Genomic DNA, 57671 nt, shown 5'->3' on the forward strand with positions numbered 1-57671 from the left:
CAAAAAAGTTACTCACTGGCGCATGCCCTGATGCAATCCATCTTGTAACAAAATATACTGTTTGTGCTATAAACCCTAAAATTGCAATCGTTATTCCTACATTTGCCCACTTATGTCCCTTTTCTTTAATTGCTCCCCCGAAAAATAGAGTGGCAATTAAATATAAAATAAATGCGGTAAAGAGAAAGTTACTACTTATTTGCACCATATCGTTTCCCCACCTTAACTAATTTTTTTATCGACTACTTTATCGCTTGGCTGCGGAATTGCTGTACCTTCTAGTACTCTTTCAATATCTTTCTTTAAACCGAACCAATTTTTATTCGTATGTCCTGCAATCCACCATTCATCATTAACACGTTGTATCCAAATACGGCGATGATTCCAATACATACCTTGAATCACACCAACCATAAATATAAATCCTCCAATACCGAGAATCCAAAGCGTTAAATCTTTTCTTACAGTAAGTGCTGTCGCATTTTGCATTTCTACACCCGCAAATGACATTTTATATTTGTTGTTTCCATCAGGTTCTATATTTTGCTGAATACCAACAAAACTCACTTCACCATCTGGTGTTTCAGGTGTAAACATTTTAAATACGAATGCAGGATTGTTTGGTAATTTCGTTTTTGTATTTGGTCTTCCATTCTCGTCAAAATAAAAATCAGGGAAATAGCTTAATAGTTCTAGAGTATAACCATTTCCTAAAGCGTATTTTTCTGTAGGATTCGCTAAATCTACTTTAATTGGTCCCCACTTTTGATTACTTTCTTTATTTTGCAAGTTAAAGGACATGCTTTTAAATTCACTTTCTTTATAATCGACTTGATAAACGGCAAATCGATCAAATTTCAGCGGTTCATTCACTCGAATTTCCGCTTCTTTTACTTTTTCTAGTTTCGGTTTTTGCCCTGCTATATTTTCGCCCACCGCTTTATATAATACAGCATTCGTTTGGAAGTTTTTCGCAATCATTTTATCACCTACACGGTCAATTGCTTCATCAAAAACTTCCTTGTCCTTACTCTTATCATAAACTTCCTTTATAAACTTCTCATTTTTTAAATAGTATTGACCATCTGTCCCTGGTATTTCTTTCGTTTCACCATCACGTAACCAAAGCGCTTCGTCTACGTACATACTTGGTAAAAAACGAAGCATCGCACCGAATAAAAAGATAATAAGACCGATATGATTTACATATGGACCCCAGCGTGAAAACCGTCCCTTTTCAGCTAAAATGTTACCATCTTCCACTTTCACGTTATAGTTTCTTTTCTTTAAATTCATTTGTAATTTTTCCAAATCACCATCTTGCGGTGTACCCGTCCCATACAACCTTTGTCTCTTTAAAAAACTAGGATGTCTTTTCACCCCTTGTTTTTTTAAAGCTTTATAAAGTGGAATGACGCGGTCTAAACTACAGATCACAAGTGAAATACCGATAGAAGCGATTAAAATCATATACCACCATGAACCGTATAAATTATTAAATCCTAATTGATAGTATAATTGCCCTAAAAATCCGTATTCTTGTTTATAATATTCAGCTGGTGCAATCCCTGGAGTTATGTACATTTCTTGCGGAAAAATAGTTCCAATTGCCGATGCAGCTAAAGTGATTACAATGAGCCATACACCCACTTTTACAGAAGAGAAAAAGCTCCAAATTTTATCGACTATCGTTTTTGTTTGCGTGAGAGATCTTCGAGCACTCCCCTCATAGCGCATATCCAATAGTTTTACATTTTCACTGCTTTCAAATGGTTTCCCACAAGCTTCACAAAAAACGGTTCCTATCGGATTAACATGTCCACATTCACACTTAATTTCTTTCAACACTCTCACCGCCCCTGTATCTATATGTACTATTGTATATTCTAACCTCAAGTTACCGCAATACTCAGAATTTTTAAGCCGGAGGCGCTATAAGTATGCACCTCGTATGTAAAGGCTTTCTTTATTACGGCGTAATTTTCTTTAAATATCCTTCTAACTGTTCTTTCGTTTGTTCACCTATAATTTGCTCCACTACTTTTCCATCTTTATCAATCAAAAAGCTTGTCGGTAATGGTCCTACTCCATATGTCCCTATAATCTTTTGACCTTTATCAATGGCAACTGGGAATTTCAAACCATATTGGTTCACAAAGTTCTTTACTGCGATATCCGTTTCGTCTGCATCTAACGCAATAATTTCAACGCCTTTTTCTTTATACTTTGGATATAACTCATTCATATAAGGCATTTCTTTTTCACAAGGTTTACACCAAGTTCCCCAAAAGTTTAAAAATACACCTTTTCCCTTTAAATCTTTTAGTTCAATTTTCTTTCCTTCTAAATCCGTCACAACAAAGTTAGGTGCTTCTTTTCCGATTTGCATTTTCTCTTTATCAGCAAAGAATCCTTGATAAAGTGTAAATCCTACAGCACCGCTTAAAATGAGCAGAATAATAACGCGAAATAATAAGCGATTTTTCTTCATATTACCTCTCCTCTCCTCGGTAAATGATATGTATCATCTTCTGTAAATGTTGTATTGAATAAATCACCAGCAGAGCACTCTACTGGTGAAATTTTAACTCTATAGCTTATCTTGGCTTTGTAGAAGCCAATGCACGTAATTGTTTCACCTCATGTGGTGTCAATTCTCTTGCATCACCAGGTCGCAAGCTACCCACTTCTAAAAAGGCGTAGCGTTCACGCTTTAGTTTCACTACTTTACAGTCTAACGCTTCAAACATACGACGTACTTGACGGTTACGTCCTTCATGAATTGTTAATTGTACAATCGCCATCTCTTTACGCTTGTCCCAAGAAATAATCTTCACACGTGCTGGTGCTGTTTTACCATCTTCTAGTGCAACACCGCGTTCTAACATGCGAATTTTCTCACCTGTTAATGGCCCTTTCACTTTTGCAACATATGTTTTTTCAACTTTATATTTAGGGTGCATTAACACGTTTGCGAAGTCCCCATCGTTTGTCATTAATAATACGCCAGACGTATCATAGTCTAAGCGTCCGATTGGGAATAAACGTTGTGTAATTTCAGGGAAAAAGTCTGTTACAACACTTCTTCCTTTATCATCTGATACACTTGAAATTACGCCAGTTGGTTTATATAGTAAAAAATAAACAGGTTCTTCTTTTTCAAGAGGGATGTTATTTACTTCTACTTTATCTTGAGGAGTTACTTTCGTTCCTAACTCCTTCACTATTTTTCCATTAACTTTCACTTTTCCTTGCTGAATTAATTCCTCAGCCTTTCTTCTCGATGCAATACCTGCTTGCGCAATCACTTTTTGTAATCGTTCCATTTCTTTTTTTCACCTCGAATTTATCTTACCTTACATTAGAAAGACTTGGCAACCGCATACGCTTTACGGCTATTCGCTTCATCTTACTTAAACAACATAGCGATGATAATAAACATATAAAGGTCAAATCATGTTTTTACCTTTTATTATTGTCCATATTTTTCATATTGCTCACAATAAAAGTTCATTATTTTGTCAAAAATACCGCATAAAAAAACCACTATTAAGCAACACCTTAATAGTGGTCGTATACGTATTATAAGCGAAATAGCATAAAAAATGAATAGCATTACTGAAACAATAAAGAAACGAACACAATTGAGCATATAATTCCGATTAAATCAGCAAAAAGTCCTACCTTTAATGCATCGCCCATTTTTCTAATACCAACAGCTCCGAAGTATACAGTTAAAATATAAAAGGTCGTATCTGTACTCCCTTGCATCGTAGAAGCCAATCTCCCAATAAACGAATCTGGCCCGTATGTGGCAATTAAATCGGTCGTAATACTTAAACCAGCAGAGCCTGAAATAGGACGTATAAGTGCTAGTGGAACAATTTCTGCTGGGACATGGATTAAATCTAACATCGGCTTCATTACAGATATCATCGCATCTAACGCTCCAGACGCCCGAAAAATTGAAATCGACACAAGCATTCCAACCATAAATGGTAAAATTGAAACTGCAATTTGAATCCCTTCTTTTCCTCCCTCAACGAACGATTCATACGTCGGGACTTTTTTTATCGTGCCGTATAAAAGGATGAATCCAATCACACACGGTATGACCCATAATGAAATTGTATTTACAATACTCATTTTTTCCGCCCCTTTCTACTCCTTCTTCTGTAAAAATAGCGGTCAATCCAAATTGCTCCAATCATTGATAACACTTGTGCTATAAATGTTACCCCAACAATTTCAGTAGGATTTGCTGATTCATATGTCATTCGAATCGAAATGACGGTAGTTGGAATTAACGTAATAGCTGATGTATTTAATGCTAGAAACGTCACCATAGAACGACTTGCTGAATCCTTCCCACCATTTAATTCTTTCAGTTGTTCCATCGCTTTAATACCAAGAGGGGTCGCTGCATTACCTAATCCAAAAAAGTTCGCCATCATATTTGATAAAATAAATCCCATTGACGGGTGATCCTTCGGTATTTCTGGAAACAACCTTTTTACTATTGGCATAAAAAGTGTGACTAATTTTTTTAACAACCCTGCTTCTTCTGCAATTTTCATTAAACCGAGCCAAAATACTAAAACACTAATAAGTCCTATACAAATTGTTACCGCGTCTTTTGATCCTTCAAATACGGCTTTAGTCACTTCTTCCATCGTTCCGTTTATCATAGCGTACACAATCCCAATAACTGCCATCGCTGCCCAGACGAGATTAACCATCGTTCCCAACACCTATCATGTAAGAAAAAATTTCTTTCACATTATTCCAGTACATTCCCGTTGTAGCTACTAACTTCCGTTTACTATAAAATAAATTCCGTTCTCCAACCTTCTCATTGCCAACATATACGTCTGTCTTTCCAACCTTTACTCCATCCGTAAGTTTTGCACTTTTATCAAGTTCAACTTTTAATACTACGCTCTTTTTTTCCTCTTCAGTTAAAGGCACGGAAAAACTATTTTTCGTATAAACATGGTTCGCATATTTCTTTTCATTTATTTCAGCCAACGCTCCTTGTCCTAAAACTTTCGTTTGCTTGAAACGTTCAAAACCTTTATCAAATAAATTCATATGATCATCCCAATCGCTAGAAGCGCTCAAAGTTACGACAATTAGATCTAGTCCATCTTTTGATGCTGTTGTAACAAGCGTCCGTCCTGCTTTCTTCGTAAAGCCTGTTTTTCCTCCTGTTGCAAATTCATAATAAGACGTCACAAGTTTATGTTTGTTTTTCCACGGATAATCCCACGAATCTGATTTATACGTTTTTGTCCCAAAAATCTTCTTAAAGGTTTCGTTCCCCATTGCATACTTCGTTAAAAGTGCCATATCATAGGCTGATGAATAATGAGATCCATCTCCATCCAAACCATGAGGGTTTGAAAAGTGAGTATCTTTCATTCCAATTTGTTTCGCCTTTTCATTCATTAAATATACAAACCCTTCTATACTCCCTCCTACATTTTCAGCAATTACTTGTGCTGCATCATTTCCAGATCTAAGCATGAGGCCGTATACTAAATCCTCTAACTTTACTTTCTGTCCAGGTTTCAAATAAATTGCTGAGCCTTCTACTCTCACTGCTTCATTACTAACCGAGACCATTTCTTTCATTTTTCCTGATTCAGCAGCTAACAAGGCAGTCATAATTTTTGTTATACTAGCAATCTTTTGTGGCTCATGCTCAGCTTTTCCGTATAATACGCGACCTGACTGTTGCTCCATTAACACAGCATTTCGAGCACTGACATTACTGTTCATCTTTGCATATGTAGGAATTGGCATAACGCTTGCGTACATAATAAGAAGCGTAATTATTACACAAATTCGTCTCATATTTCCCCCCACGTCCTTTTGGCACTTTTTGTACAAGTGTATGCTTGGCCTTTTAAAATATGAACGAAATCTCCTTCTCCTTCCAATAAAAAAGACGCAGAGAACCTGCGTCTAATACGGTGTCCATTCTATTTGTTTCGCACTTTCAAATCTTTTTTCTACATCAGGCCAATTTACAACATTCCACCAATTTTTAATATATTCATCTTTTCGATTTTGGTATTGTAAATAATACGCATGCTCCCACACGTCTAGTACAAGGAGCGGTATCGTATCCCACTGGGTAAACAATTGATGAAGTGTACTCTGCAAAATTTCTAATCTCCCAGATCGTGGCACCCAAACGAGAATCGCCCATCCTGATCCTTCCACTTTAGAAGCTGCTTCTGTGAAATGTTTTTGAAAACGTAAAAAACTCCCAAAATCTTGTTCAATCTGTTGTGAAAGAGCCCCTCTTGGACTTCCGCCACCATCTTTTTTCATGTTATTCCAAAATATCGTGTGTAAGTAGTGACCTGATCCATGAAAAGCCGCTTCTCTTTCCCAATGCTTAATCAAATCAAATTGATTTGTTTTTCTCGCTTCTTCCATCATCTTTTCTGCCTTATTTAATCCTTCCACGTAACTACGATGGTGTTTATCATGGTGTAACATCATAATTTCTCTAGAAATATACGGTTCTAACGCATTATACGGATAAGGTAATGGCGGGAGTGTGTGTCCTCCAATTGGAACAGCTCGTTCACTGTCCCCTCTTTCATATACTTCATATTCCTCTTCTCCCTGTACGAATACTTCCTGCAAATGATGCTGAATATGTTCTACATCATCACTTATTTCATACATAAATTCTGCATCTGTATCGTACTCATGCTCTTTCATACGGTCTAATAACGTTTGAATTTTATAAGCAAGCATATGGACATCATACACTTCCATTGCACGGCTATCTAATACGTGAAGAACACTTTCACACCAGCTTTCTACTTCATGAAAGTAATCTGTAAATACGCCTTGCTGACTCATGTTACACCTCCTTAATGCTATCCCCTTAAATATATTCAACGAAAATCCCTTATATAACTGTACAAAAGGAAAAGAAGCTAAGTCCCCTTAGCTTCTTTTTCGCAATTAATATTTGTGTAACATCTTTGTTTGGTAATCCGTCTCATAATATTCTAGTTCTTCACGCATCAGTTGAAATTTACCTTCTAAATTTTCCATTACTTGCTCTATAGATACAGGTGGCGTTTGTTGAAAAACGATAGAATTTTTCCCTGTATATGCAGAACGACTATTTTCATACCAATGATCGCTCTTTGGCGAAAAGAACTCTGCAATTACTTGATGATAAATCTTATACAAAATTTTTTCAGCCGCTGTTTTTCGAAATGGCTGGCTATTCAACAAAACAAAGCACGCATCATGCCCTTCTTCACAAAAAACGAGAAGACGTCTTATTGATGCTAATAACCCTTTATAATATTGCTCATTCCCTGCCGGTGTCTCTTCTAATAAAGAAGGCAACGTATGATAATTTACATAATTGGTTATCAAAGTAATAACATCTTCTAAAAACATAGAAACTTGTTCTGTTTGATTTTCAACCATCAAATTAGACATTTCTTCTCTCCCCTTTGCCATTTCACGCAATTTCTACTCTTTTATTTTTATGTAATTCAGCCAATATTTCTTGTACTTTCACCACTGTTTCGTCATTAAAATATTGCTTAAATTCTTCTATAGTATTGAGATATAAACGTTTTTGTGCGCGAAGTACCTTATCTTTTACTAAACAAGATATCGCTACAATATCCCGTAAATATATGTCTTGTTCTTCTACTTTACATACTGGATTTCCTTCAAAAGGAGTAATTTCTTGTAAAACTTCTTCAAAATATCGAAGGTATAAAACCGAAAAAGTTTTCTCCTTACCATTTAATATATATGTCACTTCAGATCTATTAAAAAAATCTTCTGATGTATTAGGCTTTGCTTTCTCTAATTCATATCCTGCATAACCTATTATAATCATCTGTTTCCCCTCTCTTCCTTCTTTCACTTTATTTTAACTTAATTTTCTGATAAACAAAATATTCTTTTAAAAATACCTATATAAAAAATAGCTTCCCTATACAGGAATTTACCTTTTTATTTTTCTTGAAGTTTGTCATAATAATATTATTGTCTCAGTTTTCTTATACAAGGAGAGTTGTATTTATGTCGTTTTCATGGAAACGTTTCTTACAAATCGGGAAAATAATCTTCCCATTTGTTGTATTAACAATTGTATTCTTTCAAGCAAAAAAAGAATTAGCGGGTATTTCTTTCTTAGAAGCGATCGATACAATTAAAAACATTCCAACTGGAGGAGTCTTTTTAGCAATTACACTTGGTGCATTTGCTGTATCCACAATGTTCTTTTATGACTATGTGATGCTTCGTTACTTAAAAGCTGATATACCTGTCCAAAAGATTTTCCGTATCTCATGGATTGCTAATACTTTAAATGGGTTTATCGGATTTGGTGGTCTCGTTGGAGCTGGTGTACGCACAATGCTGTATCGTCCATACATAAAAGAAAATAGCAAACTTATTAAAAGTATCGCCTGGATGACAACTGCCTTTATTAACGGATTGGCAATTCTTTCATTCCTCGGTCTTGTCGGAATATTAGACACTCGCTTTATTTTACATGAAAAGCCGTGGCTATGGCCCGTTCTTATCTTCTTTGCTCTGTTCGTCCCGATATACATTGGCTTTTCTAAACTTAAAAATAGAAAAACAAAGCAAACCGAAGAACAAGAAGAGGAAGAGAAAAATCCAACTGTTTTATACTCATTAGTGTCATTAGTCGAGTGGGTATCTGCTGGTATTGTTATGTACGTCATTTTAATCTTATTTGGAATTGATATCGAATTCCAAAAGTTTTTAGGTGTGTATGTCATTGCTGCTTTAGCTGGTGTCGTCAGTCTTGTTCCTGGTGGTCTTGGTTCATTTGACCTTGTCTTCTTAACTGGACTAGGACAATACGGCATCGATACAGGTGTATTACTGCCTGCTATGTTATTATATCGCCTCGTCTATTACATCTTACCATTCTGCATTGGTCTCATTTTTGCAGCTTTTGAAATGACTGGAGTGGCCATTAAAAAGTTTGAAGATAAGCCTTTTATTGCGCCTGCATTAGAAACAACTGGTGTTATATGGACTTTGCAGCGTGACTTTTTAGGAAAACTAGGTTCATGGGCATCTGCTGCTTTAACAGTATTTGCTGGGTTAATGGTTATTTTATCGACCATTCTACCAACAAGTATAAATCGGGCACACGCCTTACATATTCTAGCACCAAAATATCTTATTCAATTTTCTTTTAGCTTATCGCTAACATTCGGTATTCTCCTCCTAATCCTTTCACGGGGGATATATTACGGAACAAAACGTTCTTATTATATGACGATTGTTTCGTTAATTGGAGCGGCTATCTTTAATACACTAAAAGGAATTGATATTGAGGAAACATTTATTTTATTAATCGTGCTCGCTGTATTATATATGCTTCGAAAAAGGTTTGTACGCGAGAAAATGGAAGTTTCACTTTCTGATATCGTAAAAGTTTTTATATTCTTATTAGTAACATTATATTCATATAAATATTTAGGGGTTTTATTTGCAAGTGCAAAAGAAGCTTTTAAACCTGATTTTGTCGTTCGTAACATTACACAAGTGAAACGAAGTGCATTAGCCGCTGCCTTTTTCGTTCCTACTTTTTTACTGATCGGCTCACTCATTGCCAATCGTTATCGAAATGAATTTCCCGGGCAACCAGCTAATGATAAAAGATTACAAAACTTTTTAGATGAACATGGTGGAAATGTACTTAGTCATTTAGGCTTCTTAGGAGATAAACAATGCTTCTTCAGTAGTGATGGGAAAGCGCTCCTTCTCTTCTCCATAACTGGGAAACGTCTTGTTGTACTAGGTGACCCCATTGGTGATTCATCATCCTATCGTACTGTGTTGCAAGAGTTTTTAGCTGAGGCTGATCGATTTGGATACATTTGCGTATTCTATCAAATCGAAAGTAAATGGATGAGTTTATATCATGATTTTGGTTATAACTTCTTTAAGCTTGGTGAAGAAGCTGTCGTTGATTTAAATACATTTACAATAACAGGAAAGAAACGCGCTGGTATGCGAGCAACTTTCAACCGTTTTGAAAGAGAAGGCTATACATTCTCTATTCATGAGCCTCCATTCTCAGACGAATTATTTGAAGAGTTACGGAAAGTTTCAGATGCATGGCTCGGCGGAAAAAAAGAAAAAGGTTTTTCACTCGGATACTTCGATCGTGAGTATATTAGCCGCGCGCCTATCGCTACATTATCTGACGCAGAAGGCAAAATCATCGCGTTCACAACCTTTATGCCCGTATATCAAGACGGATCATTGTCTGTTGATTTAATGCGTTATTATCCAGATGCGCCTAGCGGTATTATGGATGCCATTTTTATTCACTTATTCCACTGGGCAAAAGAAAATGACTACCACTCCTTTAATATTGGGATGGCACCACTTTCAAATGTTGGTTTATCAACACAATCGTTTTGGTCTGAACGAGTTGCTGCTGCCATCTTTAATAATGTTCGTTATACGTATAGTTTCAGCGGACTACGACATTTTAAAGAAAAATATAAGCCAGCATGGAGCGGTAAATATTTAGCATTTAGAAAGAATCATTCTTTACCAATTACAATGCTCTCTGTAACAAAATTAATAGGAAAACGAAAAAACAGCTAAACATTTAGCTGTTTTTTCGTTTTTGAACTTGTACAATAAACTCCTTTTCATATTTCTTGCCATTGATATAGAAAGTTCCCCACATTTTATATGTTCCTTCTACAGGAAATGTAATGCGATATTGTAATTGCTCTTCTGTCTCAACAGGTATAGCGTATAAAAAGTTTTCCCTCTTATCATCCACGATATAGAGAGACTCTACTTCGCCCCTCTCTGCATGTAATTTCAATTTCACACCCTTTTTTGCTTGAAACTGAAATGTTAACGTCGCAGGCTCATTCGGATGCAATGCACCAAATAGAAGAGAAACTTCATATTCTCCTATTTTTTTTGTAAGTACACTATCGATTGGGGTTTTCACTTTTTTCTTATTTTTCTCCTCTATTTCTTTCCCAAAATTTTTCTTAGCGAATGATTCTACGGACTTATTTTCTTCTTCATATAAAAATATTGTATACTCTTCATCTTTCGCTATTTTGGAAGATAGCTTATATGATCCATTCCCTGCAAATGCAGGTTTCATTTGTTGTACCTGTTTTAATTGTCCATCTACAATAACAGCCCTAATTTGATCATTCACACCACGAACTTCATTATTGTTTTTATTTCGTAATTGAAACAAAATATCAACTTTCTCATTTCCCTTTCCATTTGCCACATCCCATTTTACTTCCTGAACATCTCCTACCGTCTCTACGGTTTCTTGATATTTTTTTATGTAAAAACCTCCTGCTACAATAAATAACAAAGCAACAAGTCCAATGAAAAGGTTCTTCAAAACATCACCTACCATTTTTATTGTCTTATCCATACAAAACTTCTTACATATATATTCTAGATTATGATTTATGAAATCCTTCTAGTTTGCACATATTACAAATTATAAAAAGATTTTAATTGAGAGGATTCGTAGTGTATAATGCAAATGATATTGATTTCTATCAATACATTATAAGGAGGACTTTTCATGAGTGTACATATTGAAGCAAAACAAGGTGAAATCGCTGAATCTATTCTATTACCTGGTGATCCATTACGTGCAAAATATATCGCTGAAACATTTCTAGAGGACGTTACTTGCTATAACAACGTACGTGGTATGCTAGGATTCACTGGAACTTATAAAGGAAAACGAGTATCTGTTCAAGGTACTGGTATGGGTGTTCCTTCTATTTCTATTTATGTCAACGAATTAATCCAAAGCTACGGGGTTAAAAATTTAATTCGCGTTGGAACTTGTGGTGCGATTCAAAAAGACGTAAAAGTACGTGACGTTATTATTGCAATGACAGCCTGCACTGATTCTAATATGAACCGTTTGACATTCCCAGGTTTTGACTTTGCACCAGCTGCAAACTTTGATCTTTTAAAGAAAGCTTACGATGCAGGAACTGAAAAAGGATTACACGTTCGTGTTGGTAATGTTTTAACAGCAGATGTATTTTATCGTGAAAGCATGGACATGGTTAAAAAGCTTGGGGATTACGGTGTATTAGCAGTAGAAATGGAAACAACTGCTCTTTACACATTGGCAGCGAAATATGGTGTAAATGCCTTATCTGTATTAACAGTAAGCGATCACATCTTCACTGGCGAAGAAACAACATCTGAAGAGCGTCAAACTACATTTAACGAAATGATTGAAATCGCTTTAGATGCAGCAATTCAACAATAACACACTAAAGAACTTGTCATACGTCTGGCGAGTTCTTTTTATGTGACTTTTTATAAAAAACTACTTTAGAAAGGGACAGATTTCTCCACTCTACTTTCTTGTCACGTTTGCTATAATAAAATAATCATTTACAGTATTTCTCATAAGAGGTGACGCAGTGAAAAACAGAAGTATCGTCTTTAAACTATTCTTATTAACGTCAACATTATTTACAATCATATTCCTCCTTTTTTTCCTAGGACAATCTTTATTTTTAGAAAAATTTTATATTAATAAAAAAGTAAAAACCGTTCAAACCGCTTTTGAAAAATTCATAGACAATTACGAAAAAAGTGGCAAAAGTTATGAGGAAATTAGGAAACTAAAACAAGAATTTCATGATAAAACCAATGCTGACATGCAATTTTTAGATTCTAACGGCATTATTAAAAGTGAAAACAATTTCTACATTGATGTAATTAATACTAACAATCGCAAAACATACTCTATCCCACTCAATAATCTTTTAACACCCGAAGAATATAATAAATTTGAAAATTTAGGTTTAAAAAAAGATGGGATGATCCAGGTAGCTGGATTCGTACAGGGTAATATAATAACACCACTAGAATTAACAACAAATTATAATCGATGGCGAAACGAACATGTCAATTCAGATTTTCAATCAATAAATGGTAATCCTTCTAAAAATAAACTTACAAGCCGATATAAAACTACTACTCAAATTGTGTTTACTGGTGTTATCTCTAAGTTACAGCTCCCTTCAAAAGCTGAGGTTCGTCTTGCAAATGATTTTGAAACATTACAAGCCGTTCAATCTTTTGCAGGTACTATTAGGGATGGCACTTCTAACTCGCAGCAATTAAACACTTATATACTAGATGGCGGAGAGAATATAAAAAATAGTATCTTTGTAAAACCTATTATGGAAAACGGAAAGATTACAGAATATGCTTTTGCAATAGCATCTTTGCAACCTGTTAATGAAGCTATGCTCGTTTTAAAAGACTATTATGTCTATGCCTTAATCATCGTGTTTCTCGTAATTATTTTGTTATCCTTCTACTACTCAAAAATCATTGTGAAGCCATTAATTAAGATTAATCGCGTTACGAAGAAAATGGCTAATTTTGATTTTAGCGAGAAATTACCAGTTACAGCAGACGATGAAATTGGCGGACTTTCTGGTAGTATTAATACATTGTCAGTAAACTTAAAAGACCGAATCGATCGATTAAATGTTGCCAATACCAAATTACAACAAGATATTGAACGTGAACGCCAATTGGAAAAAACACGAAAAGAATTCATCTCTGGTGTATCACACGAATTAAAAACACCACTTAGTGTAATTAGAAGTTTCGCCGAAGGAATTAAAGATGGCGTTAGTAAAGATACGACGTATTATACAGATGTTATTTTAGAAGAAACAGAAAATATGAACAGACTAATTGTAGAAATGTTAGAATTAGCAAAATTAGAATCTGGTACGTACAAACTAGAAATGACGACATTCTCGATCGGTGAATTAATTCAACAAGTCTATACAAAGTTATTATTTAGTATGGAGGAAAAGCATTTACAAGTAGACGTCGATGTAAACTCTTCCATATATGTGAAAGCGAATCGTAGTCGTATTGAACAAGTAGTTGTGAACTTACTAAGCAACGCCATTCGTTATACGCCTGATGGAGAAAAAATACAAGTCTCTGTTGTAGAAACGGAAGATACAGTAAAAGTCGAAATCGAAAATACAGGAAATCCCATTCCAGAAGAGAGTCTCGAAAAAATTTGGGATCGCTTCTATCGTTTAGATGCATCTCGTAGCCGCCATACTGGAGGTACCGGTCTTGGGTTATCTATTGTTAAAAATATTTTGGATCTCCATCATGCCGAGTATGGTGTATATAATACGACTAATAGTGTTGTATTCTATTTTAATTTACAAAAAGTAAAAGAAGTCAAATAATTTGTCTTAATTTCACTAGGAGTTCACATGAAATTCACACTCTCCCTTTATAGTAAGAAACAAGTTAATCCTTTCCTTTACACATATAAAAGAGGAGAGTGCGTGAAATGAAACAAGCAGGACAACCTATTCAAAATGAAAAACAATTAGAAACTATCAAAAATATACTTTTACAATCTTCGAAACGTGATGGCTTATTATTCGTATTAGCTGTAAATTCTGGTTTAAAGGTAAGTGAAATCTTACAGTTAAAAGTTAGTGATGTAATTGATGAAAATGAAAATGTTCGCCATTCCATTTTATTTTACAATGAAAAAGTAAAGAAACATAAATGGTTTGCTGTAAACGAAGACTTACAGCACGCAATCGAAGACTACATGAAAGAACGTAAAACTTGGAAACGTAATGAGCCATTATTAAAGTCTCAAAAAGGAACAAAATCTATTACGAGACAGCATGCATGGTACATTTTAAACAAAGCTGCAAAAGAAGTTGGATTAGAAGGGATTAGCTCACATACACTTCGAAAAACTTGGGGCTATTGTGCATACAAATCAGGTGTTGACATTGCATTTTTACAACACTTCTTTGATCATAGTACTCCATCAAAAACTTTAAAGTATATCGGTATTGCATAATAATTTTTATACATAAAGAAGGTTACCATTTATAGTTTTGGTAACCTTTTTTATGTTTCACACCCACTTCTCTTGTCTCTCCTATACTGTAGTGGTACTCTAATAGTAAGGGGGAGAAATTATGAACACATTAACAATTGAATTACCGCAAGAAACGGCTGAAAAACTTGATCTATTAAAACAAGCTTACGAAAAGAAAACAGGTGCTACCATTTCTGAGAGCACTCTTGTTCAAACACTTATCTCAAAAGAATTTATCCAGGCGATAACTCCTTTTGATTTACAACAATTCATCAATGGAAAAGAACAGCATTAATCGCTGTTCTTTTTTATTTCTATTCAAAATATAAAAAGTTTTTTACTTATTTTTCGAAAAACCATTGACAATGATAATGATAACCATTATCATTTATTACGAAGCCAACAATTGATGAATCAACCAAACGCTCAGTAACATTGTTACCCCTCTTTTTCATATAGAAAGGCACTGTACATTCCCCCTGTTTGTACAGTGCCTTTCTTGTTTTATCATTCGAACAAATTTAATTGCTCCGGCTTCGGCTCACCATATGTAATGTTCATCATTTTCATAAGTTGCTTCGCATTATCTGCGGCATCCCCACCTGAATTGTTGTTAAATAGTACATAGATGTCCTTTGTCTTCTTTTTTAATTGCTCTAGTCGTTCTACCCATTCTTCCAATTCTTTATTGTTATAACGATATAAACAGCGAACCGCCCTCCAATTTTCCCCTTTATCCAGCCAGCCATGTACATTCCGGCCATGAAAACGTATTAATGCCATATCTGAATTCGTTACTTCTAACACGAGTGGTACCGACCCTATTCCTGCCTGCGGCTCATCACAAATTGTATGAATCCATTTCTCCTGTTCTAAAAACTGTATCGTCTTATCTCTCATTTTCGGATAAAACCATGTTTGATTTCGAAATTCTATTGCGCACGGTAAACCTTCCATTTTTTCTTTCGTATATCGAAGGAAATCTACATTTTTCTTTTTGCAATCAAACCATGGTGGAAATTGAAATAAAATTGTTTTTAATTTATTCGCTTCTATTAAAGGAAGAATGGATTGTTTATACACATCAAACATCTCATCAAACGTAGAAAAAGGAATTTCTCCTTTCATATGCCCTGTCATTCCTTGATATGCTTTTACAACAAATGAAAAGTCTTTTGGTGTTTCTATCGCCCATTTCGTATAATTTCGTGCAGGTTGCATCGCATAAAATGAACTATCTACTTCCACAATAGGAAAATGCTCACTATATGTTCGTAATTTATTTCTATTTTCATAGGGGTCTATATATAAAGAATCATGATCTCCCCACCCTGTCACTCCAATAAAAAGCAAACATATTCCTCCCTTTCTACCTTCATCTTACATTCATTTTACTTACTTCCTAATCCCTTCGGCTAATCCATTTCATTCAGTAGCCTTTTCTTTAAGAGTATCCGTATAAAAGTATGATATACTAAATGGAAGAATTTTTAAATTGAGGGGTTATTTATTTATGCTTCCAAACGATGCTATTGTATCTCATGAAAAACGAATAGAAGAACTAGAAAATAAAGTACGTTTTTATGAAGAACTTGTGGATCAATTACCACATCATTTCACATATAAAAATCCACATATCGGTTTACAAATTAAAAAAACACGAACAACCCATTCCATTCAAAACATACGTAAAGAGAATAAAGAGGCCGATTTTCAACTTACTTGCGATTCACTATTTTTATTTGAACAAATCGAAAAACACTTTGTTCATATTTTTGATGCTTTTTCACATCATGTAACCTTCATTGATAGTCAAGGCAATATTACTTTATGTAATCAAGCTGCTGCAGATGATTTTGGCGTAATACGAAACGAAATCATCGGCAAGCCAATTCAACAATTATTAAACTTGCCAGAAGAAAAAATTAAAGCTATTGAAACATTAAAAACAGGAACTGAAATATATAATGAAGAAGTTTTAGATAAAAATTATGGTATTATAAATAACCGGATTATTCGTGATTATAACGGAGAGATTTTTAGAGTTATTAGTGCCTTCCATTATTTAAACACAGAACGTGATGCAGAAAAATTTTCATTAGCAGGGAGAATCGCAGCTGGGATTGCACACGAAGTACGCAACCCACTTACAACCGTACGAGGATACTTACAATTTTTACAAGAAAGTGTTTCTTCATCTAATAAAGACTTATTTAAAAATTTACTGATTCCTGAATTAGACCGTGCAAATAGTATTATTACAAAATTTTTAGCTATTTCCAAAACACGTGAATTTACAAGGGAACCGTTTTCTATTAATACATTTTTACGTGAATATATTCAGCAGTTACTCGCCAGTGAAGTCTTTTTACATAATATTTCAATTGACTATAATTTTTCCACCGAATTAGATGGTGTGTTAGTCAATATTGATCGTCATGAACTGGTACAAGTTTTTTTAAACTTATTTCAAAATGCTGTCGATGCCCAAGGCGAAAAACCTCTTTCTATTCAAATCTCTAGTTATCGCCTAGATAACTTTGTTCGGATTACTTTCACAGACAACGGGACTGGTATTCCTCCAGCTATTCAAGAATATATTTTTGATCCATTCTTCTCAACAAAAGACTCTGGAACAGGGTTAGGCTTATCAGTAACGAAGAAAATCATTCAAAATCACAACGGTACATTAAAAATGGCTAGTAATCAAAATGGTACGACTTTCACGATTTCTATTCCCATTTTACCTCAAACAAACCTGGAAAGAATGAATCAATACAAATGATAAAATCTTTCACAAAATACACGCCAATCGTTATTACGTTTAACGATTGGCGTGTATTTTTTTATTCTATCCTATTTTTCTTTACATTATATAAATCTTTCTCTATCTCATAATTCTTCTTACTAAATAGGTAAACTTCTTATTTTTTTGAAAATGGTAGTTTGTCCATCACGAATTTAGCTTAATTTTCATTTTAATATATAGTAATGGCTATTGATTATATGAAAGAAAAGAATGAACAGATGAACAATAAAAATAAAGGAAAAGTATTTTATGGTAATGATTGTTGCGAAGTAAGAGCTTGTAGTTTTATTAACATCTCTAAGTCCGAACTTAAAGAGTTTGTTAGACTTCTTCAAGTTCTTGGACAAGCTATTCAAGCTGTCTTTCAAAACCCTTCTCAAGATCATATCAATAACTTAATTGATGCCCTAGAAAATCTACAAAAATTCCTCAATTGCTTAGATTTGTCTCCTGCACAAAAACAAATCGGAAATTCTATTATCGCTAATCTATTAACTATTTTAAATACACAACCTTTCTCATGTGGTGCATTATATGTTGAACTACAAAGCCTGCTTAATTATTTATTATATATTGCTAAGTTATTCAAAATCGATTGCTATGCTACTGATAAACTTGTTAAGCTCATTGCAGAAATTCAAGCTATCTTAGTTCAATATGGATCTGGATGTCTAGGTGGCAGTACTACAGGTGCTACTGGTGCTACCGGACCGGCGGGTGCTACCGGACCGGCGGGTGCTCAAGGACCGGCGGGTGCTCAAGGACCGGCGGGTGCTCAAGGACCGGCGGGTGCTCAAGGTGCTACTGGAGCGACAGGACCGGCGGGCACTCCAATTCCTGTAACTATAGCTGCAATAGGCAACTCAAATCCTCAAACTATATCACCTGGAACAAACATTCAATTTAATCAAGTTTTCGAATTAAATAACATTAATTTTAATGATACTTCAGATACTTTAACAATTTTAGAAACAGGCGTATATGATATTAGTTTCTCGGCATCTACAACTTTCCCAGGCTCTTCACCATTTGGATTCGGCATTTCATTCAATGGCCAACCACCTACTCGTAATTTTTCCACTAACGTTATCGGTAGTGCTGTTTCTTTCTCTACAATCGTTACTTTACAAGCTGGTACAACAATTTCTGTACAACCTACAGCAAATACGATTTCTATTCCGAACACGGGTGACACAACAGCAACACTATCTGTCTTCCGAATTTATTAATTGTTACTGTATAAGCATATTTATATTCATGTATTTTGTTTGACTGTGTATTAAATCTCTCTTTATATAGAAAGGAGCACTTATTTGGGAGGATAAGTGCTCCTTCTTTACGTTTCTTTACCTCAAATTTACTCCATCTTAATCCTCGTCTTGTATGATAAATAGTGAAGTCAAAGATATGAAAGAGGGATGAAAATGAGAGTTATATCACCAATACGCATTTGGATTGGTCTTATGGTATGCATTATTTTATGTGTAGGATTTTTTTTAACTCTAAAATATTCCACTATATCAAAAGCAGAGAGAAAAACAGTTCCATACGAACTTCTGTATACAAAGCAAAATAGCGTCCCATATTCTTCTTCTACTCATAATGAAAAAAAGGTTATAAAAGGAATGCTTATTACAAAAGCTTCTACTTACGAAAACCTACTTCAAATTGCTGAAACAATTAAAGATCAGTATAAAAATAAAGACATAGATGAAATCACCCTTTCCATCCATAATGAAAATAATGGTGATTATGAAGAAGAATTACCTTATGAACCTATTAGTAAGGGAAAAATAATCGTCACATACGACCCTCAATCTTTTGGCAGTACAAATGTTACACTTAACGAGTAATATCATTTATCCCGATTGGTGTGAGCTAATAATCAGTGCGGATGAACAAAATCCCACTGATTATTACTTTAATTATCCATAGAAAAAAGAGGCGAATCCCATTATTCGCCTCTTTCTTTTACCAAAATGATGGAATCAACTCTTTCACTTTTTCAAACCACTCTTGCTGCTCTTGTTTTCTTTGTTGTTCTTCTTCTTTCCTTCGCTTCTCTTCTTCTTTTCTACGTCTTTCCTCTTCAATTGTTTGCAATTGTTTTTTGTAGTCAGCCTCTGATATGAGCGACAACTGGAATGCTTTTTGAGCTGGATTCGCATTCGCTTTTTTCATAATATCCCGGAACATCGTCGTCGTAATTTGACTTCCTCCCGGGACATAATGCTCATTATCCGTTTTATCATACCCTACCCAAATCGCCCCTACTAAATCTGGCGTATACCCAACAAACCATGAATCCTTCGCACCAGCACTTGGCCCATTTACAAGTTGAGTCGTCCCTGTTTTGCCTGCTGTATCAATATTATTAACTTTCGCTTTTTCACCCGTTCCTTTTTCGACAACACCTTTTAATAGGTATGTCATCTTTTGAGCAATTTTCTCACTCGTCACACGTGTCTCTTTCTTATACCATTTTCCAATTGTTTCACCTTCAGCATTTTGTATCTCTCTAATTGCATGAGCTTCCACTTGAACACCATCATTTGCCAACGCACTGTATGCTTGAGCCATTACAAATGGAGAGGTCCCCACATGCATCCCGCCCAAAGCGATTGGATACGTACGATCTTCTGGTACTAATGGAATACCAAATCGCTCTAAAGATTTCAATCCTTTGTCTAATCCTATTTGCTCTAATAGCCAAACAGCTGAAACGTTGTATGACTTTGCCACCGCTTCATACATTGTCACATCACCGTGAAAAGTATGATCACTATTTTGCGGTTTATATTCTTTAATATTAAACGGTTCATCCTTTAATATATCGTATACTTCATACCCCTGTTCTAAAGCTGGTACATATACAGCGAGAGGCTTTAATGTTGAGCCTGGTTGTCTTTTTAATTGGGTTGCATGGTTAAACTGTAAAAACTGATACGGTCCTCTGCCCCCGACTAAAGCGGGAACACCACCTGTTTTTGGATTTATAAGAACTACACCCGTTTGCATAAGTTGGTCTGAGCCGTTATCTTTGAAATAACTATCATTATTTACAACATCCTCTACAGCCTGTTGTTTTTTCGGATCAAGCTCTGTATAAATACGATAACCACCTGCTAAAATTTCATTTTGTGTCAATTCGTACTTATCCATCGCTTCCCTAACAATATAGTCTACATATTGAGAATATTTCCCTTTATATTTATCATCAACACCACGTCTTAATACAAGCCCTGTCTCTTTTTCTTTATTGTACTGTTCTTCAGAAATATAGCCTTGCTCTTTCATTAAACTTAATACGACATTACGTCGTTCGATGGATTTATTAAAGTTTTTATAAGGAGAATACGCAGACGGCGCTTTAATCAAGCCCGCAATCGTGGCAGCCTCTGCAATTGTTAGATCTTTTACATCTTTATCAAAATAAGACTTTGCTGCCCTTTTTATGCCCCAAGCACCTTCACCAAAATAAATTTGGTTCATATACATTTCAATAATTTCATCTTTTGTATAAGTACGCTCTATTTTTTTTGTTAAAAAATATTCCTTTATTTTTCGAGAGTATGTGCGGTCTTGTGTCAGAAATACATTTTTCGCAAGTTGTTGTGTAATTGTACTTCCACCTGCCACAACTTCTCCTGCGGTGAGATTTTTAAAAACAGCACTGATAATTCCACTGTAGTAAATACCGTGATGGTTAAAAAACTCCTTATCCTCTACAGCAACAATCGCCTGAACCATAATGTCAGGAATATCTTTCCGTTTGACACCTTCTGTTTTAGAAGAAGCTAATTTAGTCGCAACTTCATTATTTGCATCATAAATTAAAGTCGGTTGTGGAACAGCTTGTTTTAATTCAGATATGTCTTGAATGGAAATTATTATATTTATAGCTATAAATATAATAGCGAGCAAACTCCCTAATACAATTAATGAATTACGAAGTTTCTTCCTCTTATTGAACCACTCAAGCATTTTTTTAAAGTGAGTGTTCTTCAATTTCATTCGTTCACTTCCTTCGTTTGTTTACACTCTTCTTTTCAAAAGGAAGAATATACCTCCTTTTAAATTTATTATAATAACGTAACGCTTCCTATAGTGTAAAGCTTTTCTTTCACATTCATACTTTTTGCAAGAAAAGGACATTCTACAAGTAAGATATTCCTTATTGAATATTAATATTATTAATAGAACAACGAGAGTTATGTTAAGTTTTTGTAAACTTTTCGATAAAATGTTTTAAAAAACGACAGTTTTTTGTTAGAATTGATTAGCCAATATATTTTACATATATTACTTTTGTGGGGGTAACAATAATGGTCTTTAAATCAAAAAAAGATAAATTTTCTGAAATGCTAATGAATGTTTCCGAAAATTTAAAAGAAGGCGCGCAGTTTTTCGTGGAGTATAAAATTAAAAATGCTAGCGATTTAAAAGAGTTTTCTATGCGCATGAAAGAGTATGAGTCAAAAGGTGACTCATTTATTCACGAAATCATTATGGAGCTAAACAAAGCGTTTATTACTCCTATTGAACGTGAGGACATCCTACAACTTGCAATGAGTATGGATGATGTATTAGACGGATTAGATCACAGTGCTGGTCTGTTCGAAATGTATTCTATTACAGAAGCTGATGAATACATGATTAAATTCGTAGAAGCAATTAATCAATGTGCAATTGAGATTGCAAACTCTGTTGAATTAATGTCTAACAAAAAATTAGTCGACATTCGTACAAATGCGATTAAGATTAAGGATTACGAGTCACAATGTGATGATATTCGCCGTCATGCGATTAAGCACTTATTCTCTCGTGAAAAAGATCCGATTAAGATTATTCAATATAAAGAGATTTACGAAGAGCTTGAAGAAGTAGCAGATAGCTGCCAAAGCGTTGCAAACGTATTAGAAACAATTATTATGAAGAACGCGTAAGGAGTTTGATCATGGATACACTCTTGATACTGACCGTTTTAGTAGTCATTTGCGCTTTAGCTTTTGACTTTATCAATGGATTTCACGATACAGCAAACGCTATTGCAACGGCTGTTTCAACGAAAGCTCTAAAGCCTAGACATGCAATTATTATGGCAGCTATTATGAATTTTTTAGGTGCGATGACATTTACAGGTGTAGCAAAAACTATTACAAAAGATATCGTTGATCCATTTGCTTTACCTAATGGTTCTCTTGTAATTTTAGCTGCTTTGCTTGCGGCAATAGCATGGAATTTAATCACTTGGTACTATGGTATTCCAAGTAGTTCTTCGCATGCAATCATTGGCTCAATCGCAGGCGCAGCAATCGCTGCTGCTGGTTTTAGTTCATTAAACTTTAAAGGGTTCATAAAAATTCTTGAAGCTTTAATCATTTCACCGATTATCGCTTTTGTTATTGGTTATATCGTATACAGTATTTTTAAAGTCGTCTTTAAAAACTTTAACTTAACGAAAACGAACAAAAACTTCCGTATATTCCAGATTTTCACTGCAGCATTACAAGCCTTTACACACGGTACGAATGATGCACAAAAAGCAATGGGAATCATTACGATGGCTCTTATGGCCAATAACTATCATACTTCTGACGAAATCCCTTTCTGGGTACAATTAGCCTGTGCAACTGCAATGGGTCTTGGTACTTCTGTCGGTGGATGGAAAATTATTAAAACTGTCGGTGGACAAATTATGAAAATTCGTCCTGTAAATGGTGTAGCTGCTGATTTATCATCATCACTTGTTATTTTCGGTGCAACATTCATTCACTTACCGGTTAGTACAACACACGTTATCTCTTCTTCTATTTTAGGGGTTGGTGCTTCTCACCGTGTGAAAGGTGTAAAATGGGGAACTGCTAAACGCATGTTAATTACATGGGTAATTACACTTCCTATTTCAGCTTCTTTAGCTGCTTTATTTTACTATTTACTACACTTAATCTTTTAATTAAAAGTCGTCTTCCTTATTTTTCTAGGAAGACGACTTTTTTGTGAACAAGCCTATTTCTCATTGAAAAGCGTGTATAATAATTGGTGGATAAGTTATTTAGAGGAGTTGGCAATTTTGGAATACATCATGTTACTTTTCATCGGACTAATCGCCGGGACAGTCGGGAGCCTAGTTGGACTCGGAGGCGGAATTATTATTGTTCCATTATTAATTGGATTACACAGTTTATCCCCACAGCTCGCAGTGGGAACTTCTATGGTAACAGTCGTTTTTACAGGACTGTCTTCCACCCTTACTTACATGAAGCATAAACGAGTAGATTACAAAAGTGGACTTATTTTATTTATTGGGAGTGGCCCTGGTGGTATTATCGGATCATGGGCAAACAAATTTTTAAACCAAGATACATTTTCTTTATATTTTGGGGTGTTCCTTATTTTCGTCTCAATTCTTCTTATGTTACGAGACAAATTAAAACCTCTTTCCTTATCAAATATGACTGTAATTAAGCGTTCTTTTACGGATAACGAAGGAAATACTGTAAACTATCAATTCCCACCGCTTCTCGCTATCTTTATTGCCTTTATAGTTGGATTTATTTCTGGTTTATTTGGAATTGGTGGCGGTGCCTTACTTGTTCCAGCGATGATGCTCCTTTTTGCATTCCCAGCGCACATTGCTGTAGCAACTTCGATGTTTATCGTATTTCTATCAGCAATTGTAAGTTCTGCAACTCATATCTCTCTAGGTAATGTTAGCTGGATTTATGCATTAATCCTTATTCCTGGTGCGTGGATTGGCGGAAAAATCGGGGCTTATATAAATACAAAACTTAGTGGTAAAGCAGTAATTAATTTATTACGTATCACATTAATTATTCTTGGAACTAGATTAATCATTACATCCCTTTTCTAGCGCGTTCTTTTTAGAATGCGCTTTTTCTTATACACATGAATATAAAAACGTTCCAAGGAGAACAAGTAAGATGAGACAAACACCTAATAGCATAAAATTTGAAATATGTAGGTTCCTCAAGTTGACCACTCCTATAGCTACGACTATTACCTTAATGATATCGAAAAAAGAGTCCACTTGCAGTTACAAAGTGTTAACAATGCAAAATCATTTATTACAAATCTTATCCATATATTTCATTTCGTTGTATAATCTATCGATTCAATAAAAAAAGATGTCATATTGACATCTTTTTAGTGAAGAAGTGACCATCCCATAAAGTCCTCATGTACTTGGCACGCCCTCTTATCGTTTCGATCATATAATTCAGCATAACTATCGGTTTCTTCATCATAGGCCATTGTATAAATAATTTGGCCGTCTATTTCAACGGATAGAACAACTCCACCTTTCATCTCTTCCACATGAATGATAGCATTTGCCGGAATTCTCATATCCGTCATCTTCATCGCATCTAACAATATACTAAACCCCCTACAGCGTATTCATTGCTAGTACTATTACACACTAAATAGTATACTACTGTAATAGCATACATTTCGTCAATGAAATTGCTATTTAAATAGCAGATTGTCTTTATACATATAAGCTAAAATAGAAGAAATAGAACTGTTTAAATGGGGGGCTAACATTGATTCTACACAAGGGAGATGTACTATTCCGTCAAGGCGAAGACGGTCCTTTATATTTTATTAAATCCGGTTTATTAAAAGTGGTGAGGCTACAAGAAGATGGGACACCATTTTTATTTAACATTATCGTTCCAGGTGAAACGATACCTCACCATTCATTAATTTCACCGAAAGAATATCACGGTACAGCTATCGCTTTAATAAAAACAGAAGTAGAACCTATTATGAGTAGCGAATGGTACGATAAACTTCTGGCAAATCCTGAATCATATGCCAATATCGCTATGCAATTACAATCAAAATTAAGAATGATGCAACAACGTATTGATCAATTAACAACCGTCTCTCCGAAAGAGCGCCTTCATCGTTTACAAGAGTGGTTCACCTTATATTTAGGTGATATCCCTATTTATGAAATATTAACACAAAGTGAGATTGGTCAACTAATAGGTGTACGCCGTGAAACAGTAAATCGATTATTAAGAGAACAAGCAAAAAACGAGGCGAAATAATACCTCGTTTTTTGTTTGTTCCAGCTCCCACTATTGTAAGCTTGCTGCTGGACCGAAAAACTCATAATGAATATGCTCTTGTTTAACACCTAAATCAGTTAGTGCAGCATTTACATGCTTCATAAACGGTACAGGACCACAGAAATAAAATTCTGCTTCCGTTGTCGGAATAATAGTTTGTAACCATTCTCTTTCAATGAAACCTTCTTTATCAAAGTTCTTCATTTCCAAATCTTTTTCAGTCGGTGCCGAATAGCAAGTGTACGCTTTAACTTGTTCATATTCGTTGTCCACTGCCTTAACGTGTTCTCTCATTGCATGTGTATTACTATTTAACGCCGCATGAACAAAGCATACATTACGTTTTGAGTCTTGTTCAATTAACGTATTTAGCATACTCATCATTGGTGTAATCCCTACTCCACCACTAATTAGGACAACTGGTAAAGTTGAATCCATATTTAATACGAAATCTCCTGCTGGTGCACTTACTGGTAACATATCGCCTTCTTTTACATGATCATGTAAGTAGTTAGATACTTTGCCGTCTGGTGTATCTACACCTTTTTCTTTCTTGACACTAATACGATAATATTCTTTTCCAGGAGCATCAGATAAGCTATATTGACGATTATGCGTATATGTTTCACCTTCGATATTGATTTGAATTGTTACATATTGTCCTGGAATGAATGAAGAAACTTTCCCTCCATCTTCAGGTTTTAAATAAAATGACGTAATAACATCACTTTCCTTCACTTTTTTAACAACTACAAAGTTACGGAAATCTTTCCATCCACCTTCTTTATGTGCTGCTTCTTCATACATCTCTGCTTCTATGCTAATGAATGCATCAGCAATGACACCATAAGCTTCTCCCCATGCGTTTAAAACTTCATCAGGTGCACCTGCGACCTCTTTAATTGCACGTAGTAAACATGTACCTACAATCGGATAATGTTCTGCTTTAATACCTAAACTTCTATGCTTATGACCAATCTGTTTTACAACTGGAATAATAGCTTCTAAATTATCAATGTACGTTGCAGCTGCATAAACAGCATTCGCTAGCGCTTGTTGTTGTCTTCCCTTTTTCTGGTTCGTATGATTGAAAATATTCAATAACTCCGGATGTTCCGAAAATAAAATTTCATAAAATCTCGTTGTAATTTCAACGCCTTTTTCTTGTAATAACGGTACTGTTGACTTTACGATTTCAATTGTTTTTTCACTTAACATTGTATCCCACTCCTCTATTTCCTTAACTGTTTTTAGTTTAACTGAATTGTATAATACAGATTGTGATTTTAATCACTATTAACACGATGTTTTTGTGAAAAATATATGAACATTGCACTTACAAAAGAAAATAAGCCAACTAGAATGCTAGCCAGCTTATTATTTAGACTGTATTGCTTGTTCAATTACCCTTATATCTTTCCCATCTCCAAATTCTGTATACCCCCAGATGTTCGTTTCACCTCTATATTTATTTACGATAATATCTAAGTCATGGTATACACGATGTGCATAAACTACAAACTCAATATTTTGAAGTTCCACACCTTTTTTTACAATTTCATAGCTTCTATTTACATCACGTTTTATTTTTTCATTCTTTATTTCTGTATGTATATTTTTTAAAGACGATTCTTGTTGTTGAAACCATTGTTTAAATTGGTTCCAGTCCCCTTCTGTATAATTCTCTGCTTTACCATAATTCAAGAAATTATTATAACTTTCATGTGTCATACGAATAAAATCTAGTACTTTTGTCTCTTCTTGCACATCTTCAATTTGAGCTATTGTATTTACCTCTGCAGGCTTATTCGCATAATATAACAGCACTTTCATAAGGCTATAACTTGCAATAATCATCACGATAATAACCCCGAACACACTTAACAATTTCTTCATATACAGAACTCCTTCTCTACTAGGAATATTACAAAGTAGTACTACACTTGTAACATTCTCTCGTAGAATTATAATTCCTGTATAAATCCTTCCCATCATTTCGACACTATTTTTCTACACACTTCTCCTTGGCAAATGCTCTTGTAAAACAATATACCCTTCATAAGCTGTATAACCAAGAATAGCCATTAGTCCGATATAACAAGCAAATACCGTCCATTTCGTTTTCGTATCCACTTTATAATAGTTTTCTTGTTGTCCCTTTTCTGTATCCCATTCCTGTAATTTTCTTTCTGACATTTCAAATGCTTCTCGTATATGAATTGTATGTGTCTCCTTTTCATCTTCATATGGGACGTAATCCAGTGGCTCAAACTTTGGTAAAAGATACTCTAACACTTCAATCTTTTGAAGTTCTCCTGTTTTTAATTCTTTCTCTCTTTCTTTTTGCCTTAATACATTTACTTCATGTTGCATCATATATATATTTCGATGCACTGCACCAGTTTCTTTTAACTCTTCTTCAAGCTTTGCAACATATTCTTTCATTCCATCAATTCTATATCCTAATTCCTTAATTGGCTCATCTCTCTTTATTACTCTATACAATTCCATACAGCCGATAATGACAATAAATCCTCCTAAAATGCTTTTAAAATAAATTGAATAGCCAAGTAGTAAAACAAGCCCTGCTCCCCAAATTTTCGTACTCACAACCGAAATAATTCGGCCACCATCTAACGGTGAAACTGGAATCAAATTAAAGAAATTAATCATACTTCCAAGCAAAATAATGAGCGCCCAAAACGGCTCTTTCGTTATTATATAAAGTGGGATTGCAGGTAAAAAGGAAAGCAATCCGAAAAGAGGTCCCATATAGGCAATATAGGCTTCATCCTTTGCATTTTTCGGCATCTCTTTCATCCCAATAAGAGCCCCCATAAATGGAATAAAAATCGCCGGCGATGTTGGTATACCTTTTCTTTTCGCAGCCCACAAATGCCCCATCTCATGAACAAATAACAAGTAAATAAGTGCTATCCCAAATTTCCACCCATATATAACTGCGTATGCACCAAGCGATAGAAACATACTAAATACGGTTGAAAACTTTGCTAATTTAAAAATTGCAAATACCCACTTTAACTTAGAAAGTAAAAATAGCCCTATTGCAACAATAATTCCCCATAATCCTTTTTTATTATTTTTCATATTCCTCTCCTTTATCTCTCATTAATGAATCATATTCATTCATCAAAGCTTGTTCTTTTCTCTATTATGACATATTTTTTTCTATTGTTAGAAATAATGTTTATATAATCCATTTTTAGCCAAAAATATAAATAAAAGGAGGTGCACACAATTGAATTTACAATCTCTCATAATAGGCGCTCTATCGTTTTTAGCTTCAACTCTTATTTTTTATACCGTTAGTTACGTATTATTATTAGATTTGTTGCCCAATCACGTATTTATTGCCCTTATCATCCTTTCCGCTCTTATGATTTCTTTTCTTATTACACGAAAATCAATGAATGAGCCATCTGCAAAAGCAAAGTAAAAGAGAGGGGTATTTTCCCCTCTCTTTTATCATTTCCTAGGAAAGTTCATATAGACTTGACGAGTTTACATTCATCCCGATCCGTAAGGACTAAATAAAGTTCACTTTACCTTTGTAAATTCATTTTTTCACCATACTCTTTAACAATTTGAATGATATTTTGAAAAACACCTATTTTTTCTTTTTTACTATTTAATATTTTCAAATCATAATTTTCATAATATGTTTCTAATGACTTTAATTGTGATTCTGAAGCACCTTGTATCGGAACAGTAGCATGCAATTCATACTGTTTATACCCTTCCTTTACCTTTTCACCTGAAATTTTTTCACTCTCTTTTGCTCCAATTAATTTTTGAACTTTTTCTGGGAAAATGACTTGCAAATAATATTCTTGTTCCTTCTCTAACTTGTTATATAATGATTGTGAAATCGTATACCGGACCGTATAATTCACTTTTTGATCGCCTGCTTTAATATGAAACGCAGTAATCTGCAAATCTTTTTTTGTTACTTCCGTTAAAGGACCTACCTGCATCTCATCTTCTTTTTGTTCTGAAACATTTGGAAATATAGCCAAAAGCTTTTCCGTATCTTTTTTATTCAGCATATACATAGCTTTCTTATGTTGTACCCACCCTCGTCTGTCTTCCCCCCTTAGCCATGCATAATATGTTTCTTTTTTCCCATCTCTACTAATTTGTATTTCATATTCAGGTTCACCGAAGCTACCTGTTATTTCTTGTTTCTCAGCTTTATCCATAATGTCTATTACTACCTTAGCTTCTGATTCCTGTAACTTTTTCTCTTTATGTTTTTTTTGTATAACGGTTACCCCTATTGTTTCTTTCACTTCATTCACCGTCTCTTCCACTTTTTTTGTTTCTTTTTTTTGCTCAAATTGACTACAAGATGCTAGTAACATAGCAAATAACAACAATACATATTTCCTTTTCAACTTAATCCCCCTTTACAATAAGAAATTCCTATAACCTTCATATAAAAAACAAAAACGTGAAACACTATAAAATAAGCTATACTAAGCATTGAAAGGAGGCCTTTTTAATGTCCATTAATTTTCACGATGCAAATAATAAATACACATACGCACAGCGAAACGCCCATATTTCTTGGAGAGAAATGATAAAAAATATTACAAGTATACAAAACAAGCAAATAATTGATATAGGCTGTGGTGGTGGGATTTATACGAAAGAACTTGCTCTTATGGGAGCAAAAAGTGTTGTTGGACTTGATTTTTCAAAAGAAATATTACAGGCTGCAAAAGAAAATTGTAGCGGATTTTCAAACATTTCATTCATTCACGGTGATGCACATAGTATTCCATATCCTAATGATACATTCGACATTGTTATTTCGCGCGCAGTGATTCATCATTTACAAGACATTCCTACATTTCTACGTGAAGCTTCTCGTATATTAAAGAAAAACGGTGTACTTATTGTACAAGACCGAACCATTGAAGATTGTATAATTCCTGGAAGTCCTGAACACATTCGCGGATATTTTTTCTCAGTCTTTCCAAAACTCATTGAAACCGAATCAAAAAGAAGACCAAAAACGAATACTATACAGCAAGAATTACAAAAACATTCTCTTCGTGTGTTCCCCGCTCAAACACAATGGGAAATACGAAAAACACATGATTCTGTAGAAGCATTATTGCAAGATTTATCTCCTCGAACAGGTCGATCTATTCTATACGAATTAACAGATTATGAGCTTTCTCAACTTCTACACCACATCCAAATCGCATTACAAAACGTATCCCCTATTATCGAAAGAGATCGGTGGACAATTTGGAGCGCCATGAAACTGTAAGGAAGGAAGCCTCACAAAATAATGTGAGGCTCCCTTCTTTCATAATCTAACTTTGCAACACTCTTGATATCCTCCACTTCTGGCCTGTGCACTTCCACACTTCGGACATACTAAATATCTAGACTGATTTGTCAACAAACTACCTTTTTGAAAGAGTAAAACTTCTGCTTGTTTAAATGAACGCGAATAATGTAACCACATAAAACCAATTATAGCAATAATGCCAAATAACACTCCCATCGCAAGCATTTCAGTCACCTCTTTTGGTTTGTTCTTTCCAGCAAGTGGATTGTTGTATTATTCTCTATAAATTCAATTAATCCCTTCTTCACTCCTATAAATATCAATTTTCTCCACAATTTTTACAATTACCTATAAATTTTCACTCCTCTGTTACAAAACCAGTTTAAGAATCTTTCCGCTTCAAATAGTTTATATAATCGACTATATTTCAATATCTAAATGCATACACAAAAAAAATATGTTGACTTTCTAAAAAAATCATGTAACAATACTGTCAGAATACTTGAATAAAAATTCATTGACGAGAACGAGTACGTTATAGAACTGTTCCCCAGAGAGTTGGCGATTTGCTGCAAGCCAACGTTCAGCGCGTAACCGAAAATCATCTCCGAGGAGTAGAACCGAATGTCACAGTAAGTTCTTACCGGCTGTCCACCGTTACAAGGAACACGTATCATGTTGTACGTTGCAAAGCCGTATACATATAGATCTATTTCTACATGTATAAATTAGGGTGGTATCGCGGGTAAATATAACTCGTCCCTTTCTTTAGGGACGAGTTTTTTGTGTTCTTACAAATGAATTTTAAAAAAGGAGGAAAAAACAATGAACACTGTATCAAAAAAACATATTTTTTTCACGGGTCTTATGCTATTTTCTTTATTTTTTGGGGCAGGTAATTTAATTTTCCCTCCCATGCTTGGACAAAATGCTGGTGAAAACTTTTGGCCTGCAATGATTGGATTTTTATTAACAGGAGTCGGTTTACCGTTACTAACTGTTATCGCAATCTCCCTATCTGGAAATGGAATGCAACAACTTGCAAGTCATGTTCACCCATTATTCGGAATTTTCTTTACTGTTGTTGTATATATCGCCATTGGTCCTTCAATGGGCATTCCGCGTGTCGCTAATGTCGCTTACGAAATGGGAATTAGTTCTTTCTTGCCAGAAACAATTCGCTCTAGTAACCTAGCACTATTTTTATACACGGTCATCTTCTTTGCTATCGTATTTTGGCTTAGTTTAAATCCATCTAAACTTGTCAATCGCATTGGAAATATATTAACACCTATTTTATTACTATCTATTTTCTTATTGTTTGTTAAAAGTGTATTTACACCACTCGGACAATCAGGACCAGCAATGCAAGAGTATCGAACTTCTCCAATCTTCAAAGGTTTTATGGAAGGATACTTAACGATGGATACCATTTCAGCACTTGCATTTGGAATTATCGTTGTAAACGCAATTCGCTCTACAGGTGTGAACGATCGCAAATCCATTGCCATCGCAACAGGAAAAGCAGGGCTTATTGCCGCTACAGGGCTCGTACTTGTATATGGTGCACTTGGATGGCTTGGAACAACGAGTGTCTCTCTCGGATATGCAAAAAATGGTGGACAGCTACTTACTGTTATCGTACAGCAACTATTCGGTCCATATGGTCTGCTTCTATTATCTCTTATTGTTACACTGGCTTGCTTAACAACATGCGTTGGACTCGTATCTGCATGTAGTCAATATTTCTCAACATTATTTACAAAATTTTCATACAACGCATTCGCGAGTCTCATTTGTACATTAGGATTATTAGTTGCCAACCTAGGTTTAACAAAAATTATCGCCATCTCTGTCCCTGTTCTACTTGTTGTATATCCAATTGCGATTGTACTCGTTCTACTTTCATTACTTCATAAGTATTTTGGTGGATATCGCTCTGTATATGTAGGTGCATTAATTGGAGCAGCAGTTGTGAGTGTATTTGATGGATTAAAACAAGGTGGAATTCCTGTTTCATTTATCACACCGTATTTTGAATTTATTCCTTTATTTAATGAAGGGATCGGCTGGTTCGTACCAGCATTAGCTGGAGCTCTTATCGGATTTACTATCGCTAAACTAAGCGGTGCAAAAAAAGTCCCATTAATAGCCGACTCTCATGAAGCAAAAGCATCATAAAAAAACTCCCATAAGGGAGTTTTTTTACATTTGATAAGCACTATGATTAAAACTACTTATTTTATACGCTTTCGTATAAAAATCAATATTTGTATCAACTGTTTCTACTTTAACAACATCATAGCAATCTTCTTGCTTTACTAAAAATAAATAGTACTCTTCTGTTGCCTCAACAATTGCAATTTTATCTGTTTCAACATTATATTGTTCACAAAGCGCTTGTAATGCGTTCACATAATCCCCTAATTTTTTCGATTTATCCATTCCAAATATTGTTTGAACTAACATATACATTCTCCCCCTTGTATGTACTGTTAACACTATAATGATAACGCTTACATGGATTATCGTCAATAAAAAGCTTTGGCAAGATGAACAGCCAAAGCCCCTTATCATTTCGTCAATTGATGTCTAAATGCATAAATAACCGCTTGCGTTCGGTCACTTACATTTAACTTATTTAAAATATTACTCACATGTGTTTTCACTGTTTTTAGAGCGATAAATAGTTCATCTGCAACTTCCTGATTACTTTTCCCCTCTGCAATTAACAACAAAATTTCATACTCTCTTTCTGTTAACTCTTCGTGCAAAGGTTGTTCCTTCTTCTGGCGCATACGCGACATCATTTTACCAGTGACTTTTGGCTCTAATACTGTTTCTCCATCATAAGTAGCTCGCACCGCATCCGCAATATCACTTGCTCTTGATGTTTTTAATAAATAACTTGTTGCTCCGGCCTCAATAACAGGATATAATTTTTCATCATCTAAAAAACTTGTTACAACAACAATTTTCGCTTCTGGCCACTCTTGAATAATAGCCCTTGTTGCTTCAACTCCATCCATCTCATCCATGACAAGATCCATTAAAATAATATCTGGCCTTAATTGCAGCGCTAACTCTGACCCTTTTCTTCCATTTTCAGCTTCTCCAACTACTTCAATATCTGGCTGGGTTGATAAATAAGCTGATACACCCATGCGAACCATTTCATGATCATCAACTAGTAATACTTTGATCATACTTCTCCACCTCTCTCAATCATAATTGGTACTTTCACTTCAATTTGCGTACCTTTATTTGGAAAACTAAGCACTTTTAGTGTCCCTCCGATTTCATGAACACGCTCTTGCATAGATCTTAAACCATAGGAACCAGCCTTATTAACTCCTACTTCAAATCCAACACCATCATCAATGATTTTTAATATCGCATATTGATCAATTTTACGAAGACGCACTTCTGTTTTCTTTGCCTTCGCATGTCGTAACGTATTCGATAGCGCTTCTTGCACAATACGGAATAAATGGTCTTCTACACCTTTTTTTAATTCAATAGGTTCGATAAGCCATTCAATTTTCATATGTTGTTTTCGTGATAATTCCGTTAACAACTCTTCTATACCTTCAGTCAGTTTTTTACCTTCTAATTGTACAGGGCGTAGATGAAGCAATAATGCCCGCATTTCTGATTGCGCATTTACAACCATATTTTCAACTAGCTGTAATTGTTTTTTTGTCATATCTGGAAATTCAACCACTTGCTCATTAATCGCTGACATCATCATCGACATTGCAAAAAGTTGCTGACTTACTGAATCATGCAGTTCCCTTGCTAATCGATGCCTTTCTTGAGAAATCGCTTCTTGTCTCATCTCTTCATTCCAATGAGCTCGTTCATTCGTTACTTTTTGAAATAGTCCCGCTTGCTCCTCTAATCGACGAGCAAGAACGATTACTTTTCGCTCCACTTCATGAAATTCATCGTCCGCAGTAAACGAAACATCATTTGGAAAATTCCCTCGCTCTACTTCAAATAAGAAAGTATTTAATCCTTGTATACGCTGCTCAATATAATAACCGATTGCATAACCTATAATTCCTCCAATAAGAAGACTAGTACTCATAATAAACAAGCCAATTGGAACAGAAGCGATGGATTCTTTCCATAGTAAATCATAAACTTGTTGTTCACTTTTCCATACATATACAATTGTACAGATAAGCGCGATACTCACAGAGGATAACATAGAATAACGAATATACATCCACGAAATATTTTTTTGCTTTTTCATTATACTTTCCTCACTTCCGTATCGCCTACGACAAGCGAAGAAACAACTTTAATACGACGAGGAGCTTCTTTATATTGTTCTGTTCTAAACGTAACATTACGGTTAAATCCTGTTTCTTCATGTCCTGGCAATAACACCCGCCCAACAATAACAGAATGGTTTAAAGACAATTCAATATCGTACGGCACATATAAACGAATGTTCCCAACAACACCTCGAATAACAATTACTGTCTCTCCTTCTGGAATCATCGCATTCGTTAAATCTATTTCAACATCACAAGCACCATATTGAACATTTATATCCTCAAGTTCATAAATATGATCCATCATTCGGACATTACCTACAAACATATTTTTCAAATATGGCTCTGTACGATATATTTGCTTCTCTTCATCTATATATCCTTTTTCTTTAATTTCAACCTTCATTGCTTTTTGCCGCTGTCCTTGCTGAATTAGTTGATAACCAATTAAAGCTAAACAAGCAAATACTACGAGTACAAAGGCTGCTGATGAGAATAAAAAGAATAAAAGTACTATACCGCCAACAAATAAAAATACATTTCCCCTAACATAACGATTTTTCTTACGATAATGCCTTCCAAACATAATCATAATAAATGCAAAAATTAAACCACCTGGTTCAAAATGTCCAAGTATCATATCAAGAAAAAGACCGAATCCAAATATGATGAGGAGCATCCCCATTAATTGCGTTTTTGAAAAGTGCTTTTTCATTTCAGCTCCTCCCCTCTTCGTTACATATACATAGAAGAAAAGGCATTGCTTTCCAACACCTTTTCTCCTATCACTATATCATAAGCCTGTTTTATAATATACTACAATTATTTTGTTACTTCCTTCGTTAACGACACTTCACTTTTTTCTTTCATTTCACGCTCAAGCTTTGCAATTTTCATATCAAATGTGTCACGCTCATGCTCCTCATTCATACGAGTTTCTAAGTCACGAATGTGATCTTCAATTTCTTCAAATCGTAAGAACGGATTATTCTCATCCATTTTATGCATCGCTGTATTCATACGACGATTTGCATGTGCCATATTTTCACGTGCCATTAATTCCATACGCTTTGCGTGCATTTCTTTTAATTTATTTTTCATTTCAGAAAGACGACGCTCTAACTCATCAATTTGCTCTACAACACCTGCATACATTTCTTCTAATCGAGTTACTTGACCTTCATAATAAGCTACTTCTTCTAACGCACGCTCGTGCAATTGTAATTCTCCTGCTTCTTGAGCAATAACAGCCTGCTTTGATCTTTTATTAACGAAATAGCGTGCTTGCTCAAGCTCACGAGCGAAGTTAGATTTTAATGTTTTGTGACGCTGAATTAACTTCTCAATTTTCGTTGTTTCACGCTCACTATCGCGTAAATATTGGTTTAACATAGCAATTGGATTTTTTCTTTCTTTCTCATCTAACACGTTATGAAAATCAGCTAAAATTGCATCGCGTACACGTCCGAATAAAGATTGTTTCATTATAAATCTTCCTCTCTTCTACTTTATTTATGATTTGATTTATTGTTTTAGTTTTTCATTAATTTGTTCCACTCGTCTTCAAAGTTGCTATATGGTTTAGAACTTTCTGGAGCAGCGTCAATAACTACATCTTTTTCTTTTTTCCACTCACGGTATCCGTAGTATAAAACTACTAAAGCAGCGATACCGATTAATGCTGGTGAATGTGATAGGGCAATTGACAAGCCGATTAAACCGACAATACCCCAAGCTAACTTTCCAAAAAATGATTGTGCTCGCACAAATGATTTGTAGCTCCAGTACACAACTCCTGCTCCGATTGCGAATCCTACAATACCAGCAAGACTACCAAGAGCAATTAGAGCCAAAATACCGGCCGCGATAAACGCTAGAAATTGTTTCATCTTGTGCTTGCCTCCCTTCGATTTGATACTCTTATCTTAACTATTTTTTCATCTTTCCATAACGAGCTTAAGAACCGTTTTCAACTCAGACTTAAGACCGAGTTGAATTCAGCCCTTCACATCAAACAAAAAACCGCGCAGAGAATATTCTCTGCGCGGCTTCAATAATTAACGGTAACTTTCATATTAAATTAAGCTGTTTTATGATACTCTTTTTTCTCAGCTACTTTCGAAAATCTTGGAAATCCAATCAAAATCGAAACAATCCCGCATACCCCTACTAAAATTGGATAAAATGCATATGGTAACAATTCAATCGGAGATAACGCAGCAAATCCTGCCGCAGTTAACATTTGGGCACCGTACGGAATTAATCCTTGCACACAACAAGAAAAGAGATCTAATACACTCGCTGATTTACGCGGATCAATTTCATATTGATCTGCAATATTTTTCGCTAGTGGGCCTGTAAAGATAATAGAAATCGTATTATTTGCTGTACACATATTCGTCATACTCACTAAGCCAGCAATACCGAACTCTGCACCTTTTTTCGAGCGAATGTTACGCGTTAAAAGATTCATTAAATATTGAATACCACCATTATATTGAATCAGTTCGACCATACCACCAATTAAAATAGCAAGTAATACTAACTCCATCATACCGCCCATTCCTGTCGTTACACTTTTAAAGAAACTCTCTAACGTGTAACTTCCATCTATAAGGCCGATAGCACCAGATAGTACAGTTCCACCTGTTAACACAATAAGTACATTCCAGCCAAGTAATGCTGTAATAAGTACTCCTGCATACGGTAAAATCTTTATCCAGTCAAAACTATGAGCTTTAACTTGCGTATCGCTTCCTAAAGTAATGATTACTAATAGTACAATCGTAATAATCGCAGCCGGTAATACAATTAAAAAGTTCGTTTTAAACTTATCTTTCATTTCTGTTCCTTGTGAGCGAACAGCTGCGATTGTTGTATCTGAAATAAATGATAAATTATCACCAAACATCGCCCCGCCAACAACGGTCGCCATCGTAAGTGCAATTGAGATATCAGTTTGCCCACTAATACCTACAGCAATTGGTGCTAGCGCTGCAATGGTTCCCATCGAAGTTCCCATCGCTAATGAAATAAAAGCCCCGATAACAAAAATTCCAGCTACGATAAATCCTGGTGGCAAAATAGATAACGCTAAATTAACAGTTGAATCTACTCCGCCCATCCCTTTAGCTGTTTCAGAAAACGCACCTGCAAGTACAAAAATTAATACCATAATCATAATATCTGGATTTCCTGCACCTTTAGCAAAGCGTTCTACTTTCACATTAAAGCTTTCTTTACGATTCATCGCTAAAGCGATTCCTACAGCAATTGAAATTGCTACAAGTATCGGCAATTTATAGAAATCACCTGTAATAATTCCAGAACCAATAAATAGTGCCAAAAATATCCCAAGCGGTAATAAAGCTAAACCATTTCCTCTCGTTTCTTTCAAAGTACCATCTCTCCCTAGTTTCAACCTTTTTTCTAATGAATAACAAAAGACCTCTTCCAATGAGAAGAGGTCTTATACATCTATAAGAAACACTCTTCTCATCTTTCAAGCACATGCTTGCTGGATTTGGCACAGCACTCTGAAATCGAGTCCGCTGCCGAGGCATCGTAGGGCCAGTCCCTCCGCCTCTCTTTATAAGAAGGTTTCGTATTTATTTTTTAATAATAATTTCTTTCCTAACTTTACTCGCTTACTAAACAAAAGTCAATTATTTTTTGTATAGATTTTTTTGGTAATTATACAAAAACGCGAATACAGCAATCATTTCCACTTTTCAATTTCTTCATCCAATATTGAAATCCAATAAAATCCCCTATTTTTTATGGCCGCTATTATCCATTTTGTTGTATGCCAAGCTAACTCATATTCTTCCTTTGTAACATCACCATTTTTATAAGCATCCTCTAACTCATCTTCATCTAATACATATATCTTACCGTTTGGTAACACTACTACATCTAAATATAAATCATCAAAATACGGTAAACCACATTCGTCTATTTCATATTCTTTCGCTACGTCAATATAATATTGCACTAATGTTTTCCTATCATCTAGCATAGCTGTTATTGCAAAGTTCTTCCCATTTATGAAATACTGAATCCACGTATACTTATCCCCTGCAATACAAATTTCTTTACTATCATATTCTTTACAACTAGGTTCTCTCACTTTTTTTATTTCCAGTATTCCTAGCATTCCCTCTTCTATGTGCTTAACCGTATAATCTTTCTCTATTAGTCGCTTCCACGAAGAACCGTCACCATATTTACGTTTCATTACGTCCCGCTCCCCTTCTATATAGAAAAGCCCCCACATATTATGTGAGAGCTTGTTCAAATTATAATTAAGCCGCTTGCTTATTAGAAATTTCCTCTAAATAGGCTTGTCCTTTTTCAGCATCATACTGACCTTCCCACTTAGACATAACTACAGCTGCTAAAGAGTTACCAACAACGTTAACTGCTGTACGAGCCATATCTAAAATACGGTCAATACCGGCGATGAAGGCTAAACCTTCAGCTGGAATACCTACTGTACCAAGTGTCGCTAATAATACAACGAATGATACGCCCGGTACACCCGCGATACCTTTTGATGTAACCATCAATACAAGTAATAATGTAATTTGTTGTGTAATAGATAAATCAATACCGTACATTTGTGCTAAGAAAAGAGCTGCAATTGCTTGATATAAAGTTGATCCATCTAAGTTAAATGAATAACCTGTCGGAATAACGAAAGATGTAATTGCTTTCGGACAACCGAACTTTTCCATTTTCTCCATAATTTTTGGTAAAACCGTTTCTGAACTTGCTGTTGAATACGCTAAGATCAGTTCGTCTTTTAAAATTTTAAAGAATTGGAAAATGTTAATTCCAAATATTTTCGCTGTAAGTCCTAAGACAACTACAACGAAGAAAATCATTGCCCCGTATACTACAATTAGTAATTTTCCTAATGGAATTAATGAAGCTAGACCGAATGTAGAAACTGTAACACCAATTAGTGCGAATACACCAAATGGTGCAAATTTCATAACTTGGTTTGTTACATAAAACATTGCATCAGCTACACCTTGGAAAAATTGAAGAACCGGTCTTCCTCTTTCACCAATTGCTGCTACCCCTAAACCAAATAATACAGAGAAGAAGATAATAGCAAGCATATCTCCGTCAGCTAATGACTTCATAATGTTCGTTGGAACAATATTTACAAATGTATCTGCAAATGAATGACTTTGTACTTGCTCTGTCGTATGTGTATATTTCGAAATATCTGTCTTCGTTAACTGATCCATATTTACGCCTTTTCCCGGTTGGAAAATATTCGCAATTAATAGACCTACAATAATTGCAATTGTTGTAATAATTTCAAAGTAAATAATTGTTTTTCCGCCTAGTCGGCCCAGTTTTTTCACATCGCCAACACCAGCAACCCCAACAACAATACTTGCTACAACAATCGGTACAACGATCATTTTAATTAATCGGATGAAAATATCACCAATTGGTTGTAAGTAACTCACCACCGCCGGATTGCCAAAGAAAATCGCTCCAACTGCAATACCAAGCGCAAGTCCTATTAATATTTGCCATGCAAGTCCTATTCTTTTCATATTTGTTGTAACCCCCTCTTCGATGTGTCACTCTATCTCTCATTCTATCTCTATAAAACTCGAAATTAAGAGTATTACATATTATTCGACAATTCACTACATTTTGTCCCTGTTAAAAATCATAAATCAAAATTTAAAATCTGACAACAAAATAACTTTGCCCGAACGCAAATAATTTTCTTGACAAAAACAAAACCCATGTCAGAAAACCTCACATGAGAACGATTCCTTACCAGTATTTTATTGACTTTCCTACAAATATTTAACTATATAAAACAAACATATATTTTTCCTTTATTTCACAAAAACATACGATACATTCTCTTTGTTGTACTCACAAAAAAATGTAACTACTATGACAATCAAACTTAAAAGATGCTAAATTACGACAAAATTTAGCATTTTTATAAAATTTCCTTTACATTATGATTACAACGATAGACACTCCCCTTCTTATGATATATAACATTCATAGGGAAAGGAGCCAAACAACAATGAAAAAGAAATTTGCAGCATTTAGTGTTTTAGCGGCAGGAACGATTTTTGTTTCTCCACTACTTTCACCTGTATACGCTGAAACGAATCAAGATAAATTATCTAACATACAATCAGAATTAGACGGCAAACAAAATGACTTACAAAATAAATCAGCTGAGAAAGAACAAATAGAAAAAGAAATTCAAGAATTACAAAAGAAAATCGATGAATTAACTACATCTATTAATAAAAATGAAGCTGAATTAAACGATACGAAAAAAGAAATTAACAAAACACAACAAATAATTGCTGAAAAAAAGAAACATATAGAACAATTACAAACAAACATAGATACACGTCAAGAAGTTATTAAACAACGACTACAATCTATGCAAGAAAAACCTCGTACAAGTATTATTACAGAGGTCTTAACAAACTCTGCAAACATTGCTGATCTTGTTGATAATATGTATTCCGTAAGTTTAATTTTAAACAACGATACAGATATCGTGAAAAAACAAACAACCGATCAAAATGCTGTGACAACTGAAAAAGAGGCTGTTGAGAAAAAAGAGCAACAACTAAAAGAAGCCGAGCAAAAATTAGAACAAAAGCAGCAAGAATTACAAAACAACCAACAACAGCAACAAACACTTATTAACGATCTACATACGAAAGTGGCAAAAGTAGATTCAGAGATTGAAGGATTAGAAGAATCAAAAAGTATTTTAGAAAATCAGCGTCAAGCTGTTCAAAAAGCAATTGAAGAAGAAAAACGCGCAGAGGAAGCTCGTAAAGCTGAAGAGGCACGCAAGGCTGAAGAAGCTCGTAAACAAGCTACCACATCTGCCCAAGCCGCACCGACACCACACGATACAAATATAGGTGGATTTATTAAACCGGCAGCCGGATCAAAAACTTCAGGATTTGGTGCACGTTCTTTAGATAACCATAAAGGAATTGATATCGCGGCTTCAGGAACTGTTCCAATTATTGCCGCTGCAGATGGCGTTGTTATTCGCTCAGAATTATCATCTAGTTACGGAAATGTTGTGTACTTATCTCACCGTATTAACGGAAAAACATACACAACAGTATATGCTCATATGAGTAGCCGTTCTGTATCGAATGGACAAACTGTAAAACAAGGAACTCAACTTGGATTTATGGGGAATACTGGCCAATCATACGGACAACATTTACACTTCGAACTTCATCTGGGAGAATGGAATGTCGGCAAGACAAACGCAGTTGATCCATCTCCTTATATCGGATTATAAAAAAACTCGGTGCATACCGAGTTTTTTTATTTACACTTCACACAATATAGGCATTCCACATAGACTACAACTAAATGCCTATATTTTTACGAGGTGATTCATATGAATACACAATTACAACAAGAAATAGAAGAAGCTAGGGAAACGTACATTGGCCGGTTATTTACATTTGGCGGCTCAGCGTTATTTTTAATCGGTTCATTCATCGCAGTCGTCACAGCTTATAAAACATATAATCGTTTATTGCAATCATCAACATAAAAAAGACGGGGGATCCCCGTCTTTTTTATGCAAACATTTTAAATACACCTATTGCATTTAAAAATACAATTATTACAGTTACTGGAATAATATAACGAAGCAAGAAGAACCAAATGTTAAATAGCGTTTTCCCTTTCGTTTCCGTAACTTCTAATTCTTTCATTAATAACTCTTTACTCATTTTATTTGGTACAAATAGCGAAATAGCTAGTACCCCTAACGGCAGCAACACATTACTTACCGAAAAATCAACGAAATCAAAGAATGTTTTTCCAAATATTTTCACATCACTCATAATCCCAAATGATAATGCCGATGGAATTCCAACCGCAAAAATAAGAATACCAATTAATAATGATGCGGACGGACGCTTCTTCTCATTATCTTTCGCAACAGATGCTACAACAATTTCAAGCATTGAAATCGCAGACGTTAACGTTGCAAAGAAGAATAACACTAAAAACATAATGAAGAAAAATTGTCCAAATGGTATTTTCGCAAATACTGCTGGAAGGACGATAAACAGTAGCCCTGGTCCTTCTGTCGGTTTAACTCCTAATGCGAAAATCGCTGGAAAAATCGCTAACCCTGCAAGCACTGTAATAAATACAGTTAAACTCACAATAGATGTTGCTGATTTCGCCAAATGTTCCTCTTTCTTCAAATACGAACTATACGTTACCATTACTGAGGCCCCTACCGTTAGTGAGAAGAAAGATTGTCCCATCGCATATAAAATTGTATCTGCTGTAAGCTTTGAAAAATCCGGTTTTAAGAAGAACTCCACCCCAGCCATAGCACCATCAAGTGTTAACGCACGAATAATGATGGCAATAAATAAAATGAATAATAGCGGCATCATGTACTTACTTGCCTTTTCTATACCTTTTTCCACACCTTTACTAACAACAAAAATGGTACAAAGCATAAAGATGAATTGTGCCCCAATCGCACTTACTGGATTTGAAATCGTTTCACCAAACAATTGTCCATAATCGACTACTCCGTTCCAGAAACTACCTGTGACACTATAGTATAAATAAAGTAAAATCCATCCACCTACAACACTATAAAAAGATAGTACGCTAAAACAAGTAACAACCCCCATACGACCAATCCAAGGATATAACTTGCTATTTGGTACTAATACTTTATAAGCTGTAACTGCCTCTTTTTGAGTACTACGACCAATAACAAATTCAGCTAAAAGAAGAGGCATACCAATAAATAAAGTTAATAGTAAGAATACAAGGAAGAATGCGCCTCCCCCTCCATTACCTGCAACATATGGAAATTTCCATATTGCACCAAGACCTACTGCGGCTCCGGCTGCTGCGAGTACAAAGCCAATTTTCGACGTCCATTGCTGTGTTTCTTTCATCATAATTTCTCCTTTTCTGAATATTTGAACTTTTATCAATTATACACTTTCATTTCATACTCGCACACCTCCTTTAGAAAATAAAAAAGTCCCCTACACGCAAATATGCATGTAGAGGACGATATATGTAATGTTAATACCGTGGTACCACCTCAATTGGATTGATAAATCCCACTTGTTCAAGTACAGGAAAAACTCCGATACTCTATCCTTTTAACGGCGGAACCCGGGTTGCCTACTACAATGTTCAACATACCTCTCGCAAGCCCATTCTGTATATTTTATCGTACCGGGCTCACACCTTATCCCAGCTCTCTGAACGTATCAAATATACATACTCTTCTTGCTCATCGATTTCATCTATTGAAGTTACTTGTGATTATAAATTATATTTTTATATTTGTAAAGCGCAATTTATTTTTTGTTATTGGACAACTTTCGCCTCTAATTCCCGTAAAAAACTTTCTCTTTTTTCCTCGTTTTGCACATATACTGATTTCAATACTTCTTGTAGCAATATATGTCGTTCTCTCTTTTCTAACTGCAACTCTTTTAACTTGATTCTTACTTCATATAGAAACTCTAAATATATTTCATATGTTTCATCGTATTTATTTGCGATATCATCCCGAATTTTTTTCGCAAGCTTTGGACTTGCTCCTCCAGTAGAAACCGCTATATTAAGTAACCCACGATGAATTGCCGCCGGAAAATGAACATTACCACTTTCAGGATTTGTAATAACATTTACCAATTGATTCTCTGCGCTATCCTCAGCAACTTGTTCATTTAATATAGAATCACTACTCGCTGCAACAACTAAAAAAGCATCTTTAATATCACTTTTTTCATACTCTCTTTGATACCAACGAATTTTCTTCTCCTCCACAAGTTTCACTAAATTTGCGTCTAATTCTGGACTTACTACAACTATATCCGCACCTTGTTTTAATAAAGGAATAATTTTAAACCCCGCAACTTTTCCTCCACCAATGACAACAACACGTTTCTTATCAACTCGCACTGTAAGTGGATACATATTGATCTCCCTTCAATATTTCCTTCGTTTTTTGGATTAACATTTCTCGAAACGCTTCATTCTTTCCTAAATACGGGCTTATGTTTATTCCTCCCAATTCATATTGACGCACTTCTTTCTCAATATGTTTCATAAGTAATCCTGTAAATAACAAATAAGGTAGCACAATGATATGCTCTTCTTTTCGTTCTACAACTTCCTTCAATTTCTCCTCAAATTTTGGTTCTGCAGCCGCTAAAAAACAAACTTCTACTTTATCAATTTTTTCCTCCGCTTGAAATAAAGCAGCGATCCGATTTATATCTTGTAAAGTTTCAGGATCGCTACTGCCCCTTGCAACAAGTAAAAGCGTCACTTTATTTTTATATTCTTCAATACCGCTTCCTTTATATACCGATTTTATAAGTGTCCTTGATACACCGAATGGATTACCGTAAGTCACTTTAATATGAGGAAATTGATCATTTAACTTTTGTAATTCAAACGGAATATCATTTTTCACATGACCTGCCGCTAATAAAAATACAGGAATAGCGATAATCTCTGTCGCACCACGCTTCACACATGTACGAAAGCCTTCCTCGATAGAGGGATTCGCTAACTCTAAAAAACAAACTTCTTGAATCGTTTCCTCTATACGGCTCATACATGACGTAATAAATTGAATTGCCTCTTCTTTTGCTTCCCTCAACCGACTTCCATGACATATATATAAAACAGCCTTCATTTTACAACACTCCACTTACTTGATAGGCATTTTCCGTTTGTTTCTCAAACCAATGAATCTTTTCTCTAAAACGGACAACTTCTCCAATTACAATCATGCTTGGATTTTGAATTTGTTCTTTTCTCGCAACCTCTACAATTGTTCCTAACGTCCCGACAACTGTGCGCTGCATAGACGTCGTTCCCCGCTCAATAATAGCAGCAGGTGTATTTTTTTCTTTCCCATACTTCATAAGTTGTTCACATATGTAGGGCAAATTACTAACCCCCATATATACCGCTAAAGTCTCTACACCTTTCGCTAAACTTTCCCACTTTATTTCCTCTTCAGCATCTTCTTTCCTGTGTCCTGTCACAATAGCAAAACTTGCACTTGCATCACGATGGGTCACCGGAATCCCTGCATAAGCAGGTGCAGCTATTCCAGAGGAGATACCTGGGACGATTTCGAATGGTATCCCTTGCTTTGCTAGCGCTTCAGCTTCTTCTCCGCCTCTACCAAATACAAACGGATCTCCCCCTTTTAACCGCGTTACAACTTTTCCTTTTTTTGCGTATTTAATAAGAAATGTATGAATCGTCTCTTGCTTCATCGTGTGATAATTCGGGAGTTTCCCGCAATAAATTAAATCCGCTTCAGGCTTTGCGTACGAAAGCAACTCTTTATTCACAAGACGATCGTATAAAATAACATCTGCCTTCTCAATACATTTCAATCCTTTCACAGTGATTAAATCTGGATCCCCAGGGCCCGCTCCAACGATATATACTTTTCCCATCAGCTCTCCTCATTTCTACTATTAAAGTGAAACTTCCATCCTTATATACGAATGGAAGTTTTCATTACTTCATATTTCAATGTTCCTTACTCATGAATAACAAAAGCCGCGCTTTTTCGAATCTTCTTTTTTTCAAATAAGGAAATCTCCTTTATTTCTGGTAACGGTAAAAAATGTTTTTCAAGCTCAATCTCCGCAAGCTTAAATGCCTGTTCTTCACTCTGAGCAACAACAACAATCGGAACGATATTATTCGCTAATACAGCTTCAAATCGGTATAAGTCCATATTGCCCCTCCTAAGACGCTATAACTTCCTCTAACACGTTATTTAACGCTATTTGTAATGTATCTACGCCGATACGTTCAACAAAATCATAAAATGTTTCAGCTGGTAACTTATTTTTTTTGAAATAACTTATAAATGATACGAGCACATCCGGTAAATCTTCACCGTCTATTTTCCCTTTTAGCTTTTGATTATAAGCACCGCCATCTAGTAACGTTCCACCTACATAAATTTCAAATGCCTCAACAATTCCTTTTTCCTTCGTTTTCATTTTCACCCCTTGTAATCCAATGTCAGCAATTTGACGTTGACCACATGAATTCGGACATCCTACCATATGAATTCGAACAGGAACGTCGAGTACAATTTGTGTATCTAAGTACTCTGCAATTTGGCGTAATCTTTCTTTCGTTTCTACTAATGCGAGATTACAATATTCAATACCTGTACATGAAACGGCATGACCAATAAATGATTTCGGATTTGCAGAAATTGCTTCAAATAACGGTTCGCTTAATAAGCCTGCAACATTTTCTGGCGGAACATTCGGAATAATGAAGTTTTGTGAGTTACAAGTACGAATTTGCCCGTTACCATATTGCTTTGCAATTCTTGCAATCTCAAACATTTCTTCTGCATGTAAACGCCCTACAGGCACATTAAAACCGACATATTTTAGTCCCTCTTGTTTTTGATCTTGAACACCATAAAAATAACCTGCATTCCATCCTTTTAATGCACTTTCTCCTTTACTTTGTAAAGGTCCTGTATACTCTAGTAGTTTCTCTTTAAATTTCTCCGCTCCCCAGTCTGCAACAAGAAATTTCAAGCGTGCTAAATGACGCTTTTCACGATATCCAAAATCTCGGAATATAGTAGCAATCGCAATTGCTACCGCCTTCACTTCTTCTGGTAGAACGAATACATCTAATTCTTCTGCTAAATATGGACGAGCTGATAATCCTCCGCCTACTTTTATATGAAAACCAACTTTTTTCTCACCATTTATTTCTTTCGTAGCAGGTGTAAATGCAACACAGTTAATCTCTGCGTTTGCTGAATTATAAATGTTAGAACTAATAGACATTTTAAATTTACGTGGTAAGTTAGAAAACTCTTCATTATGTTGGAAATAGTCATATACATCTTTTACAATACCTGTTGTATCAAACAGTTCATTTGCATCAATTCCCGCAAGTGGATTTCCTGTAATATTACGCGTTATATCACCACACGCCCCAGCTGAAGATAATCCAACTCTCGCTAACCTTTTAAAAATATCTGGAATTTGCTGAATCTCTAACCAATGAAACTGAATCGCCTGTCTTGTCGTAATATCAATTACATCACGTCCATAGTCCTCAGCGATAGAAGCAAGCGCTTCTGCCTGCGCATTTGTAATAATCCCAGAAGGAATATTTACACGCATCATAAAGTATCCAGCTTCTTTCGGACGCTGCAAATACAAGCCTGCCCATTTAAATGCATCCCACTCTTCTTTCGGAATAGATTCGAATCCATTCTCCGCGTAGTAAGGAATGTCATTAAAAATTTCTAACCCATCTTTTTCTAATTTATTTTTCTCAGTCTGATTTAATTTTTCATTGTTAGCCCATACTTTTTCATAACTCATTTTTAATCCCCCTATATAAAGTGAAACTTTAATCAGTGAGGATTGTGTTCATCCCCCACTGATTATTAGCCTTAACCAATCGAACATTTACAGACAGCCCGACTTCCACCTAGCTTCTATTTTGAGGTACTTTACAACCCGTTAGCGCGGGATAAAACTACGCTCTTGTAAGTACTTCACAATTTGTTCTGCACATTCTTCAATAGAATAATTATGTGTTTCTACAATTAATTCTGCTCGTTCTGGCTCCTCATATGGTGAATCCACACCAGTAAACTGTTTAATATCACCTTTTCTTGCCTTTTTATAAAGACCTTTCGGATCACGTTTTTCACACTCTTCAATCGGACACTTCACAAACACTTCAATAAATTCATCCGCCGCTAATAGATCTCTAACTTGTTTTCGGTCTACTCGAAATGGTGAAATAAATGCTGTAAGAACAATCGTTCCTTGATCTACGAATAGTTTAGAAACTTCACCAATACGACGAATATTCTCTGTACGATCCCTTTCAGAAAAACCTAAATCGTTATTTAAACCGTGGCGTATATTATCCCCATCTAGCACATAGTTTCCGATATTCTTTTCAAATAGTTTACGGGCAACCGCATTCGCTACTGTAGATTTACCCGAAGCTGATAAACCCGTAAACCAAATTACAAAACTATGATGGCCACTTTTCACTCTTCTCTCATCTTTTAAAACAGAGGCTGTATGCCAAGTAATATTTGTATTCATCTCTTTCTCTCCCTATTTTGTTACTACACTTTTTTTCAAACCTTTAATTAGCACTTCCACTACTTCTTTCCGACTAAATGTACTTGGCGGAATCTCACCATTTCTTAATAGTTCCCTTACTTTCGTACCGGATAAAATGACATGGTCCTCTTTTCCATGCGGGCATGTTTTCGTTGAAGCCATTGCTTCACATTTCCCGCAGTAAAAGCTATGTTCAAAGAATAGCGGTGTAATACCTAACTCTTCTACCGTAAAATTCGTAAAAATATCCTGCGCTTCATATGTTCCGTAATAATCTCCTACCCCGGCATGATCACGCCCTACAATAAAGTGGGTACATCCAAAATTCTTTCTTACTAATGCATGAAATATCGCTTCTCTTGGCCCTGCGTAACGCATCGCTGCAGGAAACACACCTAAAAAGACACGATTTTTCGGATAATAGTTTTGAAGTAATACTTCATAGCTTTCCATTCTTACATCAGCAGGAATATCATCTGATTTCGTTTCCCCAACAAGCGGATTCAAAAAGAGACCATCTACAATTTCAAGAGCAGACTTTTGAATATATTCATGAGCGCGATGTACCGGGTTTCTCGTTTGAAACCCGACTACTGTTTTCCAACCACGCTTTTTAAATTCCTCTCGCGTTTCAATGGGATCTAAATGATAAGAAGGAAATTGATTATTTTCAAAGCGTTTTGTAAGAATAATAGCTCCTCCAACGTAAACGTTTGGTCGTTCATATAATTTTTTCACTCCTGGATGAGCCTCATCCGTCGTTTTATATACAAGTAACGCTTCTTTTTCTTTATCTGGTACAAAAATATCTTCTATTTGAATGACACCATATATATATCCATCGTTAACAAGCTTTACTTTCTCTCCAACTTCCAGCCTCTCTGCTACATCTTCTGTTACTGGCAATGTAATTGGTATACTCCATATGTTCCCATTTGCTAAACGAAGGGTTTCTACGACCGAGTCATAATCATTCTTACCTAAAAAACCTGTAAGCGGGCTATATCCACCTGTCGCTATCAGCTCTAAATCACTTAACGCAATGTTGTCTAATTTAATTTCTTTTTCAATTTGTGATACGTCGTATGTCTCATCTATACGGTTTACTAATTCGTTTCTTGTGCTCATTTTCTATATCCTCTCTTAGCTTTATTTTTCAATTCATCTTATTGATCATGGAGACCACATTCTGTTTTCCCTTTGCCAGCCCATCTACCATCTCTTGAATCGCCACCATCTACAGGTAACGTACACTTCTCACACCCAATACTTGGATAGCCAACATCATGTAATGGGTTATACGGCAAACTATGTTTGTATACATATCGCCAAACTTCTTTCCATGTCCAATGAATAAGTGGACAAATCTTAATAGATTGAAAACGACGATCTTGATTTATAAAGTTTGTATGTTTGCGAGTTTCTGATTGTTCCCTTCTTAAACCTGATATCCACGCCTTTTCATTTGCTAATGCTTTTTCTAAAGGTAAAATTTTTCTAATTTTACAACAAAGATTTGGGTTGCTTTCCCACAGCCTGTCACCATGCAACTTTGCTTGTTCATCAAGTGTAAGTTCTGGCTGTTTTTCTATAATATTTAATGAAGGAAATCGTTCCCGCACTTTTTGAATTAATTCATACGTTTCTTGAAAATGAACATTTGTATCCAAAAATACAACTTTAGCAGATGGATTTACTTGGTTTATAAGGTGCAGTAATACCATACTTTCCACTCCAAAGCTACATGCGTATACAATTTCACTTTTATATTCTTTATAAGCCCAACTTAATACAGATAGCGCGCCTTTTGTTTCATCTTCTTCTGAAAACGAAACACCATTTTCATCCCACGTTTCATACGTCAACATGTTTTTTCCCCCTGTAAAAGCAAAAAGACGGTTTTAACCTAATAAAATAGGTTAAAACCGCCTCTAGTTTTTCTAGTCAGCGCTTTTTTACTTTAAACGTACTTTTTCACTTTTCTCTAATTGAATGACTTTCCCATCTTGCACAACAATTGTAATTGAACCATATTTCATATCAGCAAGCATCGCTTGAATCTTCTCAGATACTTCCTCAAAATGTTCCCGTACGCTCACGCGAACAGCCCCCCTTTTTATTCATAAAAAAAATCTTTCCCATTTCGAAAAGACTGTTCGGTAATATATTTTACCTTATCTTTCAAAATGGATTCCATTTTGCTGGATTTAGCACCTTGCTTTCTATAAGCAGGTTGCCGAGCTTCGCCGGGCCAGTTCCCTCCGCTTCTCTTGATAAGCTTTGTATTTGTATTTTATCACAATTCTGATTTTTTTCAATCCTAGTTTTCCGATATATTTTAATTATTTTATTTTACAAAAAAGGAATTGCCCATCCGAACAACTCCTTTTCTCTATTTAAACAAGTTCTTTAATACGTATGCGATCGTTCCCAATAATATTTTCATATGTTTCACGTTCCACTACAATTTGCGATGTTCCACCTTTCGTAAAGACGACAGCTGGTCTCCGAATTCGATTATAATTATTCGCCATCGAATAGCCATATGCTCCTGTACAAGAAATTGCTAGTAAATCGGAAGAAGCGACTTTCGGTAAATGAATATCCCAAATCAGCATATCTCCACTCTCACAACATTTCCCAGCAATCGAAACGAGTTCCTCATTCGCATCATTCCCTCGATTCGCTAACATTGCTTCGTAACGAGCGTTATATAAGGCAGGTCTTAAATTATCCGTCATTCCACCATCTACTGAAACATATTTTCTTATGCCAGGAATATCTTTCACAGATCCGACTGTATACAGTGTCGTTCCAGCATCACCTACAATACTACGACCTGGTTCAACCCATATTTCTGGCAATGGATAATTACATACTGTAAATTGTTCTCTCACCGCACTTGTTACAGCTCGCACATATGTCTCAAGAGTTAATGGTGTATCTGACTCTGTGTAGCGTATTCCGAATCCTCCGCCCACATTTAGCACTTTTACTACATAGTTTGTTCGCTCTCTCACTTCTTCTAAAAATTGACGAAGAACTTCAATCGCTCGCACAAAGCCGGCCGTTTCAAATATTTGTGATCCGATATGTGAATGAATACCTAACACATTATAATTTGATTTTTGTAAAGCAAGCTCGATTGCCTGCATCGCTTGACCATTTGAAACACCAAATCCAAATTTTGAATCCTCTTGCCCTGTTGTAATATATTCATGTGTATGCGCCTCTACTCCAGGCGTTACACGAATTAATATGTTCACAAATTTCCCATGTTGCACTGCTAAATCATGCAAAATTTCTAATTCTAAGAAATTATCTACAACAAAACAACCAATATTCGCCTGAAGAGCCATAATCATCTCTTCTTCTGTTTTATTATTGCCGTGAAAATGAATGCGTGATGCCGGAAATCCAGCTTGGAGCGCAGTATACAATTCTCCTCCAGAAACAACATCTAACGACATATTCTCTTCACGAGCTACTCGGCACATCTCCATGCACAAGAACGCCTTGCTTGCATATGCTACTTGATAAGAGAAACCACTTTCTTTAAAAGCACGATGAAACGCGCGGCACTTTCCTCGAATAGAATCTTCATCGTATACATAAAGTGGTGTTCCATATTGTTTTGCTAGCTGCGTCGTATCGCACCCTCCAATTTCTAAGTGTCCTTGCCCATTAATTCGGCTCGTGCCGTGTAAATACATTTGAATTCCTCCCTTATTTCCTCTAAAACTCATAACCCCAATCTTCTATTCATTGCAGCACGCTTTTAGATAGACAAAAAACGCGCGGAACAATGTTCACACGCGTTTCTTATTAGGAAAAATATATATTGAAAAAATAAACGAGTTGTTATCTCCTCAAAATAAGAAACCGCATCAACATCTCCAAATAGCTCTCCATAAAATAAATCTTATGACAGTACTACATTTATTCAATGCAGTCCCAATATATGAATAAGATGGTTATTCTTATATTTCGGCAATAGTCCCTTTCAACCTATGATCACAGATTCCATTAAATCTCCCATAGCTTACTCTTTCCTATCGCGGCCTCTACCTTTGAGAGTAGATGAGGTAAGTCTATTTAATTTTCAAACATCTAATTGTTGCTATTAACAATACCAAAGGACCATTTTATTTGTCAAACAATTTTTTATATTGTTTTTTGACAGTTTAGTTTCGTATCGTTTGGTAAGCGCTTTACAATAATCTTTGTCACTTCCCATTCGCCTTCTTCGTTATTAAATGTAATCGTTACCTTCTCAAATGGTGGAGCAATCTTCCCAGCAACACGTTCATACTTTATCACTTCAATACTCGCTTGAAATAAATATGTACCGCTATACACTTTTTTTAAACTGATAATTTTAGGACATTGATAAGGCTTCAAGCTCCCATATTGTTTTTCAATCGCTTTATTTATTTTTGGAAATAAAACAGAATAAAGGGCATCTTCCATAAGGGGTGCATCATATTGGGCTACCGAAACACTCGGTGAAGCAAAAAGTATACAACTACTGCATGCTATAAAATATAATAATTTTCGCATTATAACCTCCGTATTATTACGTGATTCTTTCTGCGCACGATCATTATCATACAAAGAAATTCCATTTTATTGTCTCCCACCACTCTTTTTCTACTCAATTATTATAAAAAAGTCCACAACTCTCTTTTATTTTCGTATAATGATACTCATAGTATAATAATCATAATAACAAAGGACTGTTCGTATATATAAAATGAGGCGCTAATCCAATAGGCCCACAAGAACTGTCATGCTTTTTAGGAGAGGAGTATATTATGCTACAACGTCTATTTCCAAAACTGCGATTTGCACTTATTGCAGTCGTTTTATTATGGATAAAAACATATATTGTGTACAAGCTAGCATTCGATATTAAAATTGATAATTTCTTTGAAGAATTTATGCTTTTTATTAATCCACTAGCTGCGTTACTTTTATTTTTCGGTTTTGCTTTATTTGCATCCAAACACCGAAACCGCATTATAGTTGGAATTAGTTTTATACTATCATTCATTTTATTTGGAAATGCAATGTTTTATGGGTTTTATAACGATTTCGTTACGTTCCCAGTGTTATTTCAAACAAATAATATGGCTGATTTAGGGACGAGTATAAAAGAACTCTTTACGTATAAAACATTACTCTTATTTGCAGATGCGATTATTTTAATGTTTCTTTCACGTAAATTCCCGGCATTTTGTGACAAGACGCCGCTTTCTCGCTCTGAGAAGCGTATTTTCTTTAGCGGTGTAACAGCTCTATTAGCACTACAAATTGTTGTTTCCGTTATTTATAAACCACAAATGTTCTCACGCTCATTTGACCGTCAAACTGTCGTGAAAAATTTAGGTTTATACACATATCATCTATTCGATATTACACTTCAATCAAAATCTTCAGCTGAACGTGTATTTGCAAGTGGGGACGGGTTCTCTGAAATTAAAAACTATACAGACTCAAAAGATAAGCAAGTTGATAAGAACTTATTTGGAGCTGCAAAAGGTAAAAATGTCATTTTGATTTCAATGGAATCTACACAAAGTTTTGTTATTAATAAAAAAATAAATGGAAAAGAAATTACTCCATTTTTAAACGAATTTATTAAAGATAGTTTTTATTTCGACAACTTCTATCATCAAACAGGACAAGGTAAAACTTCTGATGCTGAATTTATCGTCGAAAATTCACTTTATCCGTTAGACCGCGGTTCTGTATTCTTTACTCACGCAACAAATGAATATACAGCTACACCAGAACAATTGAAGAAATACGGATATTCTTCTGCTGTCTTCCATTCAAACGATAAATCGTTTTGGAATCGTGATGTAATGTATCCTGCGCTTGGATATGATCGTTACTTTAATTTAAATGATTACGTAGGCACAGAACAAATGTCTGTCGGTTGGGGATTAAAAGATAAAGAGTTCTTTGAGCAATCTATTCCAAAGCTAAAATCTTTACCACAACCGTTCTATACAAAATTCATTACTTTAACAAACCATTTTCCGTTTCTTCTAAATCCAGAAGATCAATATGTTGATGAGTTTAATTCAGAAAGTGGCGTTTTAAACCGCTACTTCCCAACCGTTCGTTACACGGATGAAGCTCTTAAATTATTTATTAATCAATTAAAAGCAGAAGGACTGTACGACAATTCCGTTATTGTCATTTATGGTGATCATTACGGTATTTCCGAAAACCATAACGCAGCTATGGCCCAGTTCCTTGGGAAAGACGCTATTACACCGTTTGATTCTATGCAATTACAACGCGTCCCTCTCATTATTCATGTGCCTGGTCAAGAAGGAAAAGTCATTTCTAAAGTATCTGGTCAAATTGATATTAAACCAACTCTTCTTCATTTACTTGGTATTAAAACAAATCAATCCGTAGAATTTGGAACTGATTTATTCATTAAAGAGAAAGACCCTCTTATGATCATGCGGGATGGTAGCTTTGTTTCGGAAGAGTATGTTTACACAAAAAACATGTGCTACAAACGAAGTACGGGGGCAGAAACCGATTTAACACTATGTCAGCCTTATATTGAAAAAGCAAAAACAGAATTAAAACTTTCCGATAAACTGATTTATGGAGATTTATTACGTTTCGATCCTAACAATCGATTTAACACTGGAACGATGACAACGAAATTTGAATAGTTCAGGAAGCAACTTTGTAGAAGTTGCTTCCTTTTTTTACTTATTTTTCGAATTATTCTTCTACGAAATCTTTCACAAATTGGGAATTTCTTTCGTATGAGGAATAAATTTATGGTATGATAAAATGAGTAAACTTTCATACACTAATTAAGAATTCATTACAGAAAGCAAGGGATCAGATTTTGTATAGAGCAGCTATTCCAAACTTATTTACGCTCGGAAATTTATATAGCGGATTCTTATCGATCGGCTATGCATCTTTAGGATATTATAAATCAGCTGCTATTTTAGTACTTATCGGGATGATGTTAGATAGTCTTGATGGTCGTGTTGCTCGTTTATTACGTGTGGATTCACAAATGGGGAAAGAGCTTGACTCACTTGCGGATGTGGTAACATTTGGTGCAGCACCTGCTGTTTTAATGTATTACACATCGTTCTCCAACTATGGAATCATCGGACTATACATAGCGGGACTATTCCCTCTTTTCGGAGCATATCGCTTAGCACGATTTAATGTAACACCATCTTCTACTTCAATGAAATATTTCACTGGAGTTCCGATTACAGCAGCGGGAGGGCTTGTCGCTTTCTTAACCTTATTTTCACATACCATTCCAAAAATCGTTCTAATTACAGTATTTGTAACGTTCGCATTTTTAATGGTAAGCCGTATTCGTATCCCAAGTTTAAAAGATGTACCAATTCCACGATATAGCATCATTATTACACTATTTTTAATTGGAATCATTATCACAATGTATCAAACAGGGTTTGGTAATTTTTCTGTTTTCTTATTCATTGCCATCCCACTATACATTTTGTACATGTTATCTCAATTCATTAGACAAAGACCGTCAAAAAAAGCGAATAAAGAAAAATAAAAAGAAACCTTCCACATCCGGAAGGTTTCTTTTTATTCCTCTATTTTTCTAGGCAATATGCCTCCGATTAGCATTTCACTTTATTTTGTAACGAATACTTTTTGATTTACAGGTGTCACTGGTTCTTCCCCGTTCAACACAGCCAATATATTTCTTACAGCCATTTCAGCCATCGCATCACGCGTTTCAAATGTTGCATTTCCTACATGAGGAGCAAGTACAACATTTTTTAATCCTTTTAGCTCTTCTGTAATTTTCGGTTCAAACTCAAACACATCAAGAGCTGCTCCTTCAATTTCATTCGTTTTTAATGCATGAGCAAGTGCCGCTTCATTCATAATTGGGCCACGTGAAGCATTTACAATATATGCTGTTTTCTTCATCATTTTAAACTGCTCTTCATCAATCATAT

The 57671-nt window shown here is 35.2% G+C and carries 60 protein-coding genes, 3 riboswitches and 2 other annotated features (2 of these 65 only partly in view); of the genes, 19 read left to right on the forward strand and 41 right to left on the reverse strand.

Annotated features, from left to right (window positions below; genetic code table 11):
* The 10 genes from resC to DN410_RS00970 all read right to left on the reverse strand — a co-directional run.
* A protein-coding gene (gene resC / locus DN410_RS00925) for a cytochrome c biogenesis protein ResC (protein ID WP_149174944.1) crosses the window boundary here: on the reverse strand, positions 1-208 show its 5' end (the start). 950 nt of this gene lie to the left of the window's left edge; 208 of the gene's 1158 nt are visible here — the first part of the coding sequence; its start codon is at positions 206-208; the stop codon falls past the left edge of the window.
* A gap of 14 nt (positions 209-222) precedes the next feature.
* A complete protein-coding gene (gene resB / locus DN410_RS00930; RefSeq protein ID WP_149174945.1) occupies positions 223-1848 on the reverse strand; it encodes a cytochrome c biogenesis protein ResB in 1626 nt (541 codons plus the stop codon).
* Between the two features lie 121 nt (positions 1849-1969).
* Positions 1970-2491 carry a thiol-disulfide oxidoreductase ResA gene (gene resA / locus DN410_RS00935; protein ID WP_000742206.1) on the reverse strand — a complete coding sequence of 174 codons (522 nt, stop codon included), beginning with the start codon at positions 2489-2491 and terminating at the stop codon, positions 1970-1972.
* 106 nt (positions 2492-2597) lie between these two features.
* The gene (gene rluB, locus DN410_RS00940; RefSeq protein ID WP_000440554.1) at positions 2598-3326 is read right to left on the reverse strand and encodes a 23S rRNA pseudouridine(2605) synthase RluB; all 729 of its coding nucleotides are present in this window, start codon (positions 3324-3326) and stop codon (positions 2598-2600) included.
* A 289-nt stretch (positions 3327-3615) separates the two neighbouring features.
* Complete coding sequence (spmB, locus tag DN410_RS00945; protein WP_000029515.1) at positions 3616-4146, reverse strand: spore maturation protein SpmB; 531 nt, start codon at positions 4144-4146, stop codon at positions 3616-3618.
* Complete coding sequence (gene spmA, locus DN410_RS00950) at positions 4143-4739, reverse strand: spore maturation protein SpmA (protein ID WP_000247803.1); 597 nt, start codon at positions 4737-4739, stop codon at positions 4143-4145. Before spmA ends, spmB begins: the two co-directional genes overlap by 4 nt.
* Positions 4732-5856, reverse strand: a complete 1125-nt coding sequence (dacB, locus tag DN410_RS00955; RefSeq protein WP_149174946.1) for a D-alanyl-D-alanine carboxypeptidase DacB — start codon at positions 5854-5856, stop codon at positions 4732-4734. The genes spmA and dacB overlap by 8 nt, the downstream gene beginning before the upstream one ends.
* A gap of 111 nt (positions 5857-5967) precedes the next feature.
* Positions 5968-6882 (reverse strand): superoxide dismutase, encoded by a 915-nt coding sequence (locus tag DN410_RS00960; RefSeq protein ID WP_088231614.1) that lies wholly within the window; start codon positions 6880-6882, stop codon positions 5968-5970.
* Positions 6883-6987: 105 nt separating this feature from the next.
* Positions 6988-7479, reverse strand: coding sequence for a YpuI family protein (locus DN410_RS00965; RefSeq protein ID WP_149174947.1), 492 nt, complete (start codon positions 7477-7479; stop codon positions 6988-6990).
* Positions 7480-7501: 22 nt separating this feature from the next.
* Complete coding sequence (locus DN410_RS00970) at positions 7502-7891, reverse strand: hypothetical protein (protein ID WP_149174948.1); 390 nt, start codon at positions 7889-7891, stop codon at positions 7502-7504.
* Between the two features lie 185 nt (positions 7892-8076).
* On the opposite strand from DN410_RS00970, the gene mprF reads away from it, so the two are divergent.
* A complete protein-coding gene (gene mprF / locus DN410_RS00975) occupies positions 8077-10656 on the forward strand; it encodes a bifunctional lysylphosphatidylglycerol flippase/synthetase MprF (RefSeq protein WP_149174949.1) in 2580 nt (859 codons plus the stop codon).
* Positions 10657-10660: 4 nt separating this feature from the next.
* Here mprF and DN410_RS00980 read toward each other — a convergent pair whose 3' ends face one another.
* Positions 10661-11449 carry a hypothetical protein gene (locus tag DN410_RS00980; RefSeq protein ID WP_149175051.1) on the reverse strand — a complete coding sequence of 263 codons (789 nt, stop codon included), beginning with the start codon at positions 11447-11449 and terminating at the stop codon, positions 10661-10663.
* A 174-nt stretch (positions 11450-11623) separates the two neighbouring features.
* Between DN410_RS00980 and deoD the strand changes: the two genes are divergently transcribed.
* The 4 genes from deoD to DN410_RS01000 all read left to right on the forward strand — a co-directional run bounded on the left by deoD (position 11624) and on the right by DN410_RS01000 (position 15254).
* Complete coding sequence (gene deoD, locus DN410_RS00985; RefSeq protein ID WP_000110707.1) at positions 11624-12331, forward strand: purine-nucleoside phosphorylase; 708 nt, start codon at positions 11624-11626, stop codon at positions 12329-12331.
* A gap of 157 nt (positions 12332-12488) precedes the next feature.
* Positions 12489-14300, forward strand: a complete 1812-nt coding sequence (locus DN410_RS00990) for a sensor histidine kinase (RefSeq protein ID WP_149174950.1) — start codon at positions 12489-12491, stop codon at positions 14298-14300.
* A gap of 107 nt (positions 14301-14407) precedes the next feature.
* Entirely contained in the window at positions 14408-14938 is a 531-nt protein-coding gene (locus DN410_RS00995; RefSeq protein WP_000806236.1) for a tyrosine-type recombinase/integrase, read from the forward strand.
* Positions 14939-15059: 121 nt separating this feature from the next.
* Positions 15060-15254, forward strand: a complete 195-nt coding sequence (locus tag DN410_RS01000; RefSeq protein ID WP_001094864.1) for a DUF3924 domain-containing protein — start codon at positions 15060-15062, stop codon at positions 15252-15254.
* Between the two features lie 212 nt (positions 15255-15466).
* On the opposite strand, the gene DN410_RS01005 is transcribed toward DN410_RS01000, so the two are convergent.
* Entirely contained in the window at positions 15467-16312 is an 846-nt protein-coding gene (locus DN410_RS01005; RefSeq protein WP_149174951.1) for a DUF72 domain-containing protein, read from the reverse strand.
* Positions 16313-16472: 160 nt separating this feature from the next.
* Between DN410_RS01005 and DN410_RS01010 the strand changes: the two genes are divergently transcribed.
* From DN410_RS01010 to DN410_RS01020, 3 genes are all read left to right on the forward strand, one after another.
* Positions 16473-17744, forward strand: coding sequence for an ATP-binding protein (locus tag DN410_RS01010; RefSeq protein ID WP_149174952.1), 1272 nt, complete (start codon positions 16473-16475; stop codon positions 17742-17744).
* A 206-nt stretch (positions 17745-17950) separates the two neighbouring features.
* Positions 17951-18997 (forward strand): Gly-Xaa-Xaa repeat protein, encoded by a 1047-nt coding sequence (locus DN410_RS01015; RefSeq protein ID WP_179958557.1) that lies wholly within the window; start codon positions 17951-17953, stop codon positions 18995-18997.
* Between the two features lie 195 nt (positions 18998-19192).
* Positions 19193-19621, forward strand: a complete 429-nt coding sequence (locus DN410_RS01020; RefSeq protein ID WP_149174953.1) for a hypothetical protein — start codon at positions 19193-19195, stop codon at positions 19619-19621.
* A gap of 118 nt (positions 19622-19739) precedes the next feature.
* Here the strand turns inward: DN410_RS01020 and DN410_RS01025 are convergent, their stop codons facing one another.
* A complete protein-coding gene (locus tag DN410_RS01025) occupies positions 19740-21782 on the reverse strand; it encodes a transglycosylase domain-containing protein (protein ID WP_149174954.1) in 2043 nt (680 codons plus the stop codon).
* A 311-nt stretch (positions 21783-22093) separates the two neighbouring features.
* On the opposite strand from DN410_RS01025, the gene DN410_RS01030 reads away from it, so the two are divergent.
* The 3 genes from DN410_RS01030 to DN410_RS01040 all read left to right on the forward strand — a co-directional run bounded on the left by DN410_RS01030 (position 22094) and on the right by DN410_RS01040 (position 24642).
* Positions 22094-22714, forward strand: a complete 621-nt coding sequence (locus DN410_RS01030; protein ID WP_000231448.1) for a DUF47 domain-containing protein — start codon at positions 22094-22096, stop codon at positions 22712-22714.
* 11 nt (positions 22715-22725) lie between these two features.
* Positions 22726-23724, forward strand: coding sequence for an inorganic phosphate transporter (locus DN410_RS01035; RefSeq protein WP_149174955.1), 999 nt, complete (start codon positions 22726-22728; stop codon positions 23722-23724).
* Positions 23725-23841: 117 nt separating this feature from the next.
* Positions 23842-24642 carry a sulfite exporter TauE/SafE family protein gene (locus DN410_RS01040; RefSeq protein ID WP_149174956.1) on the forward strand — a complete coding sequence of 267 codons (801 nt, stop codon included), beginning with the start codon at positions 23842-23844 and terminating at the stop codon, positions 24640-24642.
* A 293-nt stretch (positions 24643-24935) separates the two neighbouring features.
* Here DN410_RS01040 and DN410_RS01045 read toward each other — a convergent pair whose 3' ends face one another.
* The gene (locus DN410_RS01045) at positions 24936-25163 is read right to left on the reverse strand and encodes a hypothetical protein (RefSeq protein ID WP_000883004.1); all 228 of its coding nucleotides are present in this window, start codon (positions 25161-25163) and stop codon (positions 24936-24938) included.
* A 170-nt stretch (positions 25164-25333) separates the two neighbouring features.
* Here DN410_RS01045 and DN410_RS01050 point away from each other — a divergent pair, with 170 nt between their 5' ends.
* Positions 25334-25846, forward strand: a complete 513-nt coding sequence (locus tag DN410_RS01050; protein WP_149174957.1) for a Crp/Fnr family transcriptional regulator — start codon at positions 25334-25336, stop codon at positions 25844-25846.
* Between the two features lie 30 nt (positions 25847-25876).
* On the opposite strand, the gene hmpA is transcribed toward DN410_RS01050, so the two are convergent.
* The 3 genes from hmpA to DN410_RS01065 all read right to left on the reverse strand — a co-directional run bounded on the left by hmpA (position 25877) and on the right by DN410_RS01065 (position 28975).
* Positions 25877-27085 (reverse strand): NO-inducible flavohemoprotein, encoded by a 1209-nt coding sequence (gene hmpA, locus DN410_RS01055; protein WP_149174958.1) that lies wholly within the window; start codon positions 27083-27085, stop codon positions 25877-25879.
* A gap of 159 nt (positions 27086-27244) precedes the next feature.
* Positions 27245-27763, reverse strand: coding sequence for a hypothetical protein (locus DN410_RS01060; RefSeq protein WP_149174959.1), 519 nt, complete (start codon positions 27761-27763; stop codon positions 27245-27247).
* A gap of 114 nt (positions 27764-27877) precedes the next feature.
* Positions 27878-28975, reverse strand: a complete 1098-nt coding sequence (locus DN410_RS01065; RefSeq protein WP_149174960.1) for a site-2 protease family protein — start codon at positions 28973-28975, stop codon at positions 27878-27880.
* Positions 28976-29126: 151 nt separating this feature from the next.
* On the opposite strand from DN410_RS01065, the gene DN410_RS01070 reads away from it, so the two are divergent.
* Positions 29127-29324, forward strand: coding sequence for a hypothetical protein (locus DN410_RS01070; protein ID WP_001053353.1), 198 nt, complete (start codon positions 29127-29129; stop codon positions 29322-29324).
* Positions 29325-29430: 106 nt separating this feature from the next.
* Here DN410_RS01070 and DN410_RS01075 read toward each other — a convergent pair whose 3' ends face one another.
* Positions 29431-30282 (reverse strand): YhfM domain-containing protein, encoded by an 852-nt coding sequence (locus DN410_RS01075; RefSeq protein WP_149174961.1) that lies wholly within the window; start codon positions 30280-30282, stop codon positions 29431-29433.
* 107 nt (positions 30283-30389) lie between these two features.
* Between DN410_RS01075 and DN410_RS01080 the strand changes: the two genes are divergently transcribed.
* Entirely contained in the window at positions 30390-31166 is a 777-nt protein-coding gene (locus DN410_RS01080) for a class I SAM-dependent methyltransferase (protein ID WP_149174962.1), read from the forward strand.
* A gap of 39 nt (positions 31167-31205) precedes the next feature.
* Here DN410_RS01080 and DN410_RS01085 read toward each other — a convergent pair whose 3' ends face one another.
* Entirely contained in the window at positions 31206-31415 is a 210-nt protein-coding gene (locus tag DN410_RS01085) for a hypothetical protein (RefSeq protein ID WP_149174963.1), read from the reverse strand.
* A gap of 283 nt (positions 31416-31698) precedes the next feature.
* Positions 31699-31957: a binding site (T-box leader), on the forward strand.
* A 58-nt stretch (positions 31958-32015) separates the two neighbouring features.
* On the opposite strand from DN410_RS01085, the gene brnQ3 reads away from it, so the two are divergent.
* Positions 32016-33371 (forward strand): branched-chain amino acid transport system II carrier protein BrnQ3, encoded by a 1356-nt coding sequence (brnQ3, locus tag DN410_RS01090; RefSeq protein WP_149174964.1) that lies wholly within the window; start codon positions 32016-32018, stop codon positions 33369-33371.
* Between the two features lie 24 nt (positions 33372-33395).
* Here brnQ3 and DN410_RS01095 read toward each other — a convergent pair whose 3' ends face one another.
* The 9 genes from DN410_RS01095 to gltP all read right to left on the reverse strand — a co-directional run bounded on the left by DN410_RS01095 (position 33396) and on the right by gltP (position 41049).
* On the reverse strand, positions 33396-33767 hold the full coding sequence (locus DN410_RS01095; RefSeq protein WP_149174965.1) for a DUF3922 domain-containing protein: 372 nt from the start codon (positions 33765-33767) through the stop codon (positions 33396-33398).
* Positions 33764-34396, reverse strand: coding sequence for a response regulator (locus tag DN410_RS01100; RefSeq protein ID WP_000598710.1), 633 nt, complete (start codon positions 34394-34396; stop codon positions 33764-33766). The genes DN410_RS01095 and DN410_RS01100 overlap by 4 nt, the downstream gene beginning before the upstream one ends.
* Positions 34393-35448, reverse strand: coding sequence for a sensor histidine kinase (locus tag DN410_RS01105; RefSeq protein ID WP_149174966.1), 1056 nt, complete (start codon positions 35446-35448; stop codon positions 34393-34395). The genes DN410_RS01100 and DN410_RS01105 overlap by 4 nt, the downstream gene beginning before the upstream one ends.
* Entirely contained in the window at positions 35448-36188 is a 741-nt protein-coding gene (gene liaF / locus DN410_RS01110; RefSeq protein WP_149174967.1) for a cell wall-active antibiotics response protein LiaF, read from the reverse strand. The genes DN410_RS01105 and liaF overlap by 1 nt, the downstream gene beginning before the upstream one ends.
* 107 nt (positions 36189-36295) lie before the next feature.
* A complete protein-coding gene (locus DN410_RS01115) occupies positions 36296-36958 on the reverse strand; it encodes a PspA/IM30 family protein (RefSeq protein ID WP_149174968.1) in 663 nt (220 codons plus the stop codon).
* Between the two features lie 47 nt (positions 36959-37005).
* Complete coding sequence (locus tag DN410_RS01120) at positions 37006-37362, reverse strand: lmo0954 family membrane protein (protein ID WP_149174969.1); 357 nt, start codon at positions 37360-37362, stop codon at positions 37006-37008.
* A gap of 191 nt (positions 37363-37553) precedes the next feature.
* The gene (locus tag DN410_RS01125; protein ID WP_000665467.1) at positions 37554-38870 is read right to left on the reverse strand and encodes a Na+/H+ antiporter NhaC family protein; all 1317 of its coding nucleotides are present in this window, start codon (positions 38868-38870) and stop codon (positions 37554-37556) included.
* 95 nt (positions 38871-38965) lie between these two features.
* A riboswitch (SAM riboswitch) is annotated at positions 38966-39071 on the reverse strand.
* Between the two features lie 120 nt (positions 39072-39191).
* Positions 39192-39710 (reverse strand): ribonuclease FAU-1 family protein, encoded by a 519-nt coding sequence (locus tag DN410_RS01130; RefSeq protein WP_149174970.1) that lies wholly within the window; start codon positions 39708-39710, stop codon positions 39192-39194.
* A 67-nt stretch (positions 39711-39777) separates the two neighbouring features.
* Positions 39778-41049, reverse strand: coding sequence for a glutamate/aspartate:proton symporter GltP (gltP, locus tag DN410_RS01135; RefSeq protein WP_070805591.1), 1272 nt, complete (start codon positions 41047-41049; stop codon positions 39778-39780).
* A gap of 494 nt (positions 41050-41543) precedes the next feature.
* Here gltP and DN410_RS01140 point away from each other — a divergent pair, with 494 nt between their 5' ends.
* Both DN410_RS01140 and DN410_RS27760 read left to right on the forward strand, forming a co-directional pair.
* Positions 41544-42806 carry a murein hydrolase activator EnvC family protein gene (locus tag DN410_RS01140; RefSeq protein ID WP_149174971.1) on the forward strand — a complete coding sequence of 421 codons (1263 nt, stop codon included), beginning with the start codon at positions 41544-41546 and terminating at the stop codon, positions 42804-42806.
* Between the two features lie 102 nt (positions 42807-42908).
* Complete coding sequence (locus DN410_RS27760) at positions 42909-43067, forward strand: hypothetical protein (RefSeq protein WP_179958558.1); 159 nt, start codon at positions 42909-42911, stop codon at positions 43065-43067.
* A 25-nt stretch (positions 43068-43092) separates the two neighbouring features.
* On the opposite strand, the gene DN410_RS01145 is transcribed toward DN410_RS27760, so the two are convergent.
* The 12 genes from DN410_RS01145 to DN410_RS01200 all read right to left on the reverse strand — a co-directional run bounded on the left by DN410_RS01145 (position 43093) and on the right by DN410_RS01200 (position 54234).
* Positions 43093-44448, reverse strand: a complete 1356-nt coding sequence (locus tag DN410_RS01145; RefSeq protein WP_149175053.1) for a sodium-dependent transporter — start codon at positions 44446-44448, stop codon at positions 43093-43095.
* A gap of 111 nt (positions 44449-44559) precedes the next feature.
* Positions 44560-44808 (reverse strand) — a binding site (T-box leader).
* 64 nt (positions 44809-44872) lie between these two features.
* A complete protein-coding gene (locus DN410_RS01150; RefSeq protein ID WP_149174972.1) occupies positions 44873-45487 on the reverse strand; it encodes an NAD(P)-binding protein in 615 nt (204 codons plus the stop codon).
* Positions 45462-46214 (reverse strand): sirohydrochlorin chelatase, encoded by a 753-nt coding sequence (locus DN410_RS01155; RefSeq protein ID WP_149174973.1) that lies wholly within the window; start codon positions 46212-46214, stop codon positions 45462-45464. Before DN410_RS01155 ends, DN410_RS01150 begins: the two co-directional genes overlap by 26 nt.
* Position 46215: 1 nt before the next feature.
* On the reverse strand, positions 46216-46992 hold the full coding sequence (gene cobA, locus DN410_RS01160; protein WP_149174974.1) for a uroporphyrinogen-III C-methyltransferase: 777 nt from the start codon (positions 46990-46992) through the stop codon (positions 46216-46218).
* A gap of 86 nt (positions 46993-47078) precedes the next feature.
* Positions 47079-47279, reverse strand: coding sequence for a DUF3906 family protein (locus DN410_RS01165; protein WP_071709835.1), 201 nt, complete (start codon positions 47277-47279; stop codon positions 47079-47081).
* Between the two features lie 10 nt (positions 47280-47289).
* Positions 47290-48912, reverse strand: a complete 1623-nt coding sequence (locus tag DN410_RS01170; RefSeq protein WP_149174975.1) for a nitrite/sulfite reductase — start codon at positions 48910-48912, stop codon at positions 47290-47292.
* 141 nt (positions 48913-49053) lie between these two features.
* Positions 49054-49653, reverse strand: a complete 600-nt coding sequence (gene cysC / locus DN410_RS01175) for an adenylyl-sulfate kinase (protein WP_149174976.1) — start codon at positions 49651-49653, stop codon at positions 49054-49056.
* Between the two features lie 12 nt (positions 49654-49665).
* Positions 49666-50802 (reverse strand): sulfate adenylyltransferase, encoded by a 1137-nt coding sequence (gene sat, locus DN410_RS01180; protein WP_149174977.1) that lies wholly within the window; start codon positions 50800-50802, stop codon positions 49666-49668.
* A 38-nt stretch (positions 50803-50840) separates the two neighbouring features.
* Positions 50841-51542 carry a phosphoadenylyl-sulfate reductase gene (locus tag DN410_RS01185; protein WP_149174978.1) on the reverse strand — a complete coding sequence of 234 codons (702 nt, stop codon included), beginning with the start codon at positions 51540-51542 and terminating at the stop codon, positions 50841-50843.
* An 87-nt stretch (positions 51543-51629) separates the two neighbouring features.
* Positions 51630-51773 carry a YezD family protein gene (locus DN410_RS01190; RefSeq protein WP_000116163.1) on the reverse strand — a complete coding sequence of 48 codons (144 nt, stop codon included), beginning with the start codon at positions 51771-51773 and terminating at the stop codon, positions 51630-51632.
* Between the two features lie 72 nt (positions 51774-51845).
* Positions 51846-51954, reverse strand: a riboswitch (SAM riboswitch).
* 116 nt (positions 51955-52070) lie between these two features.
* The gene (lysA, locus tag DN410_RS01195) at positions 52071-53387 is read right to left on the reverse strand and encodes a diaminopimelate decarboxylase (RefSeq protein WP_149174979.1); all 1317 of its coding nucleotides are present in this window, start codon (positions 53385-53387) and stop codon (positions 52071-52073) included.
* 180 nt (positions 53388-53567) lie between these two features.
* Positions 53568-53749, reverse strand: a riboswitch (Lysine riboswitch).
* Positions 53750-53838: 89 nt separating this feature from the next.
* Complete coding sequence (locus DN410_RS01200; protein WP_149174980.1) at positions 53839-54234, reverse strand: DUF3888 domain-containing protein; 396 nt, start codon at positions 54232-54234, stop codon at positions 53839-53841.
* A gap of 254 nt (positions 54235-54488) precedes the next feature.
* Here DN410_RS01200 and DN410_RS01205 point away from each other — a divergent pair, with 254 nt between their 5' ends.
* Together DN410_RS01205 and pssA are read left to right on the forward strand one after the other, a co-directional pair.
* Positions 54489-56375: an LTA synthase family protein gene (locus DN410_RS01205; protein ID WP_149174981.1), complete on the forward strand. Its 1887-nt coding sequence runs from the start codon at positions 54489-54491 to the stop codon at positions 56373-56375.
* A gap of 182 nt (positions 56376-56557) precedes the next feature.
* Positions 56558-57259, forward strand: a complete 702-nt coding sequence (gene pssA / locus DN410_RS01210; RefSeq protein ID WP_044739224.1) for a CDP-diacylglycerol--serine O-phosphatidyltransferase — start codon at positions 56558-56560, stop codon at positions 57257-57259.
* An 80-nt stretch (positions 57260-57339) separates the two neighbouring features.
* Here the strand turns inward: pssA and DN410_RS01215 are convergent, their stop codons facing one another.
* Positions 57340-57671, reverse strand: partial view of an NAD(P)-dependent oxidoreductase gene (locus tag DN410_RS01215; protein ID WP_149174982.1) — the 3' portion only. 640 nt of this gene lie beyond the right edge of the window; only the last 332 of its 972 coding nucleotides appear in the window; its start codon lies off the right edge, out of view; the stop codon is at positions 57340-57342.

The organism is Bacillus sp. SH5-2 (genome assembly GCF_008368905.1).
Classification (GTDB): domain Bacteria; phylum Bacillota; class Bacilli; order Bacillales; family Bacillaceae_G; genus Bacillus_A; species Bacillus_A luti.

Bases quoted from the DNA above. Each gene is read 5' to 3' on its own strand.
- DN410_RS01130 (WP_149174970.1), bottom strand. From the start codon at position 39,710: ATGAAACGTAAATATGGTGACGGTTCTTCGTGGAAGCGACTAATAGAG.
- DN410_RS01015 (WP_179958557.1), top strand. From the start codon at position 17,951: ATGGCTATTGATTATATGAAAGAAAAGAATGAACAGATGAACAATAAA.
- spmB (WP_000029515.1), bottom strand. From the start codon at position 4,146: ATGAGTATTGTAAATACAATTTCATTATGGGTCATACCGTGTGTGATT.
- lysA (WP_149174979.1), bottom strand. From the start codon at position 53,387: ATGTATTTACACGGCACGAGCCGAATTAATGGGCAAGGACACTTAGAA.
- DN410_RS01000 (WP_001094864.1), top strand. From the start codon at position 15,060: ATGAACACATTAACAATTGAATTACCGCAAGAAACGGCTGAAAAACTT.
- DN410_RS01105 (WP_149174966.1), bottom strand. From the start codon at position 35,448: ATGAAAAAGCAAAAAAATATTTCGTGGATGTATATTCGTTATTCTATG.
- DN410_RS01095 (WP_149174965.1), bottom strand. From the start codon at position 33,767: ATGATAAGGGGCTTTGGCTGTTCATCTTGCCAAAGCTTTTTATTGACG.
- DN410_RS00995 (WP_000806236.1), top strand. From the start codon at position 14,408: ATGAAACAAGCAGGACAACCTATTCAAAATGAAAAACAATTAGAAACT.
- DN410_RS01035 (WP_149174955.1), top strand. From the start codon at position 22,726: ATGGATACACTCTTGATACTGACCGTTTTAGTAGTCATTTGCGCTTTA.
- DN410_RS27760 (WP_179958558.1), top strand. From the start codon at position 42,909: ATGAATACACAATTACAACAAGAAATAGAAGAAGCTAGGGAAACGTAC.
- resA (WP_000742206.1), bottom strand. From the start codon at position 2,491: ATGAAGAAAAATCGCTTATTATTTCGCGTTATTATTCTGCTCATTTTA.
- brnQ3 (WP_149174964.1), top strand. From the start codon at position 32,016: ATGAACACTGTATCAAAAAAACATATTTTTTTCACGGGTCTTATGCTA.
- gltP (WP_070805591.1), bottom strand. From the start codon at position 41,049: ATGAAAAGAATAGGACTTGCATGGCAAATATTAATAGGACTTGCGCTT.
- DN410_RS01200 (WP_149174980.1), bottom strand. From the start codon at position 54,234: ATGCGAAAATTATTATATTTTATAGCATGCAGTAGTTGTATACTTTTT.
- DN410_RS01170 (WP_149174975.1), bottom strand. From the start codon at position 48,912: ATGAGTTATGAAAAAGTATGGGCTAACAATGAAAAATTAAATCAGACT.
- DN410_RS01115 (WP_149174968.1), bottom strand. From the start codon at position 36,958: ATGAAACAATCTTTATTCGGACGTGTACGCGATGCAATTTTAGCTGAT.
- DN410_RS01140 (WP_149174971.1), top strand. From the start codon at position 41,544: ATGAAAAAGAAATTTGCAGCATTTAGTGTTTTAGCGGCAGGAACGATT.
- dacB (WP_149174946.1), bottom strand. From the start codon at position 5,856: ATGAGACGAATTTGTGTAATAATTACGCTTCTTATTATGTACGCAAGC.
- deoD (WP_000110707.1), top strand. From the start codon at position 11,624: ATGAGTGTACATATTGAAGCAAAACAAGGTGAAATCGCTGAATCTATT.
- DN410_RS01085 (WP_149174963.1), bottom strand. From the start codon at position 31,415: ATGCTTGCGATGGGAGTGTTATTTGGCATTATTGCTATAATTGGTTTT.
- DN410_RS01060 (WP_149174959.1), bottom strand. From the start codon at position 27,763: ATGAAGAAATTGTTAAGTGTGTTCGGGGTTATTATCGTGATGATTATT.
- DN410_RS00980 (WP_149175051.1), bottom strand. From the start codon at position 11,449: ATGGTAGGTGATGTTTTGAAGAACCTTTTCATTGGACTTGTTGCTTTG.
- DN410_RS01020 (WP_149174953.1), top strand. From the start codon at position 19,193: ATGAGAGTTATATCACCAATACGCATTTGGATTGGTCTTATGGTATGC.
- cysC (WP_149174976.1), bottom strand. From the start codon at position 49,653: ATGAATACAAATATTACTTGGCATACAGCCTCTGTTTTAAAAGATGAG.
- DN410_RS01120 (WP_149174969.1), bottom strand. From the start codon at position 37,362: ATGAAACAATTTCTAGCGTTTATCGCGGCCGGTATTTTGGCTCTAATT.
- cobA (WP_149174974.1), bottom strand. From the start codon at position 46,992: ATGGGAAAAGTATATATCGTTGGAGCGGGCCCTGGGGATCCAGATTTA.
- DN410_RS01145 (WP_149175053.1), bottom strand. From the start codon at position 44,448: ATGAAAGAAACACAGCAATGGACGTCGAAAATTGGCTTTGTACTCGCA.
- DN410_RS01205 (WP_149174981.1), top strand. From the start codon at position 54,489: ATGCTACAACGTCTATTTCCAAAACTGCGATTTGCACTTATTGCAGTC.
- mprF (WP_149174949.1), top strand. From the start codon at position 8,077: ATGTCGTTTTCATGGAAACGTTTCTTACAAATCGGGAAAATAATCTTC.
- liaF (WP_149174967.1), bottom strand. From the start codon at position 36,188: ATGAAAAAGCACTTTTCAAAAACGCAATTAATGGGGATGCTCCTCATC.
- DN410_RS01100 (WP_000598710.1), bottom strand. From the start codon at position 34,396: ATGATCAAAGTATTACTAGTTGATGATCATGAAATGGTTCGCATGGGT.
- DN410_RS01010 (WP_149174952.1), top strand. From the start codon at position 16,473: ATGCTTCCAAACGATGCTATTGTATCTCATGAAAAACGAATAGAAGAA.
- sat (WP_149174977.1), bottom strand. From the start codon at position 50,802: ATGAGCACAAGAAACGAATTAGTAAACCGTATAGATGAGACATACGAC.
- spmA (WP_000247803.1), bottom strand. From the start codon at position 4,739: ATGGTTAATCTCGTCTGGGCAGCGATGGCAGTTATTGGGATTGTGTAC.
- DN410_RS00965 (WP_149174947.1), bottom strand. From the start codon at position 7,479: ATGTCTAATTTGATGGTTGAAAATCAAACAGAACAAGTTTCTATGTTT.
- DN410_RS00960 (WP_088231614.1), bottom strand. From the start codon at position 6,882: ATGAGTCAGCAAGGCGTATTTACAGATTACTTTCATGAAGTAGAAAGC.
- DN410_RS01025 (WP_149174954.1), bottom strand. From the start codon at position 21,782: ATGAAATTGAAGAACACTCACTTTAAAAAAATGCTTGAGTGGTTCAAT.
- DN410_RS01150 (WP_149174972.1), bottom strand. From the start codon at position 45,487: ATGTATCCACTTACAGTGCGAGTTGATAAGAAACGTGTTGTTGTCATT.
- DN410_RS01185 (WP_149174978.1), bottom strand. From the start codon at position 51,542: ATGTTGACGTATGAAACGTGGGATGAAAATGGTGTTTCGTTTTCAGAA.
- DN410_RS01065 (WP_149174960.1), bottom strand. From the start codon at position 28,975: ATGAAAAATAATAAAAAAGGATTATGGGGAATTATTGTTGCAATAGGG.
- rluB (WP_000440554.1), bottom strand. From the start codon at position 3,326: ATGGAACGATTACAAAAAGTGATTGCGCAAGCAGGTATTGCATCGAGA.
- DN410_RS01030 (WP_000231448.1), top strand. From the start codon at position 22,094: ATGGTCTTTAAATCAAAAAAAGATAAATTTTCTGAAATGCTAATGAAT.
- hmpA (WP_149174958.1), bottom strand. From the start codon at position 27,085: ATGTTAAGTGAAAAAACAATTGAAATCGTAAAGTCAACAGTACCGTTA.
- DN410_RS01080 (WP_149174962.1), top strand. From the start codon at position 30,390: ATGTCCATTAATTTTCACGATGCAAATAATAAATACACATACGCACAG.
- DN410_RS01165 (WP_071709835.1), bottom strand. From the start codon at position 47,279: ATGGACTTATACCGATTTGAAGCTGTATTAGCGAATAATATCGTTCCG.
- DN410_RS00970 (WP_149174948.1), bottom strand. From the start codon at position 7,891: ATGATTATAATAGGTTATGCAGGATATGAATTAGAGAAAGCAAAGCCT.
- DN410_RS01155 (WP_149174973.1), bottom strand. From the start codon at position 46,214: ATGAAGGCTGTTTTATATATATGTCATGGAAGTCGGTTGAGGGAAGCA.